Below are 57,671 nucleotides of genomic sequence, written 5' to 3' on the forward strand. Positions count from 1 at the left end.
GGGCTTACGGGTACCGCGACGACGAATACTTCTTCCTCAAGATCCGCGCCGCGTTCCCCGGTAATCCTCGATGAACCAAAAAAAAGCGTGGCAACTGCCACGCTTTTCACTGCGCCGAAGCGGAAAACGCGCAGGCTCAGCGGCCGCGCGTGTTCTGCGTACCGCCCGAATGCCGCCCGCGCACCAGCTTCCAGAGCGCGCCGAGCGCGACCGGCACGATCGCCGCGCCGATCCCCGCCAGCACGATCACGTTCAGATACTGGCGGATGAACGGAATATTGCCGAAGAAGTAGCCGAGCAGCACCAGCAGCAGCACCCAGAGCAACGCGCCGACCACGTTGAACAGCTGGAAGCGCGCGACGCTCATCGACGACGCGCCGGCGACGAACGGTGCGAACGTGCGCACGACCGGGATGAAGCGCGCGAGCACGATCGTCTTGCCGCCGTGCTTGTCGTAGAACGAATGGGTCTTCTGCAGCGCCGCACGATCGAGGAAGCGCTCGAGCACCGGGATATGCGTATTGAACACCTTCGGCCCGACCCAGCGGCCGATCAGGTAGTTCACGGTATTGCCGGCAATCGCCGCGACCAGCAGCAGCACGATCAGCCCGCCGACGTTCATGTCGCCCGTCGCCGCGAACGCGCCGCCGATGAACAGCAGCGAATCGCCCGGCAGGAACGGCAACACGACGAGCCCCGTCTCGCAGAACACGATCAGGAACAGCACCAGATACACCCACGCACCGTACTGCCGGATGAAGTCGCCGAGGAACGCGTCGATATGCAGGACCAGGTTGACGAAATGAAGCAGCGTATCCAAATGCGATTCCTCGAAGGCGAAAGGGCCGGAGCGGCCGAAAAGCGGAAGTGCCCGCCGCACAAGGCGGTGCGCGGAACGCAGTCATCATACCGAAACTACCTTAAGGCTCCGTGAAAAAAACGTAAGCGGCCCCGGCCACGGCATCCGCCGCCGCCTCGCTATAATTCGGCCATGTCCGAAATCACCGAAACGGCCGCAGGCGCCGTGCCCACGCCCGCCGCGCGCCCGCTGCGCGCGATCCAGCCCCTGCCCGACCAGCTGATCAGCCAGATCGCCGCCGGCGAGGTGGTCGAACGCCCGGCGTCGGTCGTCAAGGAGTTGCTCGAGAACGCGATGGACGCCGGCGCGACGACGCTGCGCATCGTGCTCGAGGAAGGCGGGGTCAAGCGCATCTCGATCACCGACGACGGCTGCGGGATTCCGCCCGACGAACTGCCGCTCGCGCTGATGCGCCACGCGACGAGCAAGATCCGCTCGCTCGAGGAGCTCGAGGCGGTCGCGACGCTGGGTTTCCGCGGCGAAGCGCTCGCGTCGATCGCTTCGGTCGCCGAGATGTCGATCACGAGCCGCACGGCCGAGGTCGCGCATGCGACGAAGATCGACGCGACCACGGGCGCGCTGTCGCCGGCCGCCGGCGCGGTCGGCACGACGATCGAGGTGCGCGAGCTGTACTTCAACACGCCCGCGCGCCGCAAATTCCTGAAAAGCGAGCAGACCGAGTTCGGCCACTGCCTCGAAATGATCCGCCGCGCGGCGCTCGCGCGGCCGGACGTCGCGATCTCGGTGCTGCACAACGGCAAGGCCGTCGAGCACTGGAACGCGACCGAACCCGCACAGCGCGTCGCGAAGATCCTCGGCGACGGCTTCGCGACCGCACACCTGCCGCTCGACGAGCAGGCCGGGCCGCTCGCCGTCTACGGCTGCGCGGGCCTGCCGACCGCGAGCCGCGGCCGCGCCGACCAGCAATACTTCTTCGTCAACGGCCGCTTCGTGCGCGACAAGCTGCTCACGCACGCGGTGCGCGCGGCGTACGAGGATGTCCTCCACGGCGATCGTTACCCGTCGTACGTGCTGTTCCTCGATCTGCCGCCCGAAGCCGTCGACGTGAACGTGCACCCGTCGAAGATCGAGGTGCGGTTCCGCGATTCGCGCTCGATCCACCAGTACGTCTTCCACGCGGTGCAGCGCGCGCTCGCGCGCCATGCAGGCGCGTCGCCGGAAACCACCGCGGGCGGCCATGCCGCACAACTCTCACCGGCGCCGAGCGGCCCGGCGTCATTCCTGAATACGCCGCTCGGCCAGGGCGCGGCCGCCGGCACGGGCGGCAGCGGCTTCTCGTCGCCGTCGTCCTCCTCGTCGTCGGGCAACACGTGGATGCGCCAGGCGCGCATGACACAGGGCACGCTGCCGGTCGCGCAGCCGCTCGCGCTCTACGACGCGCTGTTCGGCCGCAAGGACACCGGCGCGGGCACGCCGGACGGCACGCCGATCGTCGCGCGCGACGCGGCGGATGCAGCGGCTGCGCCGGCCGCGCCGCTGTCGGGCTTGGTCGCGTCGCCGCTCGCCGCCACCGCGCACGACGAGCAGCCGCTCGGCTTCGCGCTCGGCCAGATCCACGGGATCTACGTGCTCGCGCAGAACGCGCACGGCCTCGTGATCGTCGACATGCACGCGGCGCACGAACGGATCCTGTACGAACAGTTCAAGAACGCCCTCGCCGACCGCACGGTCGCCGTGCAGTCGCTGCTGCTGCCGATCTCGATGACGGCGACGCCGGTCGAGATCGGCACGGTCGAGGAAGAACGCGACACGCTCGAATCGCTCGGCTTCGACCTCGCGGTGCTGTCGCCGACGTCGCTCGCGATCCGCGCGGTGCCCGCGCTGCTGAAGGACGCGGACCTGCAGTCGCTCGCGCGCGCGGTGCTCGCCGACCTGCACGCGTTCGGCGGTTCGCGCGTGCTCACCGAACGCCAGCACGAGTTGCTCGGCACGCTTGCGTGTCACCACGCGGTGCGCGCGAACCGGCGCCTGACGCTCGACGAGATGAACGCGCTGCTGCGCCAGATGGAAGCGACCGAACGTGCGGACCAGTGCAATCACGGCCGGCCGACGTGGTATCAGCTCACGCTGAACGATCTCGACCGTCTCTTCATGCGCGGGCAATGAACGCTTCACCGCAGTCCGCCCCGACGACGATCGCCTGCCTGCTCGGCCCCACCGCCTCCGGCAAGACGGCCGCGGCGCTGGCGCTCGCCGCGCGCCGTCCGATCGAGATCGTCAGCGTCGATTCGGCGCTCGTCTACCGCGACATGGACATCGGCACCGCGAAACCGACGCGCGACGAGCGCGCGAGCGTGCCGCATCACCTGATCGACATCATCGACCCGGCCGATGCGTATTCGGCGGCCGAATTCCGCGCGGACGCGCTGCGCCTGATCGGCGAGATCGTCGCGCGCGGCCGCACGCCGCTGCTCGCGGGCGGCACGATGCTGTACTACAAGGCGCTCACGCAGGGCCTCAACGACCTGCCGACCGCCGATCCCGCTGTGCGCGCGGAGCTCGACGCCGAGGCCGCGCGCGACGGCTGGCCGGCACTCCACGCGCGGCTCGCGCAGGTCGACCCCGCAACGGCCGCGCGGCTCGCACCGAACGATTCGCAGCGGATCCAGCGCGCGCTCGAAGTGTTCCTGCTGAGCGGGCAGCCGATGTCGGCGCTGCTCGCCGCGCCGCGGCGCGCGGACGACGCGGCCGCGGCCTATCGCTTCGTGCCGGTCGCGCTCGAACCGTCGGACCGCGCGGTGCTGCACGCGCGCATTGCGCAACGCTTCGACGCGATGCTCGACGCGGGCTTCATCGACGAAGTCGAACGGCTGCGCCGCCGCAAGGATCTGCATCTCGGCCTGCCGTCGATGCGCTGCGTCGGCTACCGGCAGGCGTGGGAATTCCTCGACGGCGACACCGACTACCGAACCATGCGCGACAAGGGCATCTTCGCGACGCGCCAGCTGTGCAAACGGCAGATCACATGGCTGCGCGCGATGCCGGAGCGGATCGTCGTCGACTGCGTCGCGCCGGATTCGACGGCACAGGCGCTCGACACGCTCGAACGCGTGCTCGACGGCCGCATCGACGATCAATAACGGGGCAGGATCACCGCGCATCGATCCTGCTTGCGCGCGATACCCTCGTCTTCGGTCATCGTCGTTCCTCCTTCGGCCGCCCGCCGATACGCCAAGCGCCATGCCAGAAAAAAAGCCGCCCGGATCGACTCCGGGCGGCTTTCGTTACTGCATCCTACTTGGCGCGCTGCGTCAGACCACGACCGTCTGCGCTTCGCCTTCGCGGCTCGCACGCACGGTGCCGATCTTCCACACCTGTTCGCCGGCGGCCGTCAGGTCGGCGATCGCCGCGTCGGCATCGGCTGCCGAAACGATCACGGCCATCCCGATCCCGCAGTTGAACACGCGGTGCATTTCCGCGTCGGCGACGCCGCCGTGCTCCTGCAGCCACTTGAACAGCGGCGGCAGCGGCCACGCGTTCTGGTCGAGCTCGGCCGTGAGGCCTTCGCGCAGCACGCGCGGAATGTTCTCGACGAGGCCGCCGCCGGTGATGTGGGCCATGCCCTTCACCGACAGCTTCTGCATCAGCGCGAGCAGCGGCTTCACGTAGATGCGCGTCGGCGCCATCAGCGTGTCGGCCAGCGAGCGGCCGTGGAAATCGGCCGACAGGTCGGGGTTCGCGCGCTCGATGATCTTGCGCACGAGCGAGAAGCCGTTCGAGTGGATGCCGCTCGAGGCAAGGCCGAGCACCACGTCGCCTTCGGCGATCGTGCTGCCGTCGATGATCTTGCTCTTCTCGACCGCGCCGACCGCGAAACCGGCCAGGTCGTATTCGCCGTCCGGGTACATGCCCGGCATTTCGGCCGTTTCACCGCCGATCAGCGCGCAGCCCGACAGTTCGCAGCCGTGCGCGATGCCCTTGACGACGGTCGCGGCCGTGTCGACGTCGAGCTTGCCGCACGCGAAGTAATCGAGGAAGAACAGCGGCTCGGCGCCCTGCACGAGGATGTCGTTCACGCTCATCGCCACCAGATCCTGGCCGACGGTGTCGTGTTTGTTCAGATGAAACGCCAGCTTGAGCTTGGTGCCGACGCCGTCGGTGCCCGACACGAGCACGGGCTCCTGGTACTTCTTCGGCACTTCGAACAGCGCGCCGAACCCGCCGATGCCGCCGAGCACGCCGTCGCGCAGGGTTTTCTTCGCAAAAGGCTTGATCTTGTCGATGAGCGCGTCGCCCGCGTCGATGTCGACGCCTGCGTCGCGGTAGGACAGACCTTGGGCGTCGGGAGCGGATTTCGGAGGATTCATGGGGGAATGCGAGAAGGTCGGTAAAATGCGATTTTACCCGAAGCCGGCCCGTTGGCCGGAATTCCCAGCACCGAATCGTCAGGGATTGCATCTTGGTCGACACGTCCCCGTTTTCATCGCCCCGCGAGCCGCGCCGGAAACCGCGCGCCGCCGTGCGTGCGGCCGCGTGTTCAGGCACCGGAGCAGCCCCCCGCGCGTGCCCGGCGTACGGCGCGCGTTTCATCAACCGACCTGCATTGTGACTGTTGTGTCCCGTCAACTGACGCTCGATCTCGGCACGCCGCCGCCCGCCACGTTCGACAACTTCATCATGAATGAGGAGAACGACGAGCTCATCTCGCGGCTCCAGAAGCTCGACCTCGCGCTCGCGGCGGGGCCCGTGCCGGACCGGTCGTTCTACATCTGGGGCGAGCCCGGCAGCGGCCGCACCCACCTGCTGCAGGCGCTCGTGAGCGACGCGTCGTACGGCTACGCGCGCTATCTGACGCCGCAAAGCCCGCTCGGCGCGTTCACGTTCGACCCGCGCATCGGCATCTACGCGATCGACGACTGCGACAAGATGAGCGACACGCAGCAGGTCGCGCTGTTCAACCTGTTCAACGAGGTCCGCGCGCACCCGTCGAGCGCGTTCGTCGCGGCGGGCCCCGCGGCGCCGCTCGCGCTCGACGTGCGCGAGGATCTGCGCACGCGCCTCGGCTGGGGGCTCGTGTTCCACCTGTCGCCGCCGTCCGACGCCGGCAAGATCGCCGTACTGAAGCTCGCGGCGAAGGAGCGCGGGATCGCGCTCACCGACGACATCGCCGCTTACCTGCTCACCCATTTCCGCCGCGACATGCCGAGCCTGATGGCGCTGCTTGACGCGCTCGACCGCTTCTCGCTCGAGCAGAAACGCGCCGTCACGCTGCCGCTGCTGCGCCGGATGCTGGCCCGCCCCGGCGACGACATCGCACCACCGGGCACAGGCCCGAACCGCTTCGAGTAAAATGCGCTTCCATGACTAATCTGGCACTCTTTGACCTCGATCACACGCTGATCCCGACCGATAGCGACCACGAATGGGGCCGCTTCATGGTGAAGCTCGGCATCGTCGACGCGGAAAGCTTCTCGCGTCAGAACGATCAGTTCTTCGCCGACTACAAGGCCGGCAAGCTCGACATCCATGCGTACCTGTGCGCGATGCTCACGCCGCTCGCGAAGTATTCGCGCGCGCAGCTGGCCGAATGGCACGAGCAGTACATGCACGAGGTGATCCGCCCCGCGATGACGCCCGCCGCGCTCGAACTCGTGCGCAAGCACCTCGATGCCGGCGACCTGTGCTGCGTCGTGACCGCGACCAACGAGTTCATCACGCGTCCGATCGCGACCGCGTTCGGCGTCGACACGCTGATCGCGTGCGAGGTCGAAACGACCGACGGCCATCCCGACTCGCCGTACACGGGCCGGCCGACCGGCACGCCGAGCTATCGCGAAGGCAAGATCGTGCGCACCGAAGCGTGGCTCGCGTCGCTCGGCAAGCACTGGGACGACTTCGAACACAGCTACTTCTACAGCGACTCGCACAACGACATCCCGTTGCTCGAGAAAGTCACCGACCCGATCGCGACCAACCCCGACGACACGCTGCGTGCGCATGCAAGCGACCGCGGCTGGCGCATCCTCGATCTCTTCTGAACGTCGTGATCAAAAAATTCATTCGCAAGCTGCTCGGCCAGGACGGCGCCGAACACATGTCGCCCGTCGAGGCGCCCGCCGCCGAAACGGCCCCTGCCCCGCGCCCCGCGAAGGGGAGCCGCGGCGGCGGCGCCAGGAAGGCGCGCAGCAACCACGAGCCGACCGTCGTGCCGGCCAGCGTGCACCAGATCGATCCGTCGCTGATCTCGCGGAACGCCGTGCGCGTGACCGACACGCTGCAGCAGGCGGGCTTTCGCGCGTTCATCGTCGGCGGCGCCGTGCGCGACCTGCTGCTCGGCATCGCGCCGAAGGACTTCGACGTCGCGACCGACGCGACGCCGACCGAGGTGCAGCGCCTGTTCCGCCGCGCGCGGCTGATCGGCCGCCGCTTCCAGATCGTCCACGTGCAGTTCGGCCAGGAACTGATCGAGGTGTCGACGTTCCGCGCGCTGGTCGACGCGCCGCCCGAAGCCGCCGCGGCCGAGCCGCCGAAGCGCCTGAAGCGCGACGAGCTCGACCGCCGCACGCATGCGGTGGACGCGAGCGGCCGCGTGCTGCGCGACAACGTGTGGGGCGAACAGCACGAAGATGCCGCGCGCCGTGACTTCACGATCAACGCGATGTACTACGACCCGTCGACGCAGACGGTGCTCGACTACCACGACGGGATGGCCGACATGCGCGCCCGCCTGTTGCGGATGATCGGCGACCCGGCCACGCGCTTCCGCGAGGATCCGGTGCGGATGCTGCGCGTCGTGCGCTTCGCGGCGAAGCTCGGCTTCGAGATCGAGCCGCACACGCGCGAGCCGATCAACGCGCTCGCCGACCTGATCAACAACGTGCCGGCCGCACGCCTGTTCGACGAAATGCTGAAGCTGCTGCTGTCGGGCCATGCGCTCGCGTGCCTGCAGCAGCTGCGCAAGGAAGGCCTGCACCACGGGCTGCTGCCGCTGCTCGACGTCGTGCTCGAGCAGCCGCAGGGCGAGAAGTTCATCACGCTCGCGCTGAACAACACCGATGCGCGCGTGCGCGCCGGCAAGCCGGTGTCGCCGGGCTTCCTGTTCGCGACGCTGCTGTGGCACGACATGCGCCAGCGCTTCGAGCAATACACGGCGGAGGGCGAAATCCCGGTGCCGGCGCTCCATCGCGCGATGGACGACGTGCTCGACATGCAGACCGAGAAGCTCGCGATCCACAAGCGCTACTCGGCCGACATGCGCGAGATCTGGGGCCTGCAACTGCGCCTCGAAAAACGCTCGGGCCGCAGCGCGATGCGGCTGCTGGAACACCAAAGGTTTAGAGCGGGGTATGATTTCCTCCTGTTACGCTGCGAATCCGGCGAGCTCGATGCGGAAGTCGGACAGTGGTGGACGGATTTCATCGAAGGCGACGCGGCCGCCCGTGAGGCACTCCTCACGCAGGGCGGCTCGAAGGAAAAATCGCCCCGCAAGCGGCGCCGCCGCGGCGGTGCGCGAAACCGCAAGCCGGGCGAAGGCGCCGCCGAGCAGGCGCCGGACACCGCGGGCGGTTCCGACGACTGACGCGCTCGCCGGCGAACGACGTAGGAAGTGATGCCATGACGGTTGCATATATCGGACTGGGGGCGAATCTCGGCGATGCGCGCCAGACCCTGAAGGACGCGGTGGTGTGCCTCGCTCAGCAGCGCACCATCTCGATCCTCGGCAAATCGAGCCTTTATCGCACGGCGCCCTTCGAAGCGGGCGGCGACGATTACTACAACTGCGTCGTCAAGCTCGACACGACGCTGTCGGCCCGGGAGCTGCTCGCGCTCTGCCAGAAGATCGAACATCACTTCGGGCGCGAGCGCCCGTATCGCAACGCGCCGCGCACGCTCGACCTCGACATCCTGCTGTTCGGTTCCGATTCGATCGACGAACCCGATCTGATCGTCCCGCATCCACGCCTCACCGATCGCGCATTCGCGCTCGTGCCGCTCGTCGAAATCGAACCGGCGCTCGACATCCCCGCGCGCGGCCGCGCCGATGCGTTCCTCGCCGCCGTCGCCGATCAGCGCGTCGAGAAGGTGCAGACCTGTCAATGCCTGATGCAGAAGGCCCTTGCCGCCGGCGCTGACGCCGACAAGAACCCCTGCCGATGAACACCACTCCGCTGACCGTCACCGCGCCCGACCTGCGCGCCCCGCATCGCTATCTCGTGATCGAAGGCCCGATCGGCGTCGGCAAGACGACGCTCGCGCGCCTCTTCGCCGAGCGCTGGTCGATGCAGGCGCTGCTCGAACGCCCGCAGGACAACCCGTTCCTCGAACGCTTCTATCGCGACACCGCGCGCTACGCGCTGCCCGCGCAGTTGTCGTTCGCGCTGCAGCGCGCGCAGCAGGCGCGCGAACTGATCGGCGCGCTCGATACGGGCCGGCCCGTCGTCGCCGATTTCATGCCGCAGAAGAACGACATCTTCGCGCGGCTGAACCTGCCGGAAGACGAATGGCAGCTGTACCGGTCGATCGCGACGCACCTCGACGTGCCGCAGGCACCCGCGCCCGATCTCGTCGTCTACCTGCAGGCGAGCCCCGAGGTGCTGTTCTCGCGCATCCAGAAGCGCGGGCTGCCGATGGAGCTGCAGATCAGCGACGCGTACCTGCGCTCGCTCGTCGATGCATACAACGAATTCTTCTATCACTACGACCGCACGCCGGTGCTGACGGTCGCAGCCGAACACCTGAACCCGCTGGATTCCCCCGAAGACCTCGCGCTGCTGGTCGAGCGCATCGACACGATGCGCGGCCGCAAGGAATTCTTCGTCAAGGGCGAGACGACGCGCTGACGCGTCCTCGCCTGTCGTTCCTCCCCATCGAACCGGATTTCCCATGACCTATCTCCAGGAATCGAGCCGGCCTGCCGTCACGGTGCCCAAGCTGCAGGCAATGCGCGAAGCCGACGAGAAGATCGCGATGCTCACCTGCTACGACGCGAGCTTTTCCGCGCTGCTCGATCGCGCCGGCACCGACGTGCTGCTGATCGGCGATTCGCTCGGCAACGTGCTGCAGGGCCACACGACCACGCTCCCGGTGTCGCTCGACGACATCGCGTACCACACCGCATGCGTCGCGCGCGTGCAGCCGCGCGCGCTCGTCGTCGCCGATCTGCCGTTCGGCACATACGGCACGCCGGCCGAGGCGTTCGCGAACGCGGTCACGCTGATGCGCGCCGGCGCGCAGATGGTGAAGCTCGAAGGCGGCGAATGGCTCGCCGACACGATCCGCTTCCTCGTCGAACGCTCGGTGCCGGTGTGCGCGCACCTCGGCCTCACGCCGCAGTCGGTGCATGCGTTCGGCGGCTTCAAGGTGCAGGGCCGCACGGAAGCCGGCGCCGCGCAGTTGCTGCGCGATGCGCGGGCGATCGAAGATGCGGGCGCGCAGCTCGTGGTGCTCGAGGCGGTGCCGACGCTCGTCGCGTCCGAAGTCACGCACATGCTGAAGATCCCGACGATCGGCATCGGCGCAGGGCTCGATTGCTCGGGCCAGGTGCTGGTGCTGCACGACATGCTCGGCATCTTCCCCGGCAAGCGGCCGCGTTTCGTGAAGGATTTCATGCAGGGGCAGCCGAACATCCAGGCGGCCGTCGAGGCGTACGTGAGCGCGGTGAAGGACCGCACGTTCCCGGGCCCGGAACACTCGTTCTGACGCGGGACGGGCGTGCCGTGGCGCGCGGTCGGCGCTTGCTGCGGCACACTCGCTGACGTGGCCGCGATGCGGTGCGCCGTTTCTCGTAGTGCATGACGAACAGCGCGTACTTTCTAACTCGTCCTATTCCTGCACACCTTCGTCGCTGCGACCATCAAACCTTCGTCAAGCGAAGGAGTGGAAAAGATGGCGCATGTGTATGAAAAGGCGGCTGAACATCGGCTGCTCGCCATCGCCGCGCTCGCATGCAGTTCACTCGTCGCATTACCCGCGTCCGCTGCGACCGAAGACTGTCCCGCACGCGTTGCCGTTACCCAGCAGCTCGACGGTCAACCACCCGATGGCTGGAAAAGCTTCGACACGCAAAGCACCTACCCGCTTGCCAGCGTCACCTTCTGGTCAGGGCCGCCGGACCGGATGATGTCCTTGCTGCCGAACCGCTCGCGCTCCGAACCCAAAAGCGACGTCTATACCTGGTCGCTCGCTGAAAACCGTGAGGATTACTGGGTCTCATGCGACTACGGGAATACGAGCGTCGTGATCGCACGACCGCTCGGCAGACAGGCGCAGACTTGCGTCGCGCGTTACAGGCGTGGGCACGCCATCGTACAAAGCTGGCAATGCACGCCGCGGAAGTAATCCGCGTTCAGGCCGGTGCGCTGCCTTGAATCAGCCGCGCCGCGACCGACCCGCGCAATGCATTGCAGATCATCAACTCGTCTGCGTTCAGCACATCGTCGAGCGTCAGCACACGCTCTTTTGCGCCTAGCGCCGGATCGTCGAGCAGCACACCGCGCATCACGCCGGGCAACACGCCGCACGACAACGGCGGCGTCAACCATACGCCATCACGCTTCACGAACACATTCGACCGCCCGCCTTCAGTCACCTCGCCGCACTCGTTCACGAACAGCATGTCGAAGCCGCCGAGCGCTTCCGCCGCCTGCCACGCGCGATCGTATTCCGCGCGGTGCGTCGTCTTGTGCAAGAGCAGCGCATCGTCCGCGCGGGTCGGCGCGAAGCCGTGCGCGGACGCGAGCATCACGCCGACCGGCCCCGCGGGCAGCGGCTTCAATACCGCGGCCGTGATGTCGACCGTGCCGTCCTTCGCGAGCGCGAGCTTCATCCGGTACGGGCCGTCGCCGTCGAGCGCCGCGCAGCGCACGTCGATCTCGCGGCGCAACGCGTCGGCGTCGAGGCGGAAGCCGAACGCATCCGCGCTGCGCTGCAGCCGCGCGAGATGGCGCTCGAGATGCCGGATGCCGTCCGCACGTGTCGCGGCCGTGGTTTCGAACAACTGGAAGCCGGGATCGGCATCGGTCAGGAATCGCGCTTTCAATTCACACTCCGCATATTCGTCGGCGGCGACGCTGTCGAGCACGATGCCGGCGCCGACACCCATCCTGCCGCGCCGCCGGCCGCTAGCGGCCGTTGCCGCGTCGCGCGCGTCGATCGTTGCAGCCGCATCGACGGCGGTCGCATCGAGCGTCAGCGTCCGGATCGCGACCGACAGGCAGAAATCGCCGCAGCCGGCCACGCCGTCGGGCACCGCAGCGCCTGCCGAAGGGCCTTCCTTCGGTGCATCGAGCCAGCCGATCGCGCCCGTATAGAGCCCGCGTGGCGTCGACTCGATTGCGTCGATCAGTTCCATCGTCTTGTGCTTCGGCGCACCGGTGATCGATCCGCACGGAAACAGCGCACGCAGCATCTGCGCGAACGTGGTGCCGTCGCGCCAGCCGGCCTCGACCGTCGACGTCATCTGCCACACCGACGCGTACGGCTCGACCGAGAACAGCGCCGGCACCTTGACCGTGCCCGTGCGCGCGATCCGCGACACGTCGTTGCGCAGCAGGTCGACGATCATCACGTTTTCCGCGCGGTTCTTCGGATCGTTCGCGAGGAACGCGGCAGCCGCCGCATCGTCGCGCGGATCGGCCGAGCGCGGCGCGGTGCCCTTCATCGGCCGCGCGCGCAGCACGTCGCCGTGCTTCTCGACGAACAGCTCCGGCGAGCACGACACGACCCACGCGCCGTCGGGCAGCGCGATCAGCGCGCCGTAACGCACAGGCTGACGCGCGCGCAGCCGCCGGTACAGCGCGAGCGGCGTGCCGAACATGTCGAAATTCAACCGGTACGTGTAATTGATCTGATACGAATCGCCCGCCCGCAGCGCGTCGTGCACCGCGGCGATCGCCGCGTCGAACGCGTCGCGCGACACGCTCTTCGCGACGTGCGCGACGCCCGCGATCGACGGCGGGCCGCCGCCGTCCTGCTGCGCGAGCCACGCATCGACTTCATCGCGCGACAGGCGCTCGCAGCGCGCATACAGCAAAAAGCGCAGCGGGGCATGGCCCGGCTGCGCTCTGTCCAGATTGCGTCCGAATTCGTAGTCGCCGACGACGATCGCATGCAGCCCGTCGCGCAGATCCTGCGCCACCGCCGCATCGACTTCGTCGAGCCGTGCCGGATCCGTGCACACGCGTTCGCGCACGAAACCGGAATACAAACGACTCGACCGCGCGGACGCGGTCGAGTCGCAATCGTCCAAGAGCGCGAACGACGCGCTCTCGTTGCCTTCAGTCATGCCGTTACTCGAAGAAGCTCTTCACCCGGTCGAACCAGCTCTTGCTCTGCGGGCTGTGACGCGCACCGCCCTCGGCCAGCGACTTCTCGAACTGCTTGAGCAGGTCGCGCTGCTGGTCGGTCAGCTTCACGGGCGTCTCGACCTGCACGTGTACGTACAGATCGCCCGCGATGCTCGAACGCAGACCCTTGATCCCCTTGCCGCGCAGGCGGAACGTCTTGCCCGACTGCGTGCCTTCCGGCACCGGGAACGACGCACGGCCGGCCAGCGTCGGCACCTCGATCTCGCCGCCCAGTGCGGCGGTCGTGAACGGGATCGGCATCTGGCAGTGGAGATCGTCGCCGTCGCGCTCGAACACCGAGTGCGGCTTGATGTGGATCTCGACGTACAGGTCGCCCGGCGGCCCGCCGTTGATGCCCGGCTCGCCGTTGCCGGCCGAGCGGATCCGCATCCCGTCGTCGATGCCGGCCGGGATCTTCACTTCGAGCGTCTTGGTTTCCTTCACCTTGCCCGAGCCGTGGCAGTGCACGCACGGTTCCGGGATGTAGGTGCCGGTGCCGTGGCACTTCGGGCAGGTCTGCTGGATGCTGAAGAAGCCCTGCGACATGCGCACCGTGCCCTGGCCGTGACAGGTCGGGCAGGTTTCCGGCTTCGTGCCGGGCTTCGCGCCCGACCCGTGACAGACTTCGCACGATACCCAGCTCGGCACGCGGATCTGCGTGTCGTAGCCGTGCGCGGCCTGCTCGAGCGTGATTTCCATGCTGTAGCGCAGGTCGGCGCCGCGATACACCTGCGGACCGCCGCGGCCGCCGCGCGCGGCACCGCCCGCGGCCTGGCCGAAGATGTCGCCGAAGATGTCGCCGAACGCATCCGCGAAGCCGCCGAAACCCTGTGCGCCCGCACCGCCCATGTTCGGATCGACGCCCGCGTGGCCGTACTGGTCGTACGCCGCGCGCTTCTGGTCGTCCGACAGCATTTCATACGCTTCCTTCGCCTCCTTGAAATGCTCTTCCGCATCCTTGTTGTCCGGATTGCGGTCAGGGTGATACTTCATCGCAAGCTTGCGATACGCCTTCTTGATTTCGTCGTCGCTCGCGTTCTTCGCGACGCCCAGAACCTCGTAGTAATCCCGTTTCGCCATATCGATTCACTGTGCCGTCGCGCGTCACGCACGCGGCGGCTCCTTTCGCCCGCAGTAAAGTCTCTCGACTCGTCTGGCGCTGCGCCGTCCGCGGACGGCTCGCGCAGCACCCGCCAAAAAACAAATGTGCCCGGAGGGCCGCGAAGCCCGCCAGGCGTGGAGTCGATCCGGCCATCCGGAAGGAAAGACAGACCGCTTTCAGTCGTTGGTCAACCGCGCCGCGCGCGTTTCCACGCGCGGCGTACGGTGCCATTGCAACCCGGCTTAGTCCTTCTTCACTTCCTTGAACTCGGCGTCGACGACGTCGTCGGCAGCCTGCTGCGCACCGCCCGCCTGGGCTGCGCCTTCCGCTGCACCCGCCGCGCCGGCTTGCTGCGCCTGCATGTCGGCGTACATCTTTTCGCCGAGCTTCTGCGAAGCCTGACCGAGTTCCTCGACCTTCGCGTCGATCGCCGCCTTGTCGGCCGACGTATCCTTCAGCACGTCCTCGAGCGACTTCAGCGCCGCTTCGATCTTTTCCTTCTCGCCCGCGTCCAGCTTGTCGCCGTACTCGGTGAGCGCCTTCTTCGTGCTGTGGACCAGCGCGTCGCCCTGGTTGCGCGAATCAGCCAGCTCGCGCAGCTTGTGGTCTTCCGCTGCGTTCGCTTCCGCGTCCTTGATCATCTGGTCGATTTCAGCGTCGGACAGGCCCGAGTTCGCCTTGATCGTGATCTTGTTTTCCTTGCCGGTCGCCTTGTCCTTCGCGCCGACGTGCAGGATGCCGTTCGCGTCGATGTCGAAGGTCACTTCGATCTGCGGCACGCCGCGCGGCGACGGCGGGATGCCTTCGAGGTTGAACTCGCCGAGCAGCTTGTTGCCTGCCGCCATCTCGCGTTCGCCCTGGAACACCTTGATCGTCACGGCCGACTGGTTGTCGTCCGCCGTCGAATACACCTGAGCGTGCTTCGTCGGGATCGTCGTGTTCTTGTTGATCATCTTCGTCATCACGCCGCCGAGCGTCTCGATGCCGAGCGACAGCGGGGTCACGTCGAGCAGCAGCACGTCCTTGCGGTCGCCCGACAGGACCTGGCCCTGGATCGCCGCGCCGACTGCGACGGCTTCGTCCGGGTTCACGTCACGGCGCGGATCCTTGCCGAAGAACTCCTTCACCTTCTCCTGCACCTTCGGCATGCGGGTCTGGCCGCCGACCAGGATCACGTCGTCGATGTCCGACACCTTGACGCCGGCGTCCTTGATCGCGATGCGGCACGGTTCGATCGTGCGCTCGACCAGATCCTCGACCAGCGCTTCCAGCTTCGCGCGGGTGATCTTCAGGTTCAAGTGCTTCGGACCCGATGCGTCGGCCGTGATGTACGGCAGGTTGATTTCGGTCTGCTGGCTCGACGACAGCTCGATCTTCGCCTTTTCAGCGGCTTCCTTCAGGCGCTGCAGCGCGAGCACGTCCTTCGACAGGTCGACGCCCTGCTCCTTCTTGAACTCGCCGATGATGTAATCGATGATGCGCTGGTCGAAGTCCTCGCCGCCGAGGAACGTGTCGCCGTTGGTCGACAGCACTTCGAACTGCATTTCGCCGTCGACGTCCGCGATCTCGATGATCGACACGTCGAACGTACCGCCGCCGAGGTCATACACGGCGATCTTGCGGTCGCCCTTCTCGGCCTTGTCGAGGCCGAACGCGAGCGCGGCTGCCGTCGGCTCGTTGATGATCCGCTTGACTTCCAGGCCCGCGATGCGGCCGGCGTCCTTGGTTGCCTGGCGCTGGCTGTCGTTGAAGTACGCCGGCACCGTGATCACGGCTTCCGTGACCGGCTCGCCGAGGTAGTCTTCGGCCGTCTTCTTCATCTTGCGCAGCACTTCGGCCGACACCTGCGGCGGCGCGAGCTTCTCGCCGTGGGCTTCGACCCATGCGTCGCCGTTGTCGGCCTTGATGATCGCGTACGGCATCAGGCCGATGTCCTTCTGGACTTCCTTCTCTTCGAAGCGGCGGCCGATCAGGCGCTTCACGGCGAACAGCGTGTTCTTCGGGTTGGTCACGGACTGACGCTTGGCCGGCGCGCCGACGAGCACTTCGTTGTCGTCCATGTAGGCGATGATCGACGGCGTCGTGCGCGTGCCTTCCGAGTTCTCGATGACCTTGACCTGGTTGCCTTCCATGATGGCGACGCACGAGTTCGTGGTGCCGAGGTCAATACCGATGATCTTTCCCATTTTCACTAATCTCCAGAAATGCTTGTTTGCTGCGCGAAACCCCGCGTTTTTGGGCAGTTTCGCGCGCCAGAATTCAACTCTGTTCCCGAAATGCGTCCGGCCGATCCGTTTTCAAGACCCGCCAAGCGATGCGGATATTAAATTTTTTCAATCGCCGCCGGTAGCCGGATCGTACGAACCGGCGTCGCGGCCCGACTGCGCGCCGGCCGCCGCGGCGATCTTCGCGCGCGCCGCCGACACCGCCGCCTGGAACTGCGCGAGGCCATGCCAGCCGGTCGCGCGGCCAAGCCGCTTGCCGCGGTGGAAGAAGAACCACGTCGGCACGCCGTGCAGGCCGAAGCGGCGCCCCAGCTCATGATGTTCGTACACGTTGCAATGGAACCACTTCAGATCCAGCGCGCGGATCGCGTCCGGCTGGGCGAGCATCGCCTTCTTGGCGATCTCGCAGTTGAAGCAGTCGACGCCCCAGAAGAACACCACGGCGAGCGCATCACCGGCGCCGGCGATCGCGGCGTCGAACGTGTCGGCCGCCAGCGCCTGCATGTCGAACGCGTCGAACGCGGCCGGATCGACGCCGGCGGGAACCATCGCGTCGGCCTTACTTCGGCTGGGCGACCGTGACGAGCGCCGGGCGCAGCACGCGGTCGGCGATCATGTAACCCTTTTGCAGGACGGTCACGACGGTGTTCGGCTCCTGCTCGGCCGGCACCATCGAAATCGCCTGGTGCTGGTGCGGATCGAACTTCTCGCCGACCGGGTTGATCGCGACGACGCGGCCCTTCTCGAGCGCGCTCGTCAGCTGGCGCAGCGTCAGTTCGACGCCTTCGCGCACCTTCGTGATGTCGCCGGACGTATCGCCGACGGCAGCCTCGAGGCTGTCCAGCACGGGCAGCAGGTGCTCCGCGAAGCCCTCGATCGCGAACTTGTGCGCCTTCGAGACATCTTCCTGCGCGCGGCGGCGGACGTTCTCGGTCTCGGCCTTCGCCCGCAGGAAGCTCTCCTGCAGCTCGGCGACCTTGGCTTGAGCCTCCGCGAGCGCCGCGTCGGCTGCTTCGGCGGCGGGCGCCGCGCCTTGCGCCGCCTGCTTCTCGCTGCCGATGTCTTCGGCCGATTGGGTAGCCGGGTTCTCTTGCGTGTTTTCCATGTCGCTGAAAGTCGATTAGAGGTTGAAGCCAAATCGGCAACCGCCGGACCGTATGTCGGCGGCACCGCACATTGTTGGTGCAAATAAGGGCGAAAACTGCGATTTCAAGGGGGTTATTCACCGGCATTCGCCAATGCCGTGAAACAACCGCGCTGCACGCCGCCGATTACGTGCATTTGTCGCCGGATCGGACGAAACGCCCGGTAACAACGCTTACCAGGCAAGTACTAGCTCGGCACAGGGGGGTGCACTACACTCCATTCAAGCGTCGAAAAAGCGCGTTTACCCTAGCTTACCGGCGCCTGACATCCACCTGGCGCTGCATTCACAGTCCCATCGAGGCGCGTACCGTGAAACTGACCTTTGCCATATCGGTGGTCGCGCTGGTACTGATTGCCGGCACCACCACCATCTGCCTGTCCGGAGCCGTCACCGACCGCACGACCGAATACGGAAGCGCGCGGGCGACGTTCGACCAGATGTTCAGCTCCCACCAGAAAATCTGTCGATGATGCGCCGGTCGCGCTTGGTCGGCCGGCCGTGCAGTTCCGCCGCCGGCTCGCGATAGGTGCGGCGCCGTTCCAGTTCGGCGAGCCGCGCGACGCGCCCCGCTTCCGTTTCCTCGTAAAGCGTCTGCGCGATGCTCGCGGGCCCGCGCACGTCGCAAATGCCAAGCACGGCAATGTGCCAGACGACACCGTCGATCGCAATCTCGACCTCGTCGCCGACGCGCACGTCCTTGGCCGGCTTCACCGCCGCGCCGCCGATCTTCACGTGGCCCTTGTCGACCGCGTCGGACGCGAGCGAGCGCGTCTTGAAGAAGCGGGCCGCCCACAGCCATTTGTCGATGCGCAGCTTCGCGCCGGGTTCAGTCGAAATCCTGTAGTTCATCGCGTTCAACTCACCGTTTCGGGCTGCGCGGCCTTCACCGGCCAGCCCTGCAGATTCTCGGCGACGATCTCGCCCAACGCGCCGATCCACGCGGGCGCGCCGTTCAGGCACGGAATCCGGTGGAACGCCTGGCCGCCGCCCGCGATGAACTCGTCGCGCACCTCCATCCCGATCTCCTCGATCGTCTCCAGACAATCGGCCGTAAAACCGGGACAGAACACGTCGGCCCGCCGCACGCCCGCCTCGCCAAGTTCGCGCAGCGTCGGCGCCGTGTACGGTTGCAGCCACTCGGCCTTGCCGAAGCGCGACTGGAACGTCACGCGGCATTCGAGCGTCGACAGCCCGAGCGCGGCCATCAGCAGCGCGCCCGTCTGCTGGCACTGGTCGTGATAGGGGTCGCCCAGATCGAGCGTGCGCTTCGGCACGCCGTGGAAACTCAGCACGAGCTTGTCGCCGGCCGCGAAGTCGGGCCGGCCATGCTGCGCCCAGTACTGGCGCACCTGCTCGGCGAGCGCGTGGATGTAGGCAGGATGGTCGGCGTAGTGCCGCACCGTGCGCACTTCCGGCTGGTTGCGCATCCGCGCGAGCGCGGCGAACGCGGCATCGAATGCCGTCGCGGTGGTGGACGCCGAGTATTGCGGGTACATCGGCATCAGCAGCACGCGCTCGACGCCCGCGCGCTTGAACTGCGCGAGCGCCTGCGCAATGCCCGGGCTGCCGTAGCGCATCGCGTAGTCGACCGTCACCTGATAGCCGTTCGACGCGAGCAGGTGGCGCACGCCGTCGGTCTGGCGTTCGGTGTATACGCGCAGCGGCGAGCCTTCGGGCATCCAGACGGCCGCGTACTTCTTCGCGGACGCGCGACCGCGCAGCGGCAGGATCAGCGTGCGCAGCAGCACCTGCCAGACGACCTGCGGGATTTCGACGACACGCGGATCCGACAGGAACTCGGCCAGATAGCGCCGCACCGCGCGCGGCGTCGGGGCGTCGGGCGTGCCGAGATTGATCAGCAGCACGCCGATGCGATGGGCAGCTGCGACGCTCGAAGGCGGCTCAAGATCGAAACGCATGGGCAGGAACGTGCTCGGGGCACGCAGTCGGACGGCCCTCAATTATAGCGGGCCGTCTCGCCCGGGTCGGCTGGCCGTTCGGCCGACTGGCGGTGCGCACGGCGCCGCGGCACGATGGCGGGACGGTATCGGTCGGGTTACTGCTGGCTCAGCGTGAGCGACAGCAGCCGCGCGGTGATGTCGACGATCGGGATCACGCGGTTGTACGCCATGCGGGTCGGGCCGATCACGCCGAGCGTGCCGACGATCTGGCCGTTCACCTCGTAGGGCGCGGTCACGACGCTCATTTCCTCGATCGGCACGAGCGTCGATTCGCCGCCGATGAAGATCTGCACGCCCTGGGCGTGGCTCGACACGTCGAGCAATTGCAGGAGGCCCGTCTTTTGGTCGAACACGTCGAACAGCTTGCGCAGCCGCGCCATGTCGGACGACAGATCCGCCACTTCGAGCAGGTTGCGCTCGCCGGAAATGAGCACGGTGTCCTCGGTATCGGGCACCTCGGTGCTGGCCGTCACGGCCGCATGCATCAGCGTGGTCATGTCGCCGCGCAGCTGGTCGATCTCGTCGCGCAGGCGGCGGCGCACCTCGTCGAACGACAGCCCGGCGAAGTGCGCGTTGATGTAGTTGGACGCCTCGGTGAGCTGCGACGGCGAATAGTCGCGCGGCGTCGCGAGCATCCGGTTCTGCACGTCGCCCTCGGGCGTGACGATGATCAGCAGGATGCGCTTGTCCGACAGCCGCATGAACTCGATCTGCTTGAACACGTGGCTGCGGCGCGGCGTCAGCACGACACCCGCGAACTGCGACAGGTTCGACAGCACGCTCGCCGCGGCCGCCACGACCCGCTGCTGCGGTTCGCCGGCCTGCAGCGTGTTCTGCACCTGGCGCGCGACGGCCTCGGCGTCGATCGGCGCCTCGACCGTCAGCATCGTGTCGACGAACAGCCGGTAGCCGCGCGGCGTCGGCACGCGGCCGGCCGACGTATGCGGGCTCGACACGAGGCCGAGCTCCTCCAGGTCGGACATCACGTTGCGGATCGTTGCCGGGCTCAGTTCGAGCCCGGAATAACGGGACAACGTGCGCGAGCCGACCGGCTGACCGTCGGCGATATACCGTTCGATCAGGGTTTTCAGGAGGGTTCGTGCGCGAGGATCTAGCATGGTGGAAAATTTTAGCGCAACCGCGCGAGCACGGCGAGTGGCCGCGGCCACTGTCGCCCGGGCCGACCGATCCGGCCCCGTTCGCGCACAGCCGGTTCTTTTCGTCAACGAGCTATGGTGTAATGCCGGCATGAAAACCGGTAATCAGTTCAACACCGTCGCGCTCGTCGGCCGGAGCAACACGCCCGGCATCGCCGAGCCGCTCGCCACGCTGGCTGGCTGTATCGCGAAGCTCGGCTTCGAGGTCGTGTTCGAAGCCGAAACGGCGCGCGAGATCGGCATCTCCGGCTATCCGGCGCTCACCCCGGCGGAGATCGGCGCGCGCGCGGACGTGGCGGTCGTGCTCGGCGGCGACGGCACGATGCTCGGCATCGGCCGCCAGCTCGCGCCGTACAAGACACCGCTGATCGGGATCAACCACGGGCGGCTCGGCTTCATCACCGACATCGCGGCGGCCGACATGCAGGCGCGCGTCCCGGTGATCCTGTCGGGCAAGTTCGAGCGCGAGGAGCGCTCGCTGCTCGAGGCCCGGATCGTGCGCGACGGCGAACCGATCTACCACGCGCTTGCGTTCAACGACGTCGTCGTGAACCGCAGCGGCTTTTCCGGGATGGTCGAGCTGCGCGCGTCGGTCGACGGCCGGTACATGTACAACCAGCGTTCGGACGGCCTGATCGTCGCCACGCCGACCGGCTCGACCGCGTACGCGCTGTCGTCGGCCGGCCCGATCCTGCATCCGCAGCTCCAGGGCATCGTGCTCGTGCCGATCGCACCGCACGCGCTGTCGAACCGGCCGATCGTGCTGCCCGACGATTCGAAGATCGCAATCCAGATCGTCGGCGGCCGTGACGTCAACGTGAACTTCGACATGCAGTCATTCACGTCGCTCGAGCTGAACGACACGATCGAGGTGCGCCGCTCGAAGCACACGGTGCCGTTCCTGCACCCGGTCGGCTACAGCTACTACGCGACGCTGCGCAAGAAGCTGCACTGGAACGAACACGCATCGAACGAAGACGACAAGGCGTCCTGACGCACCCACGCCCGACACCATGCTCCGCCACCTCTCGATTCGCGACTTCGTCATCGTCGCCGCGCTCGATCTCGAATTCGACAGCGGCTTTACCGTCTTTTCCGGCGAAACCGGCGCCGGCAAATCGATCCTGATCGACGCCCTGGCCCTCGCGCTCGGCGAACGCGCCGACGCGAGCGTCGTGCGCGCCGGCTGCGGCCGCGCCGACATCACCGCCGAATTCACGCCGCACGACCGCGTCGCGCGCTGGCTCGACGAACACGCGTTCGACGCCGAGGACACCGTGATGCTGCGCCGCGTGATCGACGCGAACGGCCGCTCGCGTGCGTTCATCAACGGCACCAGCGCGACGCTCGCGCAGCTGCGCGAGCTCGGCGAGATGCTGGTCGACATCCACGGTCAGCACGCGCACCAGCTGCTGATGCGGCCCGACGCGCAGCGCGAGCTGTTCGACACGCACGCGGGGCTCGTGGCCGATGCCGCGAACGTCGCACGCGCGTGGCGCGTCTGGCGCGACGCAACGCAGGCGATCGACGCCGCGAAGGCGCATGAGCGCGAACTGCAACTCGAACGCGAGAAGCTCGCCTGGCAGCTCGCCGAACTCGACAAGCTCGCACCGCAACCCGGCGAATGGGACGAAGTCGGCAGCGAGCACAAGCGCCTGTCGCATTCGGCGAACCTGATCGCCGGCGTGCAGGGCGCGCTCAACGCGCTGTCCGAGGCCGACGACGCGATGCTCCCGCAGCTCGGCGCGATCGTGTCGAAGCTGCGCAGCCTGGCCGACTACGACACGGGGCTCGGCGATGCGCTCGCGTCGCTCGAACCGGCCGAAATCCAGCTGCAGGAAGCCGTCTATTCGCTGTCGCACTACGCGCAGCGCCTCGATCTCGACCCGGCCCGGCTCGCGCAGGTCGAAACGCGCCTCGACGCGCTGCACTCGACCGCCCGCAAGTTCCGGCTGCCGCCCGACACGCTGCACGAGGAACATGCGGCACGCCGCGCGCAGCTCGCCGCGCTCGACGCGGCCGCCGATCTCGGCGCGCTCGAAGCCGCGCAGGCGAAGGCACGGGAAGCCTATCTCGCCGACGCGAAACACCTGTCGACGGCCCGCGCGCAGGCCGCGAAGGCGCTCGGCACGGCCGTCACGGCCGGCATGCAGGAACTGTCGATGGCGGGCGGCAGCTTCGAAGTCGCGCTCGTGCCGCTCGCCGACGGCGGCCCGCACGGGCTCGAACAGGTCGAATTCCGGGTCGCCGGGCACCCCGGCGTGCCGCTGCGGCCGCTCGCGAAAGTCGCGTCGGGCGGCGAACTCGCACGGATCAGCCTCGCGCTGGCCGTGATCGCTAGCGCCGCCAGCCCGACGCCGACGCTGATTTTCGACGAAGTCGACACGGGGATCGGCGGCGGCGTCGCCGAGGTGGTCGGCCGCCTGCTGCACCAGCTCGGGCGCGACCGCCAGGTGCTGTGCGTGACGCACCTGCCGCAGGTCGCCGCGCGCGGCGACCATCACTTCCAGGTCGCGAAAGGCGCCGACGAGCGCGGCGGCACCGTCTCGTCGGTCGTCCCGCTCGACAAGGCGAGCCGGGTCGAGGAAGTCGCGCGGATGCTCGGCGGGCTCGAGATCACCGCCACGACGCGCAAGCACGCGAAGGAAATGCTGGCGGCCTGACGCCGGCTTCGTCGGCCGAAATGCAGAAGATCGGCGCATGCGCCGGTCCCGGACCGCCGACGAACCCCACGTTTTTCGGAACGCGGCGTGTCGCCTTTCCCGGAACAGGCCTGCAGCGGCACGGCGAGCAGGCAGACCGATCTGCCGGTCGAACCGCTCGCACGGCGCAGTTTTTCGATGGACGAGCGCCGCCCGCCCTACCCCGCGGATTCGAGCGTCCTGCCGCGAACGCGGGATTCAAACGTCCGCCTCAAACGCCCGTTTCGACCGCGCCGAACACACGCTCCCACAACGCCGTCACGGCCGCCCGCTCGTCGGCCACGAGCGCCGGATCGACCCGCGCCTTCTCCATCCCGTCGAGCCGCAGCTTGTGCTGCAGCTTCCGGTACTTGCGGTACGCGGCGCCGACGCGCTCGGCCTCGTCCTCGCCCATCAGCCCGAACCGCGCGACCTCGCGCAGCAGCGCGATGTTGCCGGTGTTGCGGATCAGCTCGGCGTCGCTCGACGCATGCAGCAGCACCCAGTACTGGACGATGAACTCGATGTCGACCATCCCGCCGCGATCGTGCTTCAGGTCGAACAGCTCGGTCTGGTTCGGATGGCCGGCGAACACCTTGCCGCGCATGTCGACGATTTCCTTCGCGAGCACCGCCCCGTCGCGCGGCGTCGTCAGCACCTGCTGGCGGATCGCCTCGAAGTCCGTGCCGATCTGCGGGTCGCCCGCGCTGTAGCGGGCGCGCGTCAGCGCCTGGTGTTCCCACACCCACGCGGTGTTGGCCGCGTCGCCCTCGCGCAGCTGGTAGCGGCGGAACGCGTCGAGATCGGTCACGAGCAGCCCGGCCTCGCCGTTCGGCCGCAGCCGCAGGTCGATGTCGAACAGCGCGCCCGCGCCGGTCGCGGTCGTGAGCCACGTGATCAGCCGGCGCGTGAACGTCGTGTAGACGTCCGCCGAGCGCTCGTCGGGGTCGTCGTACAGGAAGATCAGGTCGAGATCCGATGCGTAGCCGAGCTCCTTGCCGCCGAGCTTGCCGTATGCGATCACCGCAAACTTCGGCACGTCGCGGTGGCGCTTCGCGAGCTGCGACCAGACGACTTCGATCGTCACGTCGAGCACCGCGTCGGCGAGCTCGGACAGGCGGTCGCTCACATGCTCGACCGACAGCTGGCCGGCCAGGTCGATCAGCAGGATGCGGAACACTTCCGCGTGCTGCGCGTGCCGCAGCAGGTCCATCTGCTGCTCGGGGCCGTCGGCGGCCGCCAGGCGCGCACGCAATGCGTCCTTGAACGCAGGCCAGTCGAACGGGCTCGCGATCGCTTCGTCGTCGAGCAGTTCATCCAGCAGCTGCGGATGGCGGATCAGGTAGCCGCCGCCCCAGCGCGTCGCGCCGAGCACCGACAGCACGCGGTCGAGCGCGGCCGGATACTCGGTCAGCAGCGCGAGATAGACGCCGCGCCGGCTGACCGTCTCGAGCAGGTCGAACAGCCGCACGATGGTGTCGTCGCGGCGCGCGGCGTCGATCCGCGGCGCGGCCTCGAGCGCGCGCTGCGCGACGCTGTCGAAACGCTGCCGGCTCTTTTCCGGCAGGCCCGCGTAGCGCGACGACTGCCAGATCGCGCGCAGCCGCGCGAGCACGGCCGCCGGATCGGTGAAGCCGACGCCGTCGAGGCGCGCGAGCAGCGCGTCGTCTTCGCCGTCGTCGGCGAGCGCCCCGCTCCAGATCCACGTCGCGGCCGTGTCCTCGCCCGCCGCGCAGGGGCCGCCGTTCACCTTGTCGGCAAAGATCTGGTCGAACTGCGCCTCGACGAACGTCCGGTGACCGTCGAGCACCGTCATCAGCGCCGCATAGTCGGCAAAGCCGAGCGACGCGGCCAGCACCGCCCGCTCGCCCGCATCGACCGGCATCGCGTGCGTCTGCGCGTCGTCGCGGTACTGCAGCCGGTGCTCGAGCGTGCGCAGGAAGTTGTAGGCGCCGGTCAGGCGCTCGCGCACGTCCTCGCCGATCAGCCCGCGCGCCTGCGCATGGCGCAGCACCGCGAGCGTCGGCCGCACGCGGAATTCCGCATCCTGGCCGCCGCGGATCAGCTGGAACACCTGCGCGCTGAATTCGATTTCGCGGATCCCGCCGCGCCCGAGCTTGATGTCGTCGGCCTTGTCGGGCCGCATCGACGCGCGGCGCGCGGCTTCCTGGCGAATCTGCTGGTGCAGCGCACGGATCGCGCCGATCACGCCGAAGTCGAGATAGCGGCGGTATACGAACGGCTTGACGATCGATTCGAGCTGCGCCGCCAGCCGCCGCGCCGCGTCGCTGTCGCCTTCGGATACGAGCCGCCCCTTGATCCACGCGTAGCGCTCCCATTCGCGCCCCTGCACGTAGAAATACTCCTCGAGCATCCCGAGACTGCAGACGAGCGGCCCCGAATCGCCGTTCGGGCGCAGCCGCATGTCGACGCGAAACACGTAGCCGTCGGCCGTGACCTCGGACAGCACGCCGATCAGGCGCCGGCCGAGCCGCGTGAAATATTCCTGGGTGGACAGCGGCGAGCGCGTGCCGCCGGCCGTCTCGCCGTCGTCCTCGTAGACGAAGATCAGGTCGATGTCCGACGACACGTTCAGCTCGCGGCCGCCGAGCTTGCCCATCCCGACCACGCCGAGCACGACGCGCTGGCCGTCGGCGCCGCGCGGCTCGCCGTACATCGCCTCGAGTTCGGCCGACAGCAGCGCGAGCGAGCGCTGCACGGCCACTTCGGCGAGATCGGTCATCGCGCCCGTCACCTCGGCGACGCTCGCGACGCCGCGCAGGTCGCGCTCCGCGACCGCGCCGAACACCTCGATACGCAACTGCCGCAGCGCACGCTTCAGTTGCTCGTCGCCCGGCGCGGCCGTGCCGGCCGGCGTGGCGAGCAGTTCGGTCAGGCGCGCGTCGAGCTGCGCGCGCGTGAGCGGCGCGGCGGCCCACGCGGCGATCTGGTCGGACAGCGCGGGACGCGCGGCGGCCGCGCGGGCGAGATAGCGGGAATAGGACGTGCTGATCAGGGCGGAAGCGTCGGTCATCGAAAAGCGGGCCTGGCAGTAAGGCCCCGCTGCGGGAACAACGCGTGCGCGCCCCGCTGCCGACAGGCCCCTTGGACTCGGCGCGGTGTCGCGACGCGGGTGCGCCGCCGCGACAACCGCGCGCCGGAAAGCCCGTGCCGTGCGGCCTCAACGGCCGCCGGCACGAACCCGTGTGATACATTTCAACGTCAGTCTGCAAAACTACCATATCGCCGCCCTTCCGCCGCATGTCCGACCGTCAGGAATCCGCCGTAGCTGAGCCCGAAGCGGGACCTCCGAAGCACGATCATCCGGTCCTGCGTCGCGTGTTCAGGGTGACGCTGGCAGTCGGGATCGGCACGTACTTCGTCGCGTCCGGCGTGTTCCTCGGGATGCGCTACGTGCTGCTGCCGCGCATCGACGAGTACCGCCCGCGCATCGAGCGCGCGGTGTCCGACAAGCTGCACGCGCAGCTTTCGATCGGCAAGCTGTCTCCGCACTGGTCCGGCATGCAGCCGGGCGTCGAAGTCGCCAACCTCACCATTCGCGGCCGTGACGGCCAGATCGCGCTGTCGGTCCCGCACGCGACGGCAGCGCTGTCGTGGATGTCGCTGCTGCGGCTGTCGCCCGCGCTGTCGAGCCTGGTCGTCGACCATCCCGACCTCGTCGTCGCGCGCGCCGCCGACGGCTCGCTGAGCGTCGCGGGCGTCGGCGTCGCGACCACCCATGGCGGCAACGACACGTTCGGCACGTGGCTGCTGAAGCAGGAAGCGATCGTGCTGCGCAACGGCACGCTGCGCTGGCGCGACGCGCAGCACGACGCACCGGAACTCGCGCTGTCCGGCATCCGCCTCGCGGTGCTCAACCACGGCCGCGAGCACAAGGCCGCGCTGCAGGCGCCCGCGAACGGCACGCTGCTGCTCGGCCCGCTCGATTTCCGCGCGCGTTTCCGCCACAAGCCGCTCGCGCCGATCGGCAAGCCGACGAACTGGACCGGCGACGCGTACCTGTCGACCGGCCCGGTCGACCTGCAGACGCTCGGCCGCTATCTCGACATCCCGCTCACGATCCACGCGGGCCGGATCGACAACGCGATCTGGGCGACCTTCCAGGACGGCCACCTGCGCTCCGCGGGCGGCGACCTGCAGGGCGCCGACGTCGTGCTGCGCGTCCGGCCGACCCAGCCGCGCCTCGACGTGCCGACGGTCGGGTTCGGCTGGGACATGGCGCTGGACGCCGGCCACGACTACACGCTGCACCTGACGCGCTTCAACGCGGAGCTCGGCCAGCCGCCGCTGCCGGACGGCACGCCGCTCGCCCGTTCGCTCGCGCTGTCGACGCTGACCGCCCGCTACCGCGTGCCGACCGCCGACCAGGGGCAGCTGCTCAGCGTCGTCGGCGACCGCGTCGATCTCGGCATCCTCAGCGAGTTCATCCGCGGGCTGCCGCTGCCCGCGCGGCTGCGCAACGAGCTGATCAAGCTCGACCCGCGCGGGATGGTGTCGAACTATCACATCGAGGTCGAACGCGCGAAGCCGGCGCGGGCCGAGCTCGCCGACGAAGAACGTCGCACCGGCGCCGCGCCGATCGTCCGCTACCGCTTCCTCGGCGATCTGCAGGGCATCAGCGTCGCCGCGCAGGAGCCGCCGCCGGGTCTTTCCCCGCGCGGTCACCCGCGCGCCGGCTGGCCGGGCGTCGAGAATTTGTGGGGCCACATCGACGCGAACGAAACCGGCGGCAGCGCGCACTTCGACACGGTCAATGCGGCGGTCACGGTGCCCGGCGAATTCGACGAGCCGCGCCTCACCTTCGACCGGCTGCGCGGCAACGCGAAATGGGTGATCACGCCGGCGCCGGGCGAGAAGCACGCGCGCGTCGACGTGACGTTGCCCGACCTGTTCGTCGCGAACCCCGATGCGGAAATCGCGGTGTCGGGGACGTACACGAACCCCGGCCACGGCCGTGGCTCGCTCGACCTGCGCGCGGATTTCGCGCGCGCGTCGGTTGCGCGCATCCCGCGCTACCTGCCGACCGGGATGTCCGAGCACCTGCGCGACTATCTCGGCCATGCGCTGCAGGACGGCCAGGTGACCAAGGGAGCCTCGATCGTCGCCCGCGGCCCGCTCGAGAAATTCCCGTTCGAACACGAGCCGGACGCCGGCGTGTTCCACATCGTCGCGCCGTTCACCGGCGGGCGCTTCGAGCCGACGCCGTACCCGCCGCGCAAGCTCGCGAACGGCACGCCGAGCATCTGGCCCGCACTCGACGGAATCGACGGCGTGTTCGAGCTCGCGCAGAACAAGCTGCGCTTCGACATCGCGCGTGCGCACTACAAGCGCGTCGCGCTGACGAAGGTCGCCGGCCGGATCGACGATCTCGGCAATCCGTCGAAGTCGCCGCTCATCATCGACGGCCATGCGCAAGGCCCGCTCGCGGACCTGATCGACTACGCGGACAACAGCTCGCTCGGCGCGATGAGCGGGCACATCGGCCAGCGGATCGATGCGCAGGGGCCCGCGGCGCTCGCGCTCAAGATCACGATTCCGCAGCACGTTCCGCATCCGCATACGCACGTCGAGGGCACGCTCGCGTTCGGCGGCAACACGCTGTCGACCGACGGCGTGCCGCCGCTGTCCGCGCTGCGCGGCAGCGTGCGCTTCAGCGAGGCCGGCGCGTCGCTGCACGAGCTGTCGGGGCGCTTCCTCGGCGGCCCGGTGCGCGCGAACGGCAACTTCCAGTCGCACGGCCCGTACGCGGTGGACGTCGACGGCAAGCTCGCACTCGACGCCGCACGCGGCCTGAACCTGCGCGGCACGGCCGCGGCGCTGCTCGAGCACGTGGTCGGCGACGCGCCGTACCAGCTCGCCGTGCGTGGCGCGCCGGGCCGCCTGCCGGAGGTCACCGCGCATTCCGACCTGACGGGCGTCGCGCTGAATTTCCCGGCGCCGTTCGCGAAACCGGTCGGCACGCCGATGCCGTTCCGCTTCACTCTGCAGCCGGCCGCCCAGGCCGGCGGCAAGCGCCTCGAGCATGCCGACCTGACGCTCGGGCCCGTGTCTGCGACCTACCTGCTCGACGCCACGTCGGGCCAGCCGCTGCGCGCGGTGCGCGGCGCGATGGGCATCCACCGAATGCCCGATCTGCCGCAGGACGGCGTGAGCGCCGCCGTCGACGTCGACGAACTGGATGCCGACGCGTGGCTCGCGCTCGCCCGCACGCTGCAGCACGACACACCGCGCGCGCCGGAGCCGCAGGCCGCGCCGCGCGTCGACGTCGCGAGCTTCACGCCGAAGCGCTTCGCGCTCCACTTCGGCACGCTGAAGCTGCTCAAGCGCAACTGGGAAAACGTGATCATCGGCGCGTCGCACGTCGACGAGCTGTGGCAGGCGAACATCGCGTCGAACCAGGTATCGGGCTACCTGTCGTGGGCGCCGGGCGGCGGCCACAACGGTGCGGGCGTGCTGAACGCGCGGCTCGCGAAGCTCGTGATCCCGCAGAGCGCGCAGCACGACCTCGTCGGCCGCGCGATGAACCTGCCGACGCCGACCGACCGGCCGATGCCGTCGGTCGACCTGATCGTCGACCAGGTCGTCGCGCGCGATCACGACATCGGCAGGCTCGTCGTCAACGCGCGCAACCTCGAGGAAGACGGCGCGCCGGTGTGGCAGCTCGACAAGTTCGAGCTGGCGAACCCGGCCGCGAAGCTGACGGCGACCGGCAACTGGCGCACGTCGCGCCGCGCGCTGGCCCGCGGCGTCGACGAAAATGATGCGCCGCGCCGCAGCGTGTTCGACTTCAAGCTCGACGTCGGCAACGCGGGCGCGCTGCTCGACCTCGTCGGCCTGCCGCGCACGCTTGCAAACGGCCACGGCACCGTGACCGGCAAGGTCGGCTGGCGCGGCGGCCCGACCGCGGTCGATCTGCCGTCGCTCGGCGGCCAGGTCGCGCTCGACCTGGAACACGGCCAGATCCTGAAGGTCGATCCGGGTGCCGCGAAACTGCTCGGCGTGCTGAGCCTGCAGAGCCTCGCGCGCTTCCTGACGCTGAATTTCCGCGACGTGATCGGCAAGGGGCTGCCGTTCGACAAGATCACGGGCACCAGCCGGATCTCGAACGGGATCGCGCGCACCGACGACTTCTCGATGACGACGGCACCGGCGAACGTGACGGTGCGTGGCGCGGTCGACCTCGGCGCCGAGACGCAGGACCTGCACGCGCACGTCGCGCCGAAGATCGGTGCCGGCACGGCGGCAATCGCGGCCGCGATCATCAATCCGCTGCTGGGTGTCGGCGTGCTGGCCGCGAACTACGCGCTGTCGGAGACGCTGTCGCACGCGTTCGCGCTCGACTACGCGATCACGGGCTCGTGGGCGCATCCGCACATCGAGCGGGTGCGAGGCGATCAGGGTAAGATGAATCACGGTCCGGCCGATGCGGCGAGCCACTGACGCGCGCAGGGTGCCGGGCCGCACCCCATTTATGACGCAACTGATCCAGCGATGACCGATCACACCCGTTCCGCCACGCCCTTTCGGGTCGCCGCGCTGCAGATGGTGAGCACGCCGGACGTCGCACGCAATCTCGCCGAAGCCGGGCGCCTGATCGCGGAAGCGGCCGGCGACGGCGCGCAGCTCGTACTGCTGCCTGAGTATTTCTGCTTCATGGGCCATCGCGACACCGACAAGCTCGCGCTCGCCGAACCCTACCGCGACGGCCCGATCCAGCGCTTCCTGTCGGAGGCCGCGCACCGTCACGGCATCTGGGTGATCGGCGGCACGCTGCCGCTGAAGGCGCCGGAGCCCGATCGCGTGCTGAACACGACGCTCGTGTTCGACCCGAACGGCCAGGAAGCCGCCCGCTACGACAAGATCCACCTGTTCAACTTCGAGAAAGGCGACGAATCGTTCGACGAGGCGCGCACGATCCGCGCGGGCGACACGGTCGTCGCGTTCGACGCGCCGTTCGGGCGGGTCGGCCTGTCGGTCTGTTACGATCTGCGCTTTCCGGAGCTGTATCGCAGGATGGGCGACTGCGCGCTGATCGTCGTGCCGTCGGCGTTTACGTATACGACGGGCCGCGCGCACTGGGAAATGCTGCTGCGCGCGCGGGCCGTGGAGAACCAGTGCTACGTGCTCGCGGCCGCGCAAGGCGGCAAGCACGAGAACGGCCGGCGCACCTGGGGCCACAGCATGCTGATCGACCCGTGGGGCGAGATCGTCGCGGTCCGCGACGAAGGCGCGAGCGTCGTGACCGGCGCGCTCGATCCGCAGCGCATCGCCGACGTGCGCCAGAGCCTGCCCGCGTGGCGGCATCGCGTGCTGGCCTGAACCGCTGAACCGCCCGGCGCTTGAAACGCCGCCCGGCCAACCCATCTGCCCAGAACGCACCCGACAACTTTTTGAGAACCCTCGATACCCGCATGAACATCATCGAACCCGGCATCCGCAATCTTGCGCTGGCGAAGGACATCCTCCTCACGCCGTACGGCCTCGACGAGAGCCTGCTCACGCGCACGATCGCCGACATCTTCACGCATCGCGTCGACTACGCCGACCTGTACTTCCAGGCGACCCGCAGCGAAGCGTGGAGCCTCGAGGAAGGCATCGTGAAGTCGGGCAGCTTCAGCATCGACCAGGGCGTCGGCGTGCGCGCGGTCGCGGGCGACCGCACCGCGTTCGCGTACTCGGACGACCTGTCGCCGGAAGCCATCGCGCAGGCGGCCGCGGCCACCAAGGCGATCGCGGCGGCCGGCGGCGGCCGCCAGAAGATCAAGGCGGCGACGTCCCTGAAGGGCATCTCGGGCCGCGACCTGTACCTGCCGTCCGATCCGCTCGCGTCGCTCGACGCGACCGCGAAGGTCAAGCTGCTCGAGCGCATCGAGCAGATGGCGCGCGGGCGCGACCCGCGCGTCACGCAGGTGATGGCGGGCCTCGCCGGCGAATACGACGTCGTGCTGGTCGCGCGCAGCGACGGCGCGCTCGCGGCCGACATCCGCCCGCTCGTGCGCGTGTCGGTCACGGTGATCGCCGAACAGAACGGCCGCCGCGAGATCGGCTCCGGCGGCGGCGGCGGCCGCTTCGACTACGGCTACTTCACCGACGAAGTGCTGTCGCGCTACGTCGACGACGCCGTGCACGCGGCGCTCGTCAACCTCGACGCGCGCCCCGCGCCGGCCGGCGCGATGACGGTCGTGCTCGGGCCGGGCTGGCCGGGCGTGCTGCTGCACGAGGCGATCGGCCACGGCCTCGAGGGCGACTTCAACCGCAAGGGTTCGTCGGCGTTCGCCGGCCGGATCGGCGAGCAGGTCGCCGCGAAGGGCGTGACGGTGGTCGACGACGGCACGCTGCCGAACCGCCGCGGCTCGCTGAACATCGACGACGAAGGCAACCCGACGCAGTGCACGACGCTGATCGAGGACGGCATCCTGAAGGGCTACATCCAGGACACGCTGAACGCGCGCCTGATGAAGATGCCCGTCACCGGCAACGCGCGGCGCGAGTCGTACGCGGCGCTGCCGATGCCGCGCATGACCAACACGTACATGCTGAACGGCGACAAGGATCCGCAGGAAATCATCGCGTCGGTGAAGAACGGCCTGTACGCGGTGAACTTCGGCGGCGGCCAGGTCGACATCACGAACGGCAAGTTTGTGTTCTCGGCATCCGAGGCGTACATGATCGAGAACGGCAAGATCACCTACCCGGTGAAGGGCGCGACGCTGATCGGCAGCGGCCCGGAATCGCTGAAGTACGTGAGCATGATCGGCAACGACATGTCGCTCGACTCGGGCGTCGGCGTGTGCGGCAAGGAAGGCCAGAGCGTGCCGGTGGGCGTCGGCCAGCCGACCCTGCGGATCGACAAGATGACGGTCGGCGGTACGGCATAACCGCATCGCGGCGCATACAATCCGCGCATTTTGGCAAAAGCGCGCGGATTCTCCGCATTTTTTAGCACCCCCAGTTGCCAGCGACGCGGCGACCGGGTATAAATTCCGAATCAACTTTTTTGACGAACCGAATCTCCGTCATGTCCGCCAAGTTTTATTTTTACTTTTTTTGGCATCTCAGACCGCTGGCGGATCGAGAGGGTTGATGGCGCGTGAAGCGCAACCGAAATTCCCGAAAAAACCGCCGGCGAACCCGGCGGTTTTTTTTCGCCCTTCGCCACCCGGTCGCCGCCGCAGCGGATCCCGCGGCCCCGACCGAAATCACTGAATCGCTTGAATCGATGAATCTGCCGCACGCGCACTGACCGAACGGCGCCCGCAAAACCAGGAGAAACAGCATGCCCCCGCACAACACCGACGACGTCCGCATCCGCGAACTCAAGGAACTGACGCCGCCCGCCCATCTGATCCGCGAATTCGCGTGCTCCGAGGCCGCGTCCGAGCTGATCTACAACTCGCGCCAGTCGATGCACCGCATCCTGCACGGGATGGACGACCGGCTGATCGTCGTGATCGGGCCGTGCTCGATCCACGATACGAAGGCGGCGATCGAGTACGCGGGGCGGCTCGTGAAGGAGCGCGAGCGCTTCAAGGGCGAGCTGGAAATCGTGATGCGCGTGTACTTCGAGAAGCCGCGCACGACGGTCGGCTGGAAGGGGCTCATCAACGATCCGCACCTCGACAACAGCTTCAAGATCAACGAAGGGCTGCGCACCGCGCGCGAGCTGCTGCTGCAGATCAACGAGATGGGGCTGCCGGCCGCGACCGAATACCTCGACATGATCAGCCCGCAGTACATCGCCGACCTGATCTCGTGGGGCGCGATCGGCGCGCGCACGACCGAGTCGCAGGTGCACCGCGAGCTGGCGTCGGGGCTGTCGTGCCCGGTCGGCTTCAAGAACGGCACCGACGGCAACGTGAAGATCGCGGTCGACGCGATCAAGGCCGCATCGCAGCCGCACCATTTCCTGTCGGTGACCAAGGGCGGCCATTCGGCGATCGTGTCGACAGCCGGCAACGAGGACTGCCACGTGATCCTGCGCGGCGGCAAGACGCCGAACTACGACGCGGACAGCGTGAACGCCGCGTGCGCGGACATCGGCAAGGCCGGCCTCGCCGCGCGACTGATGATCGACGCGAGTCACGCGAACAGCTCGAAGAAGCACGAGAACCAGATTCCCGTGTGCGCGGACATCGGCCGCCAGGTCGCGGCCGGCGACGAGCGCATCGTCGGCGTGATGATCGAGTCGCACCTCGTCGAGGGGCGCCAGGACCTGAAGGAAGGCTGCCCGCTGACCTACGGCCAGAGCATCACCGACGCCTGCATCGCGTGGGACGACAGCGTGAAGGTGCTCGAAGGCCTCGCGGAATCGGTGAAGGCACGCCGCGTCGCGCGCGGCAGCGGGAACTGATCGCCGGCGGGCCCGAGGCGGCACATGCCGCCTGCGGGCCCCGGCCTGCGCCGCAAGAAACGAAGCCCGGCTTGCGCCGGGCTTCTTCATGTGCGAGCAGCCGCCGTCAGATCCTCATTCGAGCGCGCCCGAGCCGAAGATCTCGGTGTTGATGCGTTCCGGCGCGACGCCGAGCGCGACCAGCGCATCGCGTTGCGCCTTCATGAACGCGATCGGGCCGCAAATGTAGTAGTCGGCATCCGCAACCAGCGCGTATTGCTTCACGCGTTCCGGCGTCAGGCGCCCTTCGAGGTCGTGATCGATGCCGACGCGATCGTTCGGGCCGACCAGCTCGTACAGCACCGTGCGCTTGACGTTCGCGTGTTCGCGCACCGTATCGTTCAGCCAGTCGCGGAACGCATGCACCGCGCCCGACCGGCATGCGTGGACGAACCGTACTTCACGCGTGCTGCCTTCGCCGACCAGCGTCGAGGCCATCGACACCATCGGCGTGAGCCCGACGCCGCCCGAGATCAGCACGACCGGCGTATCGACGCCGCGCTTCAGCGAGAATTCGCCCATCGGCGCGGTCACCTCGACGATCGCGCCCTCCTCCACGCCGTCATGCATCAGCGTCGACACCTTGCCGGCCGGGATCGCTTCCGGCTGGCCGGCCTCGCGCTTCACCGAGATGCGCAGCCACTTGCCGTGCAGCGCGTCGGACAGGCTGTACTGGCGCGGCTGATCGACGCCGAGATCGCCGACGAAGCGCTTCACCGTGACGTACTGGCCGGGCGCGAAGGTCGGCGCGTCGCCGCCGTCGGCCGGCGTCAGGTAGAACGACGTGATCTCGTCGCTCTCACGCACCTTGCGGGCAACCTTGAACGGACGGAAGCCGCTCCACGCGGCGCCCGCGTACAGGTCGGCCTCGGCGCCGATCAGGATCTGCGCGAGCTGGCCGTACGCGACGCGCCATGCCTCGAGCGTCTCGGCGTCGACCGCATCGCCGAGCACTTCGACGATCGACGCGAGCAGGTTCTCGCCGACGATCGGGTAATGCTCGGGGCGGATGTTCAGGCTCGCGTGCTTGTGCGCGATGTGCGACACCGCCCCGCCGAGCGCGCCGAGGTTGTCGATGTTCGCCGCATACGCATAGACCGCCTTCGCGAGCGTTTCCGGCTGGCTGCCGGTCTTCTGGTGCGTCTGGTTGAACAGGTTCTTCAGTTCCGGATGCCGCGCGAACATGCGCTGGTAGAAATGCTTCGTGATCGTCGCGCCGTGCACGGCGAGGACAGGGGCAGTGGCCTTCACGCGAGCCATCTGGTCAGCGGTGATGTGGGTCATGTCGTTCTCCGTTAAACATGCGCTTACGATACATCTTTAAAAACAGACGTCCGTCGGGCAAATTGTCGCAGTGCGGAAACACGACGCCGGGGGTCAGCGGACGCGCCCGCGCTCCCACAGCACGTCCGAGCCGCCATCCGCGCGGTTCAGCACACGCGCCAGCACGAACAGCAGGTCCGACAGCCGGTTCACGTAACGCCGCGGCGCGTCATTGAGCGTGTCGGTGCGCCCGAGCGCGACGATCGAGCGCTCCGCGCGGCGGCACACCGTCCGGCAGACGTGCGTGAGCGACGCCGCACGCGAGCCGGCCGGCAGGATGAATTCCTTCAGCGGCGGCAGCGTCGCGTTGTAGTCGGCCAGCCAGTTGTCGAGGCGCGCGAGGTGCGTGTCGTCGAGCACCGCATGGCCGGGAATGCACAGCTCGCCGCCGAGATCGAACAGGTCGTGCTGGATCGTGACGAGCGCCGTGCGCACGTCGTCCGGCAGCGTCTCGGCGAGCAGCACGCCAAGATTCGAGTTCAGTTCGTCGACGTCGCCGATCGCGGCGATCCGCGCGTCGTCCTTGCCGATGCGCCGGCCGTCGCCGAGGCCGGTGGTGCCGTCGTCGCCCGTGCGCGTCGCGATCTTGCTCAAGCGGTTGCCCATGCGAATGTCCTCTCGTGCGCGGCCGCGATGCGGCCCGGTTGGGTTGGTACGCGATTATCGCAGCCCGCGGCGGCGGGCGCAGCGGGCGTTCCAGCGTAGAATGGGCCGAAGGTTTGACAAGCAGTCGTCAGGAGACATTCGTGAATCACCCTGCCCCGCCGGCCACCACGCGCCGCCCGCTGCCCCCCGCCATGCTCGATGCGCTGCGCGCCGCCTTCGGCGAGCGCGTGTCGACCGCCGACGCCGTCCGCGCCCATCACGGCCGCGACGAATCGCCGTTCGATCCGCAACTGCCCGACGCCGTCGTGTTCGCCCGCAACGCCGATGAAGTCCGCCAAGTCGTGTCGCTGTGCGCGCTCTACAGCGTGCCGCTGATCCCGTACGGCGCCGGCTCGTCGCTCGAAGGCCATCTGCTCGCGGTGCGCGGCGGCGTCTCGCTCGACCTGTCGGAGATGAACCGCGTGCTGTCGATCAACGCGGAAGACCTGACGGTCACGGTCGAACCGGGCATCACGCGCAAGGCGCTCAACGAAGCGCTGCGCGACACCGGCCTGTTCTTCCCGATCGATCCGGGCGCCGACGCCAGCATCGGCGGGATGACCGCGACCCGCGCATCGGGCACCAACGCCGTGCGCTACGGAACCATGCGCGAAAACGTGCTCGGCCTGACCGCCGTGCTCGCCGACGGCCGCGTCGTGAAGACGGGCTCGCGCGCGCGCAAGTCGTCCGCCGGCTACGACCTCACGCGCCTGTTCGTCGGCTCCGAAGGCACGCTCGGCGTGATCACCGAGATCACGCTGCGCCTGCATCCGCTGCCCGAAGCCGTGTCGGCCGCGATCTGCACGTTCCCGTCGATGGGCGACGCGGTGCGCACGGTGATCGAAACGATCCAGATCGGCGTGCCGATCGCGCGCGTCGAATTCGTCGACGCGCTCGCGGTGCGCTCGATCAACCGCCATTCGAACCTGACGCTCGCCGAAGCGCCGACGCTGTTCTTCGAATTCCACGGCACCGAGGCCGGCGTGAAGGAACAGGCCGAGCTCGTGCAGGCGCTCGCGGGCCAGAACAACGGCCAGGGCTTCGAATGGGCGACCCGCCCCGAGGACCGCACGCGGCTCTGGGCCGCGCGCCACAACGCGTACTTCGCGATGCTGCAGCTGAAGCCCGGCTGCCGCGCGGTGACGACCGACGTGTGCGTGCCGATCTCGCAGCTCGCCGCGTGCGTCGAGGAAACCGAGATCGACCTGCGCGCATCGTCGCTGCCCTGCCCGATCGTCGGCCACGTCGGCGACGGCAATTTCCACGTCGCGATCCTGACCGATCCCGACAAGCCCGAGGAAATCGACGAAGCCGAACGCATCAACGACCGGATCGTCGAGCGCGCGCTGCGCCTCGGCGGCACCTGCACCGGCGAACACGGCGTCGGGCTGCACAAGATGCGCTTCCTGCCGAAGGAGCACGGCGACAACGCGATCGACGCGATGCGCGCGATCAAGCTGGCGCTCGATCCCCGCAACCTGATGAATCCCGGCAAGATCTTCACGTGCTGACACGGCGGCGCGCCGCCGCGCCCCGGCTGGAGACCCAATGAACGCTTCCGTCGAACTGTCGAGCGCGACCCGCGCGCAGCGCCAGCGCGAAGTCGTGCAGGCGCTGATGGCCGTGCTGCCGACGCATTGCCTGCTGTTCCGCGACGAAGACACCGCGCCGTACGAATGCGACGGCCTGTCGGCGTACCGCCGGCTGCCGCTCGCGGTCGCGCTGCCCGAAACCGAATCGCAGGTGCAGCGGATCGTGCAGATCTGCCGCCGCATGGAAGTGCCGATCGTGCCGCGCGGCGCCGGCACGAGCCTGTCCGGCGGCGCGCTGCCGATCGCGAACGGCGTCGTGCTGTCGCTCGCGCGCTTCACGCGCATCGTCGAGGTCGATCCGTACGCGCGCACGGCCACCGTGCAGCCCGGCGTGCGCAACCTCGCGATTTCGGAAGCCGCCGCGCCTTACGGGCTGTACTACGCCCCCGATCCTTCGTCGCAGATCGCCTGCACGATCGGCGGCAACGTCGCCGAAAATTCCGGCGGCGTCCATTGCCTGAAATACGGGCTGACGGTGCACAACGTGATGCGCGTGCGCGCGGTCACGATCGACGGCGAGGTCGTCGAATTCGGCTCGCTCGGTCTCGACGCGCCGGGCCTCGACCTGCTCGCGGTGATGATCGGCAGCGAAGGGATGTTCGCGATCGTCACCGAAATCACGGTGAAGCTGATCCCGAAACCGCAGACCGCGCAGCTCGTGATGGCAAGCTTCGACGATGTCGTGAAGGGCGGCGAGGCTGTCGCCGCGATCATCGCGTCGGGCATCATCCCGGCGGGGCTGGAAATGATGGACAAGCCGGCCACCCAGGCCGTCGAGGCATTCACGCACGCGGGCTACGACCTCGACGCGAAGGCGATCCTGCTGTGCGAATCGGACGGCACGCCCGAAGAAGTCGCGGAGGAAATCGTCCGCATGACGGCCGTGCTGCGCGAGCATGGCGCGACGCGCATCCAGGTGTCGCGCAACGAAAGCGAGCGGCTGCGCTTCTGGTCCGGCCGCAAGAACGCGTTCCCGGCCGCCGGGCGCATTTCCGCCGACTATTACTGCATGGACGGCACCGTGCCGCGCCGTGCGATCGGCCCGCTGCTCGCCCGCATCGAGCAGCTCGAGACACGCTACGGGCTGCGCTGCATCAACGTGTTCCATGCCGGCGACGGCAACATGCATCCGCTGATCCTCTACAACGCGAACGATCCGGACGAGCTGCACCGCGCCGAGCTGTTCGGCGCGGAAATCCTCGAATGCTGCGTGGAATTCGGCGGCAGCGTGACGGGCGAGCACGGCGTCGGCATCGAAAAGCTGAATTCGATGTGCGTGCAGTTCTCGCCGCAGGAGCGCGATGCGTTCTTCGCGGTCAAGCGCGCGTTCGATCCGGCCGGGCTGCTCAATCCCGACAAGGGCATCCCGACCCGCGCGCGCTGCGCCGAATACGGCCGCCAGCACGTGCGCGGAGGGCTGCTGCCGCACCCCGACCTGCCGCGCTTCTGAGCGCCGCGCGGTGCGCGGCCCGTGCCGCCGCGCGGGCCGCGATGTGCCGCCCTGCCCGCGCCGGCCGTGCGCGCGGCGACGCCCGCATGCATTCGTCATGCGTGGCTTAGGGATAGTCGCGATGTGGATTCGCGCCACCCCGGTACAATCGACCGGACAACAACGAGGCAGCAATACAACATGGAAGAGGACGACATCGTCGCCGGATGGGCCGAACGCGTCCGCGCCGCCAGTGCCGACGGCCGGCCGCTGCGGATTCGCGGCGGCGGCACCAAGGACTGGTACGGCCAGGCGCTGGACGGCGAAATACTCGACACGCGTGCGTTTCAGGGCGTCGTGTCGTACGACCCGGCCGAACTCGTCGTCACGGTCCGCGCGGGCACGCCGCTCGCGCAGCTTGAAGCCGTCCTCGCCGAGTGCGGCCAGATGCTGCCGTTCGAGCCGCCTCACTTCGGCCGCGCGGCCACCGTCGGCGGCTGCGTCGCGGCGGGCCTCGCGGGGCCGCGCCGCGCGACCTGCGGCGCGCCGCGCGATTTCGTGCTCGGCGTCACGCTGATGAACGGCCGCGGCGAAGCGCTGCGCTTTGGCGGGCAGGTCGTGAAGAACGTCGCCGGCTACGACGTGTCGCGGCTGATGGCCGGCTCGCTCGGCACGCTCGGGCTGATGCTCGAGCTGTCGATCAAGGTGCTGCCGGTGCCCGTCGCCGAAGTCACGCTGAAGTTCGAGATGACCGCGACCGACGCGGTGCGCAAGCTCAACGAATGGGGCGGCCATCCGCTGCCCGTCAGCGCGAGCGCGTGGCGCAACGGCACGCTCGTGCTGCGGCTGTCGGGCGCCGAGGCGGCCGTGAAATCGGCGAAGACGCTGCTCGGCGGCGAAGTCGTCGACGCGGTCGAGGCCGAGCGCTTCTGGGCCGGCGTGCGCGAGCACACCGACCCGTTCTTCAACGGCATCCCGCCCGGCTATGCGCTGTGGCGGCTCGCGCTGCCGTCGATCACCGAACCGATGCACCTGCCCGGCACCCAGCTGATGGAATGGGGCGGCGCGCAGCGCTGGTGGATCACCGACGCCGACGCGCAGACGGTGCGCATGAGCGCAAAGCAGGCCGGCGGCCATGCGACGCTGTTCCGCGCGGGCGAGTCGTACGACCGCAGCGCGGGCGTGTTCACGCCGCTGCCCGCGCCGCTGATGAAGATTCACCGCGGGCTGAAGGCTGCGTTCGATCCCGCGCGCATCTTCAATCGCGGCCGGCTTTACCCTGATCTTTAGGGTCTGTTTATATATGGAACGCACATGCGAATGCCCGAAATCGCGCGTAGGGCAAGAAGTGAGGAGCGCCGTTTGGCCGAGCCAAACAAGCGACGAGCGACGCCGCCATACGGGCGATTTCGGGCATTCCCGTGGAATGAATCTTTTGATTAGGGGTTGCCACGAGAACGGCCGCTCGCCGCGTTGCGCTCCTTGCGAATACGCCAGTATTCGCGGCGTCACGCGCCTCGCGAGCGGCCGTTCTCGTGGCAACGCATGCGCGTTCCATATATAAACAGACCCTAAGATCGATGCAAACGAACCTCGCCGATTTCATCCGCAATACGCCCGACGGCGACGAGGCCGACGCGATCCTGCGCAAGTGCGTGCATTGCGGCTTCTGCACCGCGACGTGCCCGACCTATCAGCTGCTCGGCGACGAACTCGACGGCCCGCGCGGCCGCATCTACCTGATCAAGCAGATGGTCGAAGGCGCGCCCGTCACGCGCAGCACGCAGCAGCACCTCGACCGCTGCCTCACCTGCCGCAGCTGCGAGACGACCTGCCCGTCGGGTGTCCAGTACGGCCGGCTCGTCGAAATCGGCCGCAAGCACGTCGAGGCGCAAGTGCAGCGCCCGGTGCAGCAACGACTCGTGCGCCGCGTGCTCGCCAGCCTCGTGCCGAACGCGGCGCTGTTCTCGCCGCTCATGCGGCTCGGCCAGCACATGCGGCCGCTCTTGCCGAAACGGCTGCGCGACAAGGTGCCGCCGCGCACGCGGCTGCTCGAATGGCCGCAGCGCCCCCATTCGCGCAAGATGCTGATGCTCGCCGGCTGCGTGCAGCCGTCGATGCTGCCGAACATCAACATCGCGACCGCGCGCGTGCTCGACGCGCTCGGGGTCGAGACGATCGTCGCGCCCGACGCGGGCTGCTGCGGCGCGATCCGCCTGCACCTGAACTATCACGACGAGGCGCTCGACGACGCGCGCCGCAACATCGACGCGTGGTGGCCGTACGTCGAGCAAGGCGCCGAAGCGATCGTGATGAACGCAACGGGCTGCGGCGCGACGGTGCTCGAATACGCGCACCTGCTGCGCGACGATCCGGCCTATGCGGAGAAGGCGCAGCGCATCGTCGCGCTGACGCGCGACATCTCCGACGTGCTGCTCGCGTTCGAGGCCGAGATCGCGACGCTCGCGCGGCGCCGCGCGATCCATACCGTCGCGTACCACCCGCCGTGCACGCTGCAGCACGGCCAGCAGTCGCGCGGCAAGGTCGAGCGCCTGCTCGAGACGCTCGGCATCGACGTGCGGCTGCCGGCCGACAGCCATCTGTGCTGCGGCTCGGCCGGCACCTATTCGCTGACGCAGCCGTCGCTGTCGTACCGGCTGCGCAAGCAGAAGCTGCTGAAGCTGCAGGCACTCGAGCCGCAGATGATCGTGTCCGGCAACGTCGGCTGCATCGCGCACCTGCAAAGCGGCACGCAGATTCCGGTCGCGCACTGGATCCAGCTCGTCGAACATCTGCTGTACGGCTGACGCGGATGGCCGGCCCCGCCGGCGCCCCGTCCGTATAATGGGCGAACCGATGCGGCGCGTGCCGTGCCGCATCCGCTGCCGCATTCGTCACCGCATTCGTCGCCGTACTCGCTTCCCGTGCCTGCTTCCGTGCCCGTCATGTCCGATTTCGCCGTCCGTCTCGATTCCGTTCACCGCCGCATCGCCGACGCCGCCCGCGCGGCCGGCCGCGATCCCGCCACCGTCTCGCTGCTCGCCGTGTCGAAGACGTTTCCCGCCGACGACGTGCGCGCCGCGCATGCGGCCGGCCAACGCGCGTTCGGCGAGAACTACGTGCAGGAATCGATCGACAAGATCGACGCGCTCGCGGATCTGCGCGCCGCGCTCGAATGGCATTTCATCGGGCCGCTGCAATCGAACAAGACGCGCCCGGTCGCCGAACGGTTCGACTGGGTCCATTCGGTCGACCGGCTGAAGATCGCGCAGCGCCTCGCCGAACAGCGCCCCGCGCACCTGCCGCCGCTCAACGTATGCGTGCAGGTGAACATCAGCGGCGAGGCGTCGAAGAGCGGTGTCGCGCCGGCCGACGTGGCCGACGTCGCGCGCGCGGTCGCCGCGCTGCCGGCGCTGCGCCTGCGCGGCCTGATGGCGATTCCCGAGCCGGCCGGCGATATCGATGCGCAACGCGTGCCGCATCGCGCGCTGCGCGCGCTGTACGACGCATTGCGCGCCGACGGCCTGCCGCTCGACACATTGTCGATGGGCATGTCCGCCGATCTCGAGGCCGCGGTGCTCGAAGGCGCGACCATCGTGCGCGTCGGCACCGCGATCTTCGGCGCCCGCGATTATTCGCACTGAGCGCCGCCCTTTTCCGCCTTCCCGTTCACTCACTTGCTCAATTCGACACCATGAAAATCGCATTCATCGGCGGCGGCAACATGGCCGCGGCCCTGATCGGCGGCCTGATCAAGCGCGGCGTCGCCGCTGACGGCCTGTATGCCATCGACGTCAACGAAGACGCCCGCGCGCGCACCGCGCAGCAGTTCGGCATCCGCACCGGCGCGGCCGTCGACGCGACGCTCGCGGACTACGACGCGATCGTGCTCGCGGTGAAACCGCAGGTGCTGAAGGACGTCGCGCAGGCGCTCGCGCCGCACTTGAAGTCGCAGCTCGTGATCAGCATCGCGGCCGGCATCCGCGGCACCGACCTCGCCCGCTGGCTCGGCGACTACGCACGCGTCGTGCGCACGATGCCGAACACGCCGGCGCTGGTCGGCATGGGCGTGACGGGCCTCGCCGCGCTGCCGGGCGTCGACGCGGCCGGTCGCGAGCTCGCGTCGAACGTGCTCGGCGCGGTCGGCGAGATCGTCTGGTTCGACGATGAAGCGCAGCTCGACGCGGTCACGGCGATCTCGGGCAGCGGCCCGGCGTACGTGTTCTATTTCATCGAAGCGCTGCAGGAAGCCGCGCGCCGCCTCGGCATGAACGACGAACAGGGCCGCGCGCTCGCGGTCGCGACGTTCGCGGGCGCCGCGCAACTCGCCGCGCAGTCGGGCGAACCGGCGAGCGTGCTGCGCGAGCGCGTGACGTCGAAGGGCGGCACGACGGCCGCCGCGCTCGCGTCGTTCGACGCGCAAGGCGTGAAGGAAGCGATCGTGCGCGGCGCGCTCGCGGCCGAGGCACGCGCGAAGGAAATGGGCGACGAGCTCGGTCGCGCGTAAGCGCCGCGTCATCGGCCGGGCTTGCCCGGCCGCGCCAACAAAAAAAGCGGCCGCGGCCGCTTTTTTGTTGGCATCGCGCGCCGGCGAGGTGCCCGTACTGCTTCAGTTGGCAGCCGGCCCCGCCAGCAGGTAATGCACGGCGATCCCCGCGAACAGCACGCCGCCGAGCCAGTTGTTGTGCCGGAACGCCGCGAAGCACGGCATCCGCTCGCGATCCTTGATCAGCGTGTAGTGATACAGCGCGCAGCCGACCGCCGCGGCCCAGCCGGCCCAGTACGCGAGACCGAAGCCGAGCGTCACGCCGATCCACACGTAGATGCCGAGCGTCACCGCATAGCACGCCATCACGGCCGCGACGTCGAAGCGGCCGAACGTCAGCGCGGACGTGCGAATGCCGATCTTGATGTCGTCGTCGCGGTCGACCATCGCGTATTCGGTGTCGTACGCGACCGACCAGAAGATGTTCGCCACCAGCATCACCCACGCGAGCATCGGCACCGTGTCCTGCACGGCCGCGAACGCCATCGGGATGCCGAAGCCGAACGCGATGCCGAGATACGCCTGCGGAATCGCGAAGAAACGCTTCATGAACGGGTACGAGCCGGCGACGAACAGCGCGACGACCGACAGCTCCTTCGTCAGCGTGTTGAGCGGCAGGATCAGCAGGAACGCGATGAACGACAGCACCACCGCGATCGCGACGGCTTCCCATGCGCGGATCTTGCCCGACGTCAGCGGCCGGTCGGCCGTGCGCTTCACGTGACGGTCGAAATCGCGGTCGGCATAGTCGTTCATCGCGCAGCCGGCCGAGCGCATCAGCAGCGTGCCGAGCGCGAAGATCACCAGCAGCGGCCAGCGCGGATGACCGTCCGACGCGATCCACAGTGCGTTGAGCGTCGGCCAGAGCAGCAGCAGGCTGCCGATCGGCTTGTCCATCCGGACGAGCCGCAGATACAGGGGAAAGCGGGCGAGCATGGCGAACCACCGGGAAGAGAATCCCGGCATTTTAGAGCCGAGCGGCGGTTCGCGTCATGTCGGGACGGCCCGCAGCCGGGTGCGGCGGCGCGCGCGCAGGCTGCCCGGGCCCGCTGCACGCGGCCGAGCAGCCGCATACGTCGATCAGGGGACAGATGCATGGGCGGTGCGCAGCCCGCCCTGCCGACATTCGATGCCGATGCAGGCAATCCGACCCCGCTTCGACTTCGGGACACCGCCCGGTTGCCGATCACCCGCTGACACCGGCCGCACGACGCACGGCCGGTCACCCCGGATTCAGGCAAGCAGCGACCGCAGCATCCACGCAGTCTTTTCATGCGTCTGCAGGCGCTGCGTCAGCAGGTCGGCGGTCGGCTCGTCGCTCGCCGCATCGGCGATCGGGAAGATTTCGCGCGCGGTGCGCACGACCGTCTCGTGCCCTTCGACGAGCTGGCGGATCATCTCTTCGGCCGCCGGCACGCCGTTCGCTTCCGGCACCGACGACAGCTTCGCGAAATCCGCGAACGTGCCCGGCGCGACGACGCCGAGCGTGCGAATGCGCTCGGCGACCAGGTCGACCGCGAGCCACAGTTCGTTGTACTGCTCTTCGAACATCAGATGCAGCGTGTTGAACATCGGCCCGGTGACGTTCCAGTGGAAGTTGTGGGTCTTCAGGTACAGCGAAAACGTGTCGGCGAGCAGACGCGACAGGCCGTCCGCGATCTTCTTGCGGTCCTTGTCGCTGATGCCGATGTTGATCTGCGTGGCGTTGCCTTTCCTGGCCATCTTCGGGACTCCTCATTCGAAATGTTGAACCGGCGAAAACGCGTCGAGCAATCCGCATGCCGCGCCGTGCGGCATCCGTTCGCGACGTGCCAGTCTAGCGCGGCGCGCGATTCGCTGCGCTCAGCCGCCGGCGCTCGACACGAGCGGTGCGAGCGCGTGCAGCGCCTGCGCGACCAGCTCGGCCGCACCGCCGATGACGATCGCGAAACCGACGATACGGCGCGCCAGCTCGGCCGGTGTGAACGCGGCGCGCATGTTCAGCATCATTTGCGTCATGGTCGTCACTCCTTCGACAAGACCTTGAATCGGAAGAAAAAACGGCCGGTCGTGCGACCGGCCGTTTCACGTTACAGCGTGACTGCGTCAGCGCATCGCGACTTTCACGCGAGGTCGAAGCGGTCGAGGTTCATCACCTTGTTCCAGGCCGCGACGAAATCGCGCACGAACTTCTCGTGCGCGTCGGCGCTGCCGTACACCTCGGCCAGCGCCCGCAGCTGCGAGTGCGAACCGAAGATCAGGTCGACGCGCGTGCCGGTCCACTTGACCTGGCCCGTCGCCCGGTCGCGCCCTTCGAACACGTCGTTCGCGGCCGACACCGGCTTCCACTCCGTGCCCATGTCGAGCAGGTTCACGAAGAAGTCGTTGGTCAGCGCGCCCGGACGATCGGTGAACACGCCGTGCTTTGCGTCACCGACGTTCGCGCCGAGCACCCGCAGGCCGCCGACGAGCACCGTCAGCTCCGGCCCGCTCAGCGTCAGCAGCTGGGCCTTGTCGACCAGCAGCGCCTCGGCCGGCGTCTTGTACGCGTGCTTCAGGTAGTTGCGGAAACCGTCCGCAACCGGCTCGAGCACGGCCATCGCCTCGATGTCGGTCTGCTCTTGCGACGCGTCCATCCGGCCCGGTGCGAACGGCACCGTCACCGCGACACCCGCGTTCTTCGCGGCCTGCTCGACGCCGGCTGCACCGGCGAGCACGATCAGGTCGGCGAGCGACACCTTCTTGCCGCCCGTCTGCGCATCGTTGAACGCCTTCTGCACGCCTTCGAGCGTTTCGAGCACCGCGGCAAGTGCCGCCGGCTGGTTCACTTCCCAGTCCTTCTGCGGGGCGAGGCGGATGCGCGCGCCGTTCGCGCCGCCGCGCTTGTCCGAACCGCGGAACGTGGAAGCCGACGCCCACGCGGTCGACACGAGCTGCGCGACCGACAGCCCCGACGCGAGCACCTTCGCCTTCAGCGCCGCGACGTCGGCGGCGTCGATCAGTGGGTGGTCGACGGCCGGGATCGGGTCTTGCCACAGCAGTTGCTCGGCCGGCACTTCCGGGCCCAGATAGCGCGCACGCGGACCCATGTCGCGGTGCGTGAGCTTGAACCAGGCGCGCGCGAACGCGTCGGCGAACTCGGCCGGGTTCTCGTAGAAGCGGCGCGAGATCTTCTCGTAGGCCGGGTCGAAACGCAGCGACAGGTCGGTCGTCAGCATCGTCGGGCGATGCTTCTTCGCCGGATCGAACGCATCGGGAATCACCTCGTCGGCGCCCTTCGCAACCCACTGGTGCGCGCCGGCCGGGCTCTTCGTCAGTTCCCATTCATAGCCGAACAGGTGCTTGAAGAAGTCGTTGCTCCACTTCGTCGGTGTCGACGTCCACGTGACTTCGAGGCCGCTCGTGATCGCGTCGCGGCCCTTGCCCGATGCGTACGTGCTCTTCCAGCCGAGGCCCTGCTGCTCGATGGCCGCCGCTTCCGGCTCGGGGCCGACGTTCGTAGCGGGGCCGGCGCCGTGCGTCTTGCCGAACGTGTGGCCGCCGGCGATCAGCGCAACCGTCTCTTCGTCGTTCATCGCCATCCGCGCGAACGTCTCGCGGATGTCGCGGGCCGCCGCGACCGGGTCGGGGTTGCCGTCGGGGCCTTCCGGGTTCACGTAGATGAGGCCCATCTGCACGGCCGCGAGCGGGTTCTCGAGATCACGGTCGCCCGAGTAACGGCTGTTCGGGCCGCCGCTCAGTTCCAGCCAGATCTTTTCCGAACCCCAGTAGACGTCGTCCGGTTCCCATGTGTCGACGCGGCCGCCCGCGAAGCCGAAGGTCTTGAAGCCCATCGATTCGAGCGCGACGTTGCCGGTCAGGATCAGCAGGTCGGCCCACGAGATGTTGCGGCCGTACTTCTGCTTGATCGGCCACAGCAGCCGGCGCGCCTTGTCGAGGTTGCCGTTGTCCGGCCAGCTGTTCAGCGGGGCGAAGCGCTGTTGCCCGCCGCCCGCGCCGCCGCGGCCGTCGGCGGTCCGGTACGTGCCGGCGCTGTGCCAGGCCATCCGGATGAACAGGCCGCCGTAGTGGCCGAAGTCGGCCGGCCACCAGTCCTGCGACGTGGTCATCAGCGCATGCAGATCGCGCTTCACCGCCGCGAGGTCGAGCTTCTTGAACGCTTCCGCGTAGTCGAAATCCTTGTCCATCGGATCGGACAGCGCCGAGTGCCGGTGCAGGATGTTGAGATTGAGCTGGTTCGGCCACCAGTCCCTGTTCGACGTGCCGCCGGCCGCCGTATGGTTGAACGGACACTTCGATTCGGTCGACATGCTTTTTTCTCCTTTGCTTGACTCGTAAGCCCCCACTTGCCGGGCGCGGTTCATGGAGCATTGCGGGGGGATGAAACGGAACAGGTTGATCCTGTCGTACTACGGGGTGTCAGGCCGCGCGGCCTTCGATGCGGGTTGCGGGACTTCGGACATGCAACGCTCCCTCATGGCTGAACGGCGGTGAGTCGGGGAACACCGAACCTGCATGCAACGGCACTCATCCGCCATACGTACGGTCCGCCAGGTACGCGAACGCAATCGGGCGCAGGCTCCGGGCCGCGGCCCTCGCACGATTGACGACCTCGTCGCGCGACGGGATGTTCCGCTGCGCGTGCTGCAGTACCGACCGCATCATGACATCCTCCTTTGACGCTTGCATTCAACGTGCGAATCGAACCGCCGATCCGACGCAATCCATGGAAATGATTCTAATTACGTCTATCGATAATTTGAATTTAATAAATTTCATCTATTCGATAGGCAAAAATAAACGGGGTCGCCAGACCCCGTTCATCCGCCTGCCTCGGGAGCACTGCTCCCTGATCAGTTCACTCAGTTCATCGTCGCCGGCATGTCGAGCTTCGCGACGCCCGGCAGCTCGCACGCGGCGATCGCCTCGCTGATCGCGTCGATCGCGGGCATCCGCGTGAAGCTCTTGCGCCACACCAGCACGACGCGGCGATCCGGCACCGGTTCGTTGAACGGCACGTACGACAGCAACTCGGCGTCGGGGCCGTTCGCGCGCGGACCAACCTCGGCGACCGACATCCGCGGCAGCACCGTGATGCCGACGCCGCTCGCGACCATATGGCGAATCGTTTCGAGCGATGAGCCCTCAAAGGTCTTCTGGATGCCGTCGGCCGTCTGCGAGAAGCGCATCAGCTCCGGGCACACGCCGAGCACGTGATCGCGGAAGCAATGGCCGTTGCCGAGCAGCAGCATCGTTTCCTGCTTCAGGTCCTCGGCGTCGATCTCGTCGCGCTTCTCCCACGGATGGCCGGCCGGCAGCGCGACGACGAACGGCTCGTCGTACAGCGGCCGCACCATCAGGCCGGTTTCGGGGAACGGCAGCGCCATGATCGCGGCGTCGATCTCGCCCTGCTTCAGCAGTTCGAGCAGCTTCAGCGTGTAGTTTTCCTGCAGCATCAGCGGCATCTGCGGCACGCGCTGGATCATCTGCTTGACGAGCGTCGGCAGCAGGTACGGCCCGATCGTGTAGATCACGCCGAGCCGGAACGGGCCGACGAGCGGGTCCTTGCCCTGCTTCGCGATCTCCTTGATCGCGAAGGTCTGCTCGAGCACGCGCTGCGCCTGCGTGACGATCTGGTCGCCGATCGGGGTCACGCTCACCTCGCTCGCGCCGCGCTCGAAAATCTGCACGTTGAGCTCGTCTTCGAGCTTCTTGATCGCCACCGACAGCGTCGGCTGGCTCACGAAGCACGCTTCGGCCGCGCGACCGAAGTGCCGTTCGCGCGCGACCGCGACGATGTATTTCAATTCAGTCAGGGTCATTGTGGGTCAATCAGGGATATACAGGCGATAGGTTTAATTTATACACCCGTTGGCACCGGTTCGCCAAGTTTCTCTGTATCGCAACACGCCGAATCAGCGCTGCATGGCGGTTTTAAATCCGACCCTGAATGCGCGAATCAGGCCTTCAGATATTGCTCGCGCGCGCCGAGCCAGCGGGCGAGATGCTGCGTGACCACGTCGGGATACGCGGCGATCAGCCGCGCCGCCGCGTCGCGGGCCGGATCGATCAGCCAGCCGTCGGTCTCGAGGTTCGCGAAGCGCAGCATCGCCGCGCCGGACTGGCGCGCGCCGAGGAATTCGCCGGGGCCGCGGATCTCGAGGTCGCGCCGCGCGATCTCGAAGCCGTCGGTCGTCTCGCGCATCGTCTTCAGCCGCTCGCGGCCGGTCAGCGACAGCGGGCCCGTGTACAGCAGCACGCACACCGACGCCGCGGTGCCGCGCCCGACGCGGCCGCGCAGCTGGTGCAACTGCGCGAGGCCGAAGCGCTCCGCGTGCTCGATCACCATCAGCGAGGCATTCGGCACGTCGACGCCGACTTCGATCACGGTCGTCGCGACGAGCAGCTGCACGTCGTTGCGCGTGAAGGCCTCCATCACGGCCGCCTTGTCGGCCGGCGACAGCCGCCCGTGCACGAGCCCGACCTTCAGCTCGGGCAGTGCCGCGGCCAGCGTTTCATAGGTTTCGACGGCCGTCTGCAGCTGCAGCGTCTCGCTCTCCTCGATCAGCGGACACACCCAGTACACCTGGCGGCCGGTCAGCGCGGCCTCGCGCACGCGGGCGATCACCTCCTCGCGCCGCGCGTCGCCGACGAGGCGCGTCAACACCGGCGTGCGGCCCGGCGGCAGCTCGTCGATCGTCGACACCTCGAGGTCCGCGTAATACGTCATCGCGAGCGTGCGCGGGATCGGCGTGGCCGACATCATCAACTGGTGCGGCTGGAAATCGCGCGCGCCGTTGGCCGCGTTCGCGGCCTTCGCGCGCAGCGCGAGACGCTGCTCGACGCCGAAGCGGTGCTGCTCGTCGACGATCACGAGGCCGAGCCGCGCGAATTCGACGGTGTCCTGGATGATCGCGTGCGTGCCGATCACGAGCTGCGCGGTGCCGAGCGCCGCGGCCTCGATCGCCGCGCGCTTCTCCTTCGCCTTCAGGCTGCCCGCGAGCCATGCGACCGTGACGCCGAGCGGCTCGAGCCATGCGCGCAGCTTGCGCGCGTGCTGTTCCGCGAGGATTTCGGTCGGCGCCATCAGCGCGGCCTGGTAGCCGGCGTCGATCGCCTGCGCGGCCGCCAGCGCCGCGACGACCGTCTTGCCGCTGCCGACGTCGCCCTGCAGCAGCCGCTGCATCGGGTGCGCGAGCGTGAGGTCGTGCGCGATCTCGTCGACGACGCGCGACTGCGCGCCCGTCAGCGTGAACGGCAGCGCCGCGTAAAGGCGTGTGGTCAGCGCATCGGCATCGGTCGCGGCGCGACGCGGCATCGCGGGCGCCGCGCGCGTGCGGCGCTCCTCGTGCGCGCGCTTGAGCGACAGTTGCTGCGCGAGCAGCTCCTCGAACTTGATGCGGGTCCACGCCGGATGCGAGCCGTCCATCAGCGCGGCTTCGTCGGAATCGACGGCCGGGTGGTGCAGGATGCGCACGGCCTGCGCGAGCGTCGGCACGCCGAGCGGCTTCAGGTAGTCGCGCTCGATCTCGGGCGGCAGCAGCTCGGGCAGCGGCGTGCGCTCGACCGCGTTCTCGATCGCCTTGCGCAGATACGCCTGCGACACGCCGGCCGTGCTCGGATAGACGGGCGTGAGCACCTGCGGCAGCGGCGCATCGGCCTCGACGACGCGCACGGCCGGATGCACCATCTCCATCCCGAAGAAGCCGCCGCGGACGTCGCCGCGCACGCGCAGCCGCTGGCCGACGGCCATCTGCTTGACCTGCGAACCGTAGAAATTGAGGAAGCGCAGCACGAGCTGCTCGCCGTCGTCGTCCTGGATCTTCACGACGAGCTGCCGACGCGGCCGGTACGCGACCTCGTTGTCGAACACGACGCCTTCGGTCTGCGCGATGCCGCCCGGCAGCAGTTCGCCGATCGGCGTGAGCGTGGTTTCGTCTTCGTAGCGCATCGGCAGATGCAGCACGAGATCGATCGAGCGCGTGAGGCCGAGCTTCGCGAGCTTGTCGACGGTCTTCACGGGTTTGTCGGCGGCCGGCTTCTTCTTGCGTTTCGCACCGGATGGTCCCGCTGCGCCCGCTTCACCCGCTTCGTCACCGCCCGCGCCCGGTTCGGCGTCGGGTGCGGCAGCGGCCGGCTGCGCGAGCCGCCCGTCGGCACCGCGCTTCGGGCCCGTGCGCCGCGGCGCGATACCGCGTGGTGACTCGTGCTCCCCCGCGCTGCGCGCGGGTAACGCGGCATCGTCCGCGTCGAACGGATCGGCGGAATCGGCAACGGCGGCGGTGGAACGGCGTGGTGACACAGGCATCGGATCGTCTGGGTGCTTCGCAAGGCAAGTACAATAGCGGCTTTCACGTCGTCCGAACGAACGACGCCGGCCAGGCCGCGCATCCCGCCATCATAGCGGCTCGCGCGCCCCATTCATGCGTTTCCGCCTTGTCGGCGGCGCCCGCCGGCCGTTTCGAACCAGCCCGCATGTTCACGCTTTCCGATTTCGATTTCAATCTGCCTCCCGAGCTGATTGCGCAAACCGCGCTGCCCGACCGTACCGCGAGCCGCCTGCTCGAGGTCGACGGCACCGTCGAGCCCGCGCGCCTCGTCGATCGCCGCTTCGCCGAGCTGCCGTCGTGCATCGCGCCCGGCGACCTGCTCGTGTTCAACGATACCAAGGTCCTGAAGGCACGCTTCTTCGGCCAGAAGGCCAGCGGCGGCAAGATCGAGGTACTGATCGAGCGCGTGACCGGCACGCACACCGCGCTCGCGCAGATCCGCGCGAGCAAGTCGCCGGGCGCCGGCACGACGCTGCGCCTCGCCGACGCGTTCGACGTGACGGTCGGCGAGCGCGTCGAGCCGTTCTTCACGCTGATCTTCCCCGAGCCATGCCTCGACCTGATCGAGCAGTTCGGCCGCCTGCCGCTGCCGCCCTATATCGAGCACGATCCGGACGCGACCGACGAAACTCGCTACCAGACCGTCTATGCGAGCAATCCGGGCGCGGTCGCCGCGCCCACGGCCGGGCTCCATTTCGACCAGCCGCTGCTCGAGAAGCTCGACGCGATGGGCGTCGAGCGCGCGACGCTGACGCTGCACGTGGGCGCCGGCACGTTCCAGCCGGTGCGCGTCGACAACATCGCCGAGCACAAGATGCACAGCGAGTGGTACGACCTGCCGCAGTCGCTCGTCGACAAGATCGCCGCGACCCGCGCGCGCGGCGGCAACGTGATCGCGGTCGGCACGACCTCGATGCGCGCGCTCGAAGCCGCAGCGCGCAGCGCCGACGCAGCCGGCCGCCCGCTCGCGGCGACGCAGGCCGAGACCGACATCTTCATCACGCCCGGCTATGCTTTCCGGATCGTCGACCGGCTCGTCACGAACTTCCACCTGCCGAAGTCGACACTGCTGATGCTGGTGTCGGCGTTCGCGGGCGTCGAGACGATCCGCGCCGCGTACCGGCACGCGATCGACGCACGCTACCGCTTCTTCAGCTACGGCGACGCGATGCTGCTCACGCGGCGCGACACGCCGGAGGCGCCGCGCGCGTAAGCGCGGCAGGTGCGAAGACACGCCGGCCCGCGACCGCGCCGTCGCGCCGTTGTCCCCGCGCCGTCGCCCCCGTTTTGCTGCGGTACGCGCTACGATGGCGCGCACCCGCTTTTCCCCGCCGCCGGTTGCCCGGCGGCGTTTCCAACGTGCGCCGGACTGTTTTCCGGTGGCAAGGAGAATGACGCGATGACCGAAGGTTCATCCCACGATACGCACGCTCATCCGCACGCCCCCGTGCAGGACCGCCCCGCGAACGGGCTCGAATTCGAACTGCTGACGACCGACGGCCATGCGCGCCGCGGCCGCGTGAAGCTCAACCACGGCGTGGTCGAGACGCCGATCTTCATGCCGGTCGGCACGTACGGCACCGTGAAGGCGATCCAGCCGCGCGAGCTGCACGAGATCAAGGCCCAGATCATCCTCGGCAACACGTTCCACCTGTGGCTGCGCCCGGGCCTCGACACGATCGACGCGCACGGCGGCCTGCACGGCTTCATGGGCTGGAACAAGCCGATCCTGACGGACTCGGGCGGCTTCCAGGTGTTCTCGCTCGGCGACCTGCGCAAGATCACCGAGGACGGCGTGACGTTCGCATCGCCGATCAACGGCGACAAGCTGTTCCTGTCGCCGGAAGTGTCGATGCAGATCCAGAAGGTGCTGAACTCGGACATCGTGATGCAGTTCGACGAGTGCACGCCGTACGCGACCAACGGCGTGCCGACCACGCACAAGGAAGCGGCCGACTCGATGCGCATGTCGCTGCGCTGGGCGAAGCGCTCGCTCGACGAGTTCGACCGGCTCGGCAACCCGAACGCCCTCTTCGGGATCGTCCAGGGCGGGATGTTCGAGGACCTGCGCGACGAATCGCTCGCGGGCCTCGCGGAGCTCGGCTTCCACGGCCTCGCGATCGGCGGGCTGTCGGTCGGCGAGCCGAAGGAAGACATGATGCGCGTGCTGCGGCACGTCGGCCCGAAGCTGCCGGCGCACAAGCCGCACTACCTGATGGGCGTCGGGACGCCGGAGGACCTGGTCGAGGGCGTCGCGAACGGCATCGACATGTTCGACTGCGTGATGCCGACCCGCAACGCGCGCAACGGCTGGCTGTTCACGCGCTTCGGCGACGTGAAGATCCGCAACGCGACGCACAAGAACTCGCTGAAGCCGCTCGACGCGAGCTGCACGTGCTACACGTGCCAGAATTTCTCGCGCGGCTACCTGCATCACCTGCACCGCGTCGGCGAAATCCTCGGCGCGCAGCTCAACACGATCCACAACCTGCACTACTACCTGCAGCTGATGAGCGAGATCCGCGACGCGATCGAGACCCATACGTTCGACGCATTCCGCCAGCGCTTCGCGGAGGATCGCGCGAGAGGGGTCGACTGACGGGCCGGCGGCCCGCAGCGCGCCCGTCACATAGGACACGTACTAAATAATGCGTTCCGGGTGCCCGTCGCGACCGCCAAACATTACAATCGCCTTTCCAAACGAGTCGCAACGGCGTCGTTTCACGCTTAACAGCTTGATCCGAAAGCGCATTTGCCGAGCCGTTCGCGCATGGGGCCGGTGGTAGAATAACCGGCTTATTTTTCGATCTTCCCCTACGGAGAGACCAACGTGCCGTTCATTTCCAATGCCTTCGCGCAAGGCGCCGGTGGCGCCGAATCGAGCCTGATGAGCTTCCTGCCGCTCATCCTGATGTTCGCGGTGCTGTACTTCATCATGATCCGTCCGCAGATGAAGCGCCAGAAGGAACACCGCAACATGCTCGCGGCCATGGCGAAGGGCGACGAAGTCGTCACGAGCGGCGGCCTCGTCGGCAAGGTGACGAAGGTCACCGAAGGCTACATCGGCGTCGAGATCGCCGAAGGCACCGAAATCACCGTGCAGAAGGCTGCGGTCACGACCATTCTGCCGAAGGGCACGATCAAGTCGCTGTAAGGTTTTCACCGAGCGTCCGGCTCCCCGCGCCGTGCCCGCCTGACAGCGCGGGCCGCCGCGGCGCCGGACGCGACGCTTTCACGCCAACCACCCGTTCGGCCCCCTCATGAATCGTTATCCACTCTGGAAATATGTCGTGATGGTCGTGGCGCTCGCCATCGGCCTTCTGTACACATTGCCCAACTTCTTCGGTGAAGCGCCGGCGGTGCAGGTGTCGAGCGGCAAGGCCACGGTCAAGCTCGACTCGACCACGCTGACCCAGGTCGAATCCGCGCTCGCGTCCGCGCAGATCACGCCGGACGACGTCACCTTCGAGAACACGGCGTCCAACGCGAACATCCGCGTGCGCCTGAAGGACACCGATACGCAGCTGCGCGTCAAGGACCTGCTGCAGAAATCGCTGAACACCGACCCGAACGATCCGCAGTACGTCGTCGCACTGAACCTGCAGAGCGCGTCGCCGCGCTGGCTGACCGCGCTGCACGCCCTGCCGATGTATCTCGGCCTCGACCTGCGCGGCGGTGTGCATTTCCTGCTCCAGGTCGACATGACGGGCGCGCTCACCAAGAAGCTCGACTCCGACGCGTCCGACGCCCGTGCGCTGCTGCGTGACAAGAACATCCGCGACGGCGGCGTGAGCCGCGTCGACCAGTCCGTCGTCGTCAACTTCAGCGACGCGCAAACGGCCGAAGACGCCCGCCAGGTGCTCGCCGCGTCGGTCACCGAACTGCAATGGGCGACCCAGCCCGGCGGCGGCGGCACGCAAGTCGTCGGCACGTTCACGCCGGCCGTGCAGAAGGCCGTCGAGGACGCCGCGCTCAAGCAGAACCTGACCACGCTCCACAACCGCGTGAACGAACTCGGCGTGTCCGAGCCGATCCTGCAGCAGCAGGGCAACGACCGTATCGTCGTCGAACTGCCGGGCGTGCAGGACACCGCGAAGGCGAAGGACATCATCGGCCGCACCGCGACGCTCGAGGCGCGCCTCGCCGATCCGCTCAACACGCACCCGAACCCGAACGACCCCGTGCCGCCGGGCGAGGAGCTGTTCACGCAGGGCAACCAGGCGCCCGTGCTGCTGAAGAAGGAAGTGATCTTCACCGGCGACCGCATCATCGATGCGTCGGCCGGCTTCGACGAACACCAGCGTCCGTCGGTCAACATCCGCCTCGACTCGGCGGGCGGCCGCTCGGTGCGCGCGGTGTCGCGCGAGAACATCGGCAAGCCGATGGCGATGGTGCTGTTCGAGAAGGGCAAGGGCGAGGTGCTGACGGTCGCGACGATCCAGTCCGAACTCGGCGACCGCTTCCAGATCACGGGCCAGCCGACGCCGCAGGCGGCGGCCGACCTCGCGCTGCTGCTGCGCGCCGGTTCGCTCGCCGCACCGATGGACATCATCGAGGAACGCACGATCGGCCCGAGCCTCGGCGCGGACAACATCAAGATGGGCGTCCACTCGGTGATCTGGGGCTTCTGCGCGATCGCCGTGTTCATGATCGCGTACTACATGCTGTTCGGCGTGATCTCGGTGATCGGCCTGTCGGTGAACCTGCTGCTGCTCGTCGCGGTGCTGTCGCTGATGCAGGCGACGCTGACGCTGCCCGGTATCGCCGCTATCGCACTCGCGCTCGGCATGGCGATCGACTCGAACGTGCTGATCAACGAGCGCGTGCGTGAAGAACTGCGCGCCGGCCAGCCGCCGCAGCTCGCGATCCAGGCCGGTTACGCGCATGCGTGGGCGACGATTCTCGACTCGAACGTCACGACGCTGATCGCCGGCCTCGCGCTGCTCGCGTTCGGTTCGGGCCCGGTTCGCGCATTCGCGA

At 68.2% G+C, this 57,671-nt stretch carries 45 protein-coding genes (1 of these 45 running past the window's edge); 26 read left to right on the top strand and 19 right to left on the bottom strand.

All coding sequences use genetic code 11. The annotated features are described in order from the left end of the window. Window positions 1-136: 136 nt before the first annotated feature. A complete protein-coding gene (locus DIE16_RS25350) occupies window positions 137-820 on the bottom strand; it encodes a DedA family protein (RefSeq protein ID WP_185735515.1) in 684 nt (227 codons plus the stop codon). Between the two features lie 171 nt (window positions 821-991). Here DIE16_RS25350 and mutL point away from each other — a divergent pair, with 171 nt between their 5' ends. Beyond that, the gene (mutL, locus tag DIE16_RS25355; RefSeq protein WP_124893641.1) at window positions 992-2,986 is read left to right on the top strand and encodes a DNA mismatch repair endonuclease MutL; all 1,995 of its coding nucleotides are present in this window, start codon (window positions 992-994) and stop codon (window positions 2,984-2,986) included. Further along, entirely contained in the window at window positions 2,983-3,960 is a 978-nt protein-coding gene (gene miaA / locus DIE16_RS25360) for a tRNA (adenosine(37)-N6)-dimethylallyltransferase MiaA (protein ID WP_124893642.1), read from the top strand. Before mutL ends, miaA begins: the two co-directional genes overlap by 4 nt. Window positions 3,961-4,131: 171 nt before the next feature. Here miaA and purM read toward each other — a convergent pair whose 3' ends face one another. After that, window positions 4,132-5,187, bottom strand: a complete 1,056-nt coding sequence (gene purM / locus DIE16_RS25365; protein WP_014897998.1) for a phosphoribosylformylglycinamidine cyclo-ligase — start codon at window positions 5,185-5,187, stop codon at window positions 4,132-4,134. Window positions 5,188-5,434: 247 nt separating this feature from the next. On the opposite strand from purM, the gene hda reads away from it, so the two are divergent. From hda to DIE16_RS25400, 7 genes are all read left to right on the top strand, one after another. Continuing rightward, complete coding sequence (gene hda, locus DIE16_RS25370) at window positions 5,435-6,169, top strand: DnaA regulatory inactivator Hda (RefSeq protein WP_044844057.1); 735 nt, start codon at window positions 5,435-5,437, stop codon at window positions 6,167-6,169. Window positions 6,170-6,180: 11 nt separating this feature from the next. Further along, window positions 6,181-6,858, top strand: a complete 678-nt coding sequence (locus DIE16_RS25375) for an HAD family phosphatase (protein WP_044844056.1) — start codon at window positions 6,181-6,183, stop codon at window positions 6,856-6,858. A 5-nt stretch (window positions 6,859-6,863) separates the two neighbouring features. Next, window positions 6,864-8,399, top strand: a complete 1,536-nt coding sequence (gene pcnB / locus DIE16_RS25380; RefSeq protein ID WP_124893643.1) for a polynucleotide adenylyltransferase PcnB — start codon at window positions 6,864-6,866, stop codon at window positions 8,397-8,399. Window positions 8,400-8,434: 35 nt separating this feature from the next. Then, complete coding sequence (gene folK / locus DIE16_RS25385) at window positions 8,435-8,977, top strand: 2-amino-4-hydroxy-6-hydroxymethyldihydropteridine diphosphokinase (protein ID WP_044844054.1); 543 nt, start codon at window positions 8,435-8,437, stop codon at window positions 8,975-8,977. After that, window positions 8,974-9,660, top strand: a complete 687-nt coding sequence (locus DIE16_RS25390) for a deoxynucleoside kinase (RefSeq protein WP_044844053.1) — start codon at window positions 8,974-8,976, stop codon at window positions 9,658-9,660. Before folK ends, DIE16_RS25390 begins: the two co-directional genes overlap by 4 nt. 43 nt (window positions 9,661-9,703) lie before the next feature. Then, window positions 9,704-10,519 carry a 3-methyl-2-oxobutanoate hydroxymethyltransferase gene (gene panB / locus DIE16_RS25395; protein ID WP_044844052.1) on the top strand — a complete coding sequence of 272 codons (816 nt, stop codon included), beginning with the start codon at window positions 9,704-9,706 and terminating at the stop codon, window positions 10,517-10,519. A 186-nt stretch (window positions 10,520-10,705) separates the two neighbouring features. After that, window positions 10,706-11,158, top strand: a complete 453-nt coding sequence (locus DIE16_RS25400; RefSeq protein ID WP_124667551.1) for an STY0301 family protein — start codon at window positions 10,706-10,708, stop codon at window positions 11,156-11,158. 7 nt (window positions 11,159-11,165) lie between these two features. Here the strand turns inward: DIE16_RS25400 and DIE16_RS25405 are convergent, their stop codons facing one another. From DIE16_RS25405 to grpE, 5 genes are all read right to left on the bottom strand, one after another. Continuing rightward, window positions 11,166-13,103, bottom strand: a complete 1,938-nt coding sequence (locus DIE16_RS25405) for a chorismate-binding protein (protein WP_124893644.1) — start codon at window positions 13,101-13,103, stop codon at window positions 11,166-11,168. Window positions 13,104-13,107: 4 nt separating this feature from the next. Continuing rightward, window positions 13,108-14,244 (bottom strand): molecular chaperone DnaJ, encoded by a 1,137-nt coding sequence (gene dnaJ, locus DIE16_RS25410; protein WP_044844050.1) that lies wholly within the window; start codon window positions 14,242-14,244, stop codon window positions 13,108-13,110. A gap of 264 nt (window positions 14,245-14,508) precedes the next feature. Then, the gene (dnaK, locus tag DIE16_RS25415; protein ID WP_044844049.1) at window positions 14,509-16,452 is read right to left on the bottom strand and encodes a molecular chaperone DnaK; all 1,944 of its coding nucleotides are present in this window, start codon (window positions 16,450-16,452) and stop codon (window positions 14,509-14,511) included. A 147-nt stretch (window positions 16,453-16,599) separates the two neighbouring features. Next, window positions 16,600-17,040, bottom strand: coding sequence for a thioredoxin family protein (locus DIE16_RS25420; RefSeq protein ID WP_124529730.1), 441 nt, complete (start codon window positions 17,038-17,040; stop codon window positions 16,600-16,602). A gap of 10 nt (window positions 17,041-17,050) precedes the next feature. Then, the gene (grpE, locus tag DIE16_RS25425; RefSeq protein ID WP_044844047.1) at window positions 17,051-17,596 is read right to left on the bottom strand and encodes a nucleotide exchange factor GrpE; all 546 of its coding nucleotides are present in this window, start codon (window positions 17,594-17,596) and stop codon (window positions 17,051-17,053) included. A 350-nt stretch (window positions 17,597-17,946) separates the two neighbouring features. Here grpE and DIE16_RS36735 point away from each other — a divergent pair, with 350 nt between their 5' ends. Further along, a complete protein-coding gene (locus tag DIE16_RS36735) occupies window positions 17,947-18,108 on the top strand; it encodes a hypothetical protein (protein WP_006476841.1) in 162 nt (53 codons plus the stop codon). On the opposite strand, the gene DIE16_RS25435 is transcribed toward DIE16_RS36735, so the two are convergent. The 3 genes from DIE16_RS25435 to hrcA all read right to left on the bottom strand — a co-directional run bounded on the left by DIE16_RS25435 (window position 18,080) and on the right by hrcA (window position 20,717). Further along, a complete protein-coding gene (locus DIE16_RS25435) occupies window positions 18,080-18,487 on the bottom strand; it encodes an RNA-binding S4 domain-containing protein (protein WP_124487960.1) in 408 nt (135 codons plus the stop codon). The genes DIE16_RS36735 and DIE16_RS25435 overlap by 29 nt on opposite strands. Window positions 18,488-18,492: 5 nt before the next feature. Further along, complete coding sequence (gene hemH / locus DIE16_RS25440; RefSeq protein WP_044844045.1) at window positions 18,493-19,557, bottom strand: ferrochelatase; 1,065 nt, start codon at window positions 19,555-19,557, stop codon at window positions 18,493-18,495. 137 nt (window positions 19,558-19,694) lie between these two features. Next, window positions 19,695-20,717 (bottom strand): heat-inducible transcriptional repressor HrcA, encoded by a 1,023-nt coding sequence (gene hrcA / locus DIE16_RS25445; protein WP_011544637.1) that lies wholly within the window; start codon window positions 20,715-20,717, stop codon window positions 19,695-19,697. A gap of 130 nt (window positions 20,718-20,847) precedes the next feature. Here hrcA and DIE16_RS25450 point away from each other — a divergent pair, with 130 nt between their 5' ends. Together DIE16_RS25450 and recN are read left to right on the top strand one after the other, a co-directional pair. Then, entirely contained in the window at window positions 20,848-21,750 is a 903-nt protein-coding gene (locus tag DIE16_RS25450) for an NAD kinase (RefSeq protein ID WP_124487961.1), read from the top strand. A gap of 19 nt (window positions 21,751-21,769) precedes the next feature. After that, window positions 21,770-23,419, top strand: a complete 1,650-nt coding sequence (recN, locus tag DIE16_RS25455; RefSeq protein WP_124519945.1) for a DNA repair protein RecN — start codon at window positions 21,770-21,772, stop codon at window positions 23,417-23,419. A 250-nt stretch (window positions 23,420-23,669) separates the two neighbouring features. Here recN and glnE read toward each other — a convergent pair whose 3' ends face one another. Continuing rightward, window positions 23,670-26,471 (bottom strand): bifunctional [glutamate--ammonia ligase]-adenylyl-L-tyrosine phosphorylase/[glutamate--ammonia-ligase] adenylyltransferase, encoded by a 2,802-nt coding sequence (glnE, locus tag DIE16_RS25460; protein ID WP_124893645.1) that lies wholly within the window; start codon window positions 26,469-26,471, stop codon window positions 23,670-23,672. 227 nt (window positions 26,472-26,698) lie between these two features. Here glnE and DIE16_RS25465 point away from each other — a divergent pair, with 227 nt between their 5' ends. From DIE16_RS25465 to aroG, 4 genes are all read left to right on the top strand, one after another. Further along, window positions 26,699-30,898, top strand: coding sequence for a YhdP family protein (locus DIE16_RS25465; RefSeq protein WP_124893646.1), 4,200 nt, complete (start codon window positions 26,699-26,701; stop codon window positions 30,896-30,898). Between the two features lie 51 nt (window positions 30,899-30,949). Beyond that, window positions 30,950-31,777 (top strand): carbon-nitrogen hydrolase family protein, encoded by an 828-nt coding sequence (locus DIE16_RS25470; protein ID WP_044844040.1) that lies wholly within the window; start codon window positions 30,950-30,952, stop codon window positions 31,775-31,777. A 92-nt stretch (window positions 31,778-31,869) separates the two neighbouring features. Further along, a complete protein-coding gene (gene tldD / locus DIE16_RS25475; protein WP_059451318.1) occupies window positions 31,870-33,336 on the top strand; it encodes a metalloprotease TldD in 1,467 nt (488 codons plus the stop codon). Window positions 33,337-33,734: 398 nt separating this feature from the next. Next, complete coding sequence (gene aroG / locus DIE16_RS25485) at window positions 33,735-34,808, top strand: 3-deoxy-7-phosphoheptulonate synthase AroG (RefSeq protein WP_059465445.1); 1,074 nt, start codon at window positions 33,735-33,737, stop codon at window positions 34,806-34,808. 114 nt (window positions 34,809-34,922) lie between these two features. Here aroG and hmpA read toward each other — a convergent pair whose 3' ends face one another. Then, complete coding sequence (gene hmpA, locus DIE16_RS25490; RefSeq protein WP_124893647.1) at window positions 34,923-36,131, bottom strand: NO-inducible flavohemoprotein; 1,209 nt, start codon at window positions 36,129-36,131, stop codon at window positions 34,923-34,925. A 93-nt stretch (window positions 36,132-36,224) separates the two neighbouring features. Then, window positions 36,225-36,776 (bottom strand): cob(I)yrinic acid a,c-diamide adenosyltransferase, encoded by a 552-nt coding sequence (locus DIE16_RS25495; RefSeq protein ID WP_124519953.1) that lies wholly within the window; start codon window positions 36,774-36,776, stop codon window positions 36,225-36,227. Between the two features lie 140 nt (window positions 36,777-36,916). Here DIE16_RS25495 and DIE16_RS25500 point away from each other — a divergent pair, with 140 nt between their 5' ends. The 6 genes from DIE16_RS25500 (at window position 36,917) to proC (ending at window position 44,343) form a co-directional block, all read left to right on the top strand. Next, window positions 36,917-38,326 carry an FAD-binding oxidoreductase gene (locus tag DIE16_RS25500; RefSeq protein ID WP_124893648.1) on the top strand — a complete coding sequence of 470 codons (1,410 nt, stop codon included), beginning with the start codon at window positions 36,917-36,919 and terminating at the stop codon, window positions 38,324-38,326. Between the two features lie 37 nt (window positions 38,327-38,363). Then, window positions 38,364-39,857: an FAD-linked oxidase C-terminal domain-containing protein gene (locus DIE16_RS25505; RefSeq protein ID WP_124893649.1), complete on the top strand. Its 1,494-nt coding sequence runs from the start codon at window positions 38,364-38,366 to the stop codon at window positions 39,855-39,857. Window positions 39,858-40,037: 180 nt separating this feature from the next. Continuing rightward, on the top strand, window positions 40,038-41,126 hold the full coding sequence (glcE, locus tag DIE16_RS25510; RefSeq protein ID WP_124571186.1) for a glycolate oxidase subunit GlcE: 1,089 nt from the start codon (window positions 40,038-40,040) through the stop codon (window positions 41,124-41,126). 290 nt (window positions 41,127-41,416) lie between these two features. Then, on the top strand, window positions 41,417-42,643 hold the full coding sequence (gene glcF / locus DIE16_RS25515) for a glycolate oxidase subunit GlcF (protein WP_044844030.1): 1,227 nt from the start codon (window positions 41,417-41,419) through the stop codon (window positions 42,641-42,643). Between the two features lie 138 nt (window positions 42,644-42,781). Next, window positions 42,782-43,480, top strand: a complete 699-nt coding sequence (locus DIE16_RS25520) for a YggS family pyridoxal phosphate-dependent enzyme (protein WP_124519959.1) — start codon at window positions 42,782-42,784, stop codon at window positions 43,478-43,480. A 50-nt stretch (window positions 43,481-43,530) separates the two neighbouring features. Continuing rightward, on the top strand, window positions 43,531-44,343 hold the full coding sequence (proC, locus tag DIE16_RS25525) for a pyrroline-5-carboxylate reductase (RefSeq protein ID WP_124487970.1): 813 nt from the start codon (window positions 43,531-43,533) through the stop codon (window positions 44,341-44,343). Between the two features lie 102 nt (window positions 44,344-44,445). Here proC and ubiA read toward each other — a convergent pair whose 3' ends face one another. The 6 genes from ubiA to recG all read right to left on the bottom strand — a co-directional run bounded on the left by ubiA (window position 44,446) and on the right by recG (window position 52,669). Beyond that, window positions 44,446-45,318 (bottom strand): 4-hydroxybenzoate octaprenyltransferase, encoded by an 873-nt coding sequence (gene ubiA / locus DIE16_RS25530; RefSeq protein ID WP_124487971.1) that lies wholly within the window; start codon window positions 45,316-45,318, stop codon window positions 44,446-44,448. 297 nt (window positions 45,319-45,615) lie between these two features. Beyond that, window positions 45,616-46,104 carry a non-specific DNA-binding protein DpsA gene (gene dpsA / locus DIE16_RS25535; protein ID WP_044844027.1) on the bottom strand — a complete coding sequence of 163 codons (489 nt, stop codon included), beginning with the start codon at window positions 46,102-46,104 and terminating at the stop codon, window positions 45,616-45,618. Between the two features lie 120 nt (window positions 46,105-46,224). After that, a complete protein-coding gene (locus DIE16_RS36740; RefSeq protein WP_185500316.1) occupies window positions 46,225-46,380 on the bottom strand; it encodes a hypothetical protein in 156 nt (51 codons plus the stop codon). A 104-nt stretch (window positions 46,381-46,484) separates the two neighbouring features. Continuing rightward, a complete protein-coding gene (katG, locus tag DIE16_RS25540) occupies window positions 46,485-48,671 on the bottom strand; it encodes a catalase/peroxidase HPI (protein WP_124893650.1) in 2,187 nt (728 codons plus the stop codon). Window positions 48,672-49,223: 552 nt separating this feature from the next. Continuing rightward, entirely contained in the window at window positions 49,224-50,183 is a 960-nt protein-coding gene (locus DIE16_RS25545) for a hydrogen peroxide-inducible genes activator (RefSeq protein ID WP_009689274.1), read from the bottom strand. A gap of 137 nt (window positions 50,184-50,320) precedes the next feature. Beyond that, a complete protein-coding gene (recG, locus tag DIE16_RS25550) occupies window positions 50,321-52,669 on the bottom strand; it encodes an ATP-dependent DNA helicase RecG (RefSeq protein WP_124529738.1) in 2,349 nt (782 codons plus the stop codon). A 167-nt stretch (window positions 52,670-52,836) separates the two neighbouring features. Between recG and queA the strand changes: the two genes are divergently transcribed. The 4 genes from queA to secD form a co-directional block, all read left to right on the top strand. Further along, complete coding sequence (gene queA / locus DIE16_RS25555; RefSeq protein WP_124893651.1) at window positions 52,837-53,904, top strand: tRNA preQ1(34) S-adenosylmethionine ribosyltransferase-isomerase QueA; 1,068 nt, start codon at window positions 52,837-52,839, stop codon at window positions 53,902-53,904. A gap of 186 nt (window positions 53,905-54,090) precedes the next feature. Beyond that, the gene (gene tgt / locus DIE16_RS25560; RefSeq protein WP_124529740.1) at window positions 54,091-55,290 is read left to right on the top strand and encodes a tRNA guanosine(34) transglycosylase Tgt; all 1,200 of its coding nucleotides are present in this window, start codon (window positions 54,091-54,093) and stop codon (window positions 55,288-55,290) included. A 231-nt stretch (window positions 55,291-55,521) separates the two neighbouring features. Next, window positions 55,522-55,845 carry a preprotein translocase subunit YajC gene (gene yajC / locus DIE16_RS25565; RefSeq protein WP_006476868.1) on the top strand — a complete coding sequence of 108 codons (324 nt, stop codon included), beginning with the start codon at window positions 55,522-55,524 and terminating at the stop codon, window positions 55,843-55,845. 106 nt (window positions 55,846-55,951) lie between these two features. Beyond that, window positions 55,952-57,671, top strand: the 5' portion of a protein-coding gene (gene secD / locus DIE16_RS25570) for a protein translocase subunit SecD (RefSeq protein WP_124893652.1). It continues 311 nt past the right edge of the window; only the first 1,720 of its 2,031 coding nucleotides appear in the window; its start codon is at window positions 55,952-55,954; its stop codon lies off the right edge, out of view.

Origin of the sequence: Burkholderia sp. Bp9090 (genome assembly GCF_003857985.1) — a bacterium.
In the GTDB taxonomy this organism is placed as follows: Bacteria; Pseudomonadota; Gammaproteobacteria; order Burkholderiales; family Burkholderiaceae; genus Burkholderia.

What these genes read in the sequence shown, in the direction of transcription:
- mutL (WP_124893641.1), top strand. Translation starts at nt 992, where the DNA reads ATGTCCGAAATCACCGAAACGGCCGCAGGCGCCGTGCCCACGCCCGCC.
- miaA (WP_124893642.1), top strand. Translation starts at nt 2,983, where the DNA reads ATGAACGCTTCACCGCAGTCCGCCCCGACGACGATCGCCTGCCTGCTC.
- purM (WP_014897998.1), bottom strand. Translation starts at nt 5,187, where the DNA reads ATGAATCCTCCGAAATCCGCTCCCGACGCCCAAGGTCTGTCCTACCGC.
- DIE16_RS25375 (WP_044844056.1), top strand. Translation starts at nt 6,181, where the DNA reads ATGACTAATCTGGCACTCTTTGACCTCGATCACACGCTGATCCCGACC.
- folK (WP_044844054.1), top strand. Translation starts at nt 8,435, where the DNA reads ATGACGGTTGCATATATCGGACTGGGGGCGAATCTCGGCGATGCGCGC.
- DIE16_RS25390 (WP_044844053.1), top strand. Translation starts at nt 8,974, where the DNA reads ATGAACACCACTCCGCTGACCGTCACCGCGCCCGACCTGCGCGCCCCG.
- panB (WP_044844052.1), top strand. Translation starts at nt 9,704, where the DNA reads ATGACCTATCTCCAGGAATCGAGCCGGCCTGCCGTCACGGTGCCCAAG.
- DIE16_RS25400 (WP_124667551.1), top strand. Translation starts at nt 10,706, where the DNA reads ATGGCGCATGTGTATGAAAAGGCGGCTGAACATCGGCTGCTCGCCATC.
- DIE16_RS25405 (WP_124893644.1), bottom strand. Translation starts at nt 13,103, where the DNA reads ATGACTGAAGGCAACGAGAGCGCGTCGTTCGCGCTCTTGGACGATTGC.
- dnaJ (WP_044844050.1), bottom strand. Translation starts at nt 14,244, where the DNA reads ATGGCGAAACGGGATTACTACGAGGTTCTGGGCGTCGCGAAGAACGCG.
- dnaK (WP_044844049.1), bottom strand. Translation starts at nt 16,452, where the DNA reads ATGGGAAAGATCATCGGTATTGACCTCGGCACCACGAACTCGTGCGTC.
- DIE16_RS25420 (WP_124529730.1), bottom strand. Translation starts at nt 17,040, where the DNA reads ATGGTTCCCGCCGGCGTCGATCCGGCCGCGTTCGACGCGTTCGACATG.
- grpE (WP_044844047.1), bottom strand. Translation starts at nt 17,596, where the DNA reads ATGGAAAACACGCAAGAGAACCCGGCTACCCAATCGGCCGAAGACATC.
- DIE16_RS25435 (WP_124487960.1), bottom strand. Translation starts at nt 18,487, where the DNA reads ATGAACTACAGGATTTCGACTGAACCCGGCGCGAAGCTGCGCATCGAC.
- hemH (WP_044844045.1), bottom strand. Translation starts at nt 19,557, where the DNA reads ATGCGTTTCGATCTTGAGCCGCCTTCGAGCGTCGCAGCTGCCCATCGC.
- hrcA (WP_011544637.1), bottom strand. Translation starts at nt 20,717, where the DNA reads ATGCTAGATCCTCGCGCACGAACCCTCCTGAAAACCCTGATCGAACGG.
- DIE16_RS25450 (WP_124487961.1), top strand. Translation starts at nt 20,848, where the DNA reads ATGAAAACCGGTAATCAGTTCAACACCGTCGCGCTCGTCGGCCGGAGC.
- recN (WP_124519945.1), top strand. Translation starts at nt 21,770, where the DNA reads ATGCTCCGCCACCTCTCGATTCGCGACTTCGTCATCGTCGCCGCGCTC.
- glnE (WP_124893645.1), bottom strand. Translation starts at nt 26,471, where the DNA reads ATGACCGACGCTTCCGCCCTGATCAGCACGTCCTATTCCCGCTATCTC.
- DIE16_RS25465 (WP_124893646.1), top strand. Translation starts at nt 26,699, where the DNA reads ATGTCCGACCGTCAGGAATCCGCCGTAGCTGAGCCCGAAGCGGGACCT.
- DIE16_RS25470 (WP_044844040.1), top strand. Translation starts at nt 30,950, where the DNA reads ATGACCGATCACACCCGTTCCGCCACGCCCTTTCGGGTCGCCGCGCTG.
- tldD (WP_059451318.1), top strand. Translation starts at nt 31,870, where the DNA reads ATGAACATCATCGAACCCGGCATCCGCAATCTTGCGCTGGCGAAGGAC.
- aroG (WP_059465445.1), top strand. Translation starts at nt 33,735, where the DNA reads ATGCCCCCGCACAACACCGACGACGTCCGCATCCGCGAACTCAAGGAA.
- hmpA (WP_124893647.1), bottom strand. Translation starts at nt 36,131, where the DNA reads ATGACCCACATCACCGCTGACCAGATGGCTCGCGTGAAGGCCACTGCC.
- DIE16_RS25495 (WP_124519953.1), bottom strand. Translation starts at nt 36,776, where the DNA reads ATGGGCAACCGCTTGAGCAAGATCGCGACGCGCACGGGCGACGACGGC.
- DIE16_RS25505 (WP_124893649.1), top strand. Translation starts at nt 38,364, where the DNA reads ATGAACGCTTCCGTCGAACTGTCGAGCGCGACCCGCGCGCAGCGCCAG.
- glcE (WP_124571186.1), top strand. Translation starts at nt 40,038, where the DNA reads ATGGAAGAGGACGACATCGTCGCCGGATGGGCCGAACGCGTCCGCGCC.
- glcF (WP_044844030.1), top strand. Translation starts at nt 41,417, where the DNA reads ATGCAAACGAACCTCGCCGATTTCATCCGCAATACGCCCGACGGCGAC.
- DIE16_RS25520 (WP_124519959.1), top strand. Translation starts at nt 42,782, where the DNA reads ATGTCCGATTTCGCCGTCCGTCTCGATTCCGTTCACCGCCGCATCGCC.
- proC (WP_124487970.1), top strand. Translation starts at nt 43,531, where the DNA reads ATGAAAATCGCATTCATCGGCGGCGGCAACATGGCCGCGGCCCTGATC.
- ubiA (WP_124487971.1), bottom strand. Translation starts at nt 45,318, where the DNA reads ATGCTCGCCCGCTTTCCCCTGTATCTGCGGCTCGTCCGGATGGACAAG.
- dpsA (WP_044844027.1), bottom strand. Translation starts at nt 46,104, where the DNA reads ATGGCCAGGAAAGGCAACGCCACGCAGATCAACATCGGCATCAGCGAC.
- DIE16_RS36740 (WP_185500316.1), bottom strand. Translation starts at nt 46,380, where the DNA reads ATGACGCAAATGATGCTGAACATGCGCGCCGCGTTCACACCGGCCGAG.
- katG (WP_124893650.1), bottom strand. Translation starts at nt 48,671, where the DNA reads ATGTCGACCGAATCGAAGTGTCCGTTCAACCATACGGCGGCCGGCGGC.
- DIE16_RS25545 (WP_009689274.1), bottom strand. Translation starts at nt 50,183, where the DNA reads ATGACCCTGACTGAATTGAAATACATCGTCGCGGTCGCGCGCGAACGG.
- recG (WP_124529738.1), bottom strand. Translation starts at nt 52,669, where the DNA reads ATGCCTGTGTCACCACGCCGTTCCACCGCCGCCGTTGCCGATTCCGCC.
- queA (WP_124893651.1), top strand. Translation starts at nt 52,837, where the DNA reads ATGTTCACGCTTTCCGATTTCGATTTCAATCTGCCTCCCGAGCTGATT.
- tgt (WP_124529740.1), top strand. Translation starts at nt 54,091, where the DNA reads ATGACCGAAGGTTCATCCCACGATACGCACGCTCATCCGCACGCCCCC.